At 66.2% G+C, this 56631-nt stretch carries 54 protein-coding genes and 1 tRNA gene (2 of these 55 running past the window's edge); 17 read left to right on the top strand and 38 right to left on the bottom strand.

Features of this window, described 5'->3' with window-relative positions:
• A protein-coding gene (locus tag EFY87_RS08805; protein WP_158607562.1) for an enolase C-terminal domain-like protein crosses the window boundary here: on the bottom strand, positions 1-190 show its 5' portion. 980 nt of this gene lie to the left of the window's left edge; only the first 190 of its 1170 coding nucleotides appear in the window; its start codon is at positions 188-190; its stop codon lies beyond the left edge, outside the window.
• Positions 191-237: 47 nt separating this feature from the next.
• Positions 238-1218, bottom strand: coding sequence for a TIGR03557 family F420-dependent LLM class oxidoreductase (locus tag EFY87_RS08810; protein WP_123271101.1), 981 nt, complete (start codon positions 1216-1218; stop codon positions 238-240).
• 84 nt (positions 1219-1302) lie between these two features.
• Between EFY87_RS08810 and EFY87_RS08815 the strand changes: the two genes are divergently transcribed.
• Entirely contained in the window at positions 1303-1995 is a 693-nt protein-coding gene (locus EFY87_RS08815) for an HAD family hydrolase (protein WP_123271102.1), read from the top strand.
• A gap of 61 nt (positions 1996-2056) precedes the next feature.
• The gene (locus EFY87_RS08820; protein WP_148043292.1) at positions 2057-2431 is read left to right on the top strand and encodes a hypothetical protein; all 375 of its coding nucleotides are present in this window, start codon (positions 2057-2059) and stop codon (positions 2429-2431) included.
• 2307 nt (positions 2432-4738) lie between these two features.
• Here the strand turns inward: EFY87_RS08820 and EFY87_RS08830 are convergent.
• Both EFY87_RS08830 and EFY87_RS08835 read right to left on the bottom strand, forming a co-directional pair.
• Positions 4739-6487, bottom strand: coding sequence for an HNH endonuclease signature motif containing protein (locus tag EFY87_RS08830; RefSeq protein WP_123271105.1), 1749 nt, complete (start codon positions 6485-6487; stop codon positions 4739-4741).
• 338 nt (positions 6488-6825) lie between these two features.
• Positions 6826-6899 (bottom strand) — tRNA-Val (locus EFY87_RS08835).
• Positions 6900-7114: 215 nt separating this feature from the next.
• Between EFY87_RS08835 and EFY87_RS08840 the strand changes: the two genes are divergently transcribed.
• A complete protein-coding gene (locus tag EFY87_RS08840) occupies positions 7115-7444 on the top strand; it encodes a DUF3040 domain-containing protein (protein ID WP_148043293.1) in 330 nt (109 codons plus the stop codon).
• Between the two features lie 71 nt (positions 7445-7515).
• Here the strand turns inward: EFY87_RS08840 and EFY87_RS08845 are convergent, their stop codons facing one another.
• The 5 genes from EFY87_RS08845 to EFY87_RS08865 all read right to left on the bottom strand — a co-directional run bounded on the left by EFY87_RS08845 (position 7516) and on the right by EFY87_RS08865 (position 9957).
• Positions 7516-7689 (bottom strand): CsbD family protein, encoded by a 174-nt coding sequence (locus EFY87_RS08845; RefSeq protein WP_123271107.1) that lies wholly within the window; start codon positions 7687-7689, stop codon positions 7516-7518.
• A gap of 160 nt (positions 7690-7849) precedes the next feature.
• On the bottom strand, positions 7850-8056 hold the full coding sequence (locus EFY87_RS08850) for a hypothetical protein (RefSeq protein ID WP_123271108.1): 207 nt from the start codon (positions 8054-8056) through the stop codon (positions 7850-7852).
• The gene (locus EFY87_RS08855) at positions 8053-8613 is read right to left on the bottom strand and encodes a hemerythrin domain-containing protein (protein ID WP_123271109.1); all 561 of its coding nucleotides are present in this window, start codon (positions 8611-8613) and stop codon (positions 8053-8055) included. Before EFY87_RS08855 ends, EFY87_RS08850 begins: the two co-directional genes overlap by 4 nt.
• A 68-nt stretch (positions 8614-8681) precedes the next feature.
• On the bottom strand, positions 8682-9107 hold the full coding sequence (locus tag EFY87_RS08860; protein WP_123271110.1) for a TIGR02611 family protein: 426 nt from the start codon (positions 9105-9107) through the stop codon (positions 8682-8684).
• A 19-nt stretch (positions 9108-9126) separates the two neighbouring features.
• Positions 9127-9957: an aminotransferase class IV gene (locus EFY87_RS08865; protein ID WP_220093570.1), complete on the bottom strand. Its 831-nt coding sequence runs from the start codon at positions 9955-9957 to the stop codon at positions 9127-9129.
• A 146-nt stretch (positions 9958-10103) separates the two neighbouring features.
• Here EFY87_RS08865 and EFY87_RS08870 point away from each other — a divergent pair, with 146 nt between their 5' ends.
• Complete coding sequence (locus EFY87_RS08870; RefSeq protein ID WP_123271111.1) at positions 10104-10622, top strand: MarR family winged helix-turn-helix transcriptional regulator; 519 nt, start codon at positions 10104-10106, stop codon at positions 10620-10622.
• Between the two features lie 12 nt (positions 10623-10634).
• Here EFY87_RS08870 and EFY87_RS08875 read toward each other — a convergent pair whose 3' ends face one another.
• From EFY87_RS08875 to EFY87_RS08900, 6 genes are read right to left on the bottom strand one after another with little or no spacing between them, the layout of a single operon-like run.
• Positions 10635-11411, bottom strand: coding sequence for an enoyl-CoA hydratase (locus EFY87_RS08875; RefSeq protein WP_123271112.1), 777 nt, complete (start codon positions 11409-11411; stop codon positions 10635-10637).
• A gap of 35 nt (positions 11412-11446) precedes the next feature.
• Positions 11447-12022: a biotin transporter BioY gene (locus EFY87_RS08880; RefSeq protein ID WP_123271113.1), complete on the bottom strand. Its 576-nt coding sequence runs from the start codon at positions 12020-12022 to the stop codon at positions 11447-11449.
• 28 nt (positions 12023-12050) lie between these two features.
• On the bottom strand, positions 12051-13985 hold the full coding sequence (locus EFY87_RS08885) for an ATP-binding protein (RefSeq protein WP_123271114.1): 1935 nt from the start codon (positions 13983-13985) through the stop codon (positions 12051-12053).
• Positions 13985-15538, bottom strand: coding sequence for a carboxyl transferase domain-containing protein (locus EFY87_RS08890; RefSeq protein ID WP_123271115.1), 1554 nt, complete (start codon positions 15536-15538; stop codon positions 13985-13987). Before EFY87_RS08890 ends, EFY87_RS08885 begins: the two co-directional genes overlap by 1 nt.
• Positions 15535-16389, bottom strand: a complete 855-nt coding sequence (locus EFY87_RS08895; RefSeq protein WP_123271116.1) for an HpcH/HpaI aldolase/citrate lyase family protein — start codon at positions 16387-16389, stop codon at positions 15535-15537. The genes EFY87_RS08890 and EFY87_RS08895 overlap by 4 nt, the downstream gene beginning before the upstream one ends.
• Positions 16382-16885, bottom strand: coding sequence for a MaoC family dehydratase (locus EFY87_RS08900; RefSeq protein WP_123271117.1), 504 nt, complete (start codon positions 16883-16885; stop codon positions 16382-16384). The genes EFY87_RS08895 and EFY87_RS08900 overlap by 8 nt, the downstream gene beginning before the upstream one ends.
• 107 nt (positions 16886-16992) lie before the next feature.
• Here EFY87_RS08900 and EFY87_RS08905 point away from each other — a divergent pair, with 107 nt between their 5' ends.
• Positions 16993-17619, top strand: coding sequence for a TetR/AcrR family transcriptional regulator (locus EFY87_RS08905; protein WP_123271167.1), 627 nt, complete (start codon positions 16993-16995; stop codon positions 17617-17619).
• 86 nt (positions 17620-17705) lie between these two features.
• On the opposite strand, the gene EFY87_RS08910 is transcribed toward EFY87_RS08905, so the two are convergent.
• Positions 17706-18140: a RidA family protein gene (locus tag EFY87_RS08910; protein WP_123271118.1), complete on the bottom strand. Its 435-nt coding sequence runs from the start codon at positions 18138-18140 to the stop codon at positions 17706-17708.
• A 111-nt stretch (positions 18141-18251) separates the two neighbouring features.
• On the opposite strand from EFY87_RS08910, the gene EFY87_RS08915 reads away from it, so the two are divergent.
• From EFY87_RS08915 to EFY87_RS08940, 6 genes are read left to right on the top strand one after another with little or no spacing between them, the layout of a single operon-like run.
• Positions 18252-19058, top strand: a complete 807-nt coding sequence (locus tag EFY87_RS08915; protein ID WP_123271119.1) for a fumarylacetoacetate hydrolase family protein — start codon at positions 18252-18254, stop codon at positions 19056-19058.
• 10 nt (positions 19059-19068) lie between these two features.
• Positions 19069-19557, top strand: coding sequence for a cupin domain-containing protein (locus EFY87_RS08920; protein ID WP_123271120.1), 489 nt, complete (start codon positions 19069-19071; stop codon positions 19555-19557).
• Positions 19554-20525: an acyl-CoA thioesterase gene (locus EFY87_RS08925; protein WP_123271121.1), complete on the top strand. Its 972-nt coding sequence runs from the start codon at positions 19554-19556 to the stop codon at positions 20523-20525. The genes EFY87_RS08920 and EFY87_RS08925 overlap by 4 nt, the downstream gene beginning before the upstream one ends.
• The gene (locus tag EFY87_RS08930; protein WP_123271122.1) at positions 20522-22189 is read left to right on the top strand and encodes an AMP-binding protein; all 1668 of its coding nucleotides are present in this window, start codon (positions 20522-20524) and stop codon (positions 22187-22189) included. The genes EFY87_RS08925 and EFY87_RS08930 overlap by 4 nt, the downstream gene beginning before the upstream one ends.
• Positions 22186-24555 carry a bifunctional salicylyl-CoA 5-hydroxylase/oxidoreductase gene (locus tag EFY87_RS08935; protein WP_123271123.1) on the top strand — a complete coding sequence of 790 codons (2370 nt, stop codon included), beginning with the start codon at positions 22186-22188 and terminating at the stop codon, positions 24553-24555. The genes EFY87_RS08930 and EFY87_RS08935 overlap by 4 nt, the downstream gene beginning before the upstream one ends.
• A 45-nt stretch (positions 24556-24600) precedes the next feature.
• Positions 24601-25470, top strand: coding sequence for a PaaX family transcriptional regulator (locus EFY87_RS08940; RefSeq protein ID WP_181445468.1), 870 nt, complete (start codon positions 24601-24603; stop codon positions 25468-25470).
• A 462-nt stretch (positions 25471-25932) separates the two neighbouring features.
• Here the strand turns inward: EFY87_RS08940 and EFY87_RS08945 are convergent, their stop codons facing one another.
• Positions 25933-26256 (bottom strand): MazG nucleotide pyrophosphohydrolase domain-containing protein, encoded by a 324-nt coding sequence (locus tag EFY87_RS08945; RefSeq protein ID WP_245988552.1) that lies wholly within the window; start codon positions 26254-26256, stop codon positions 25933-25935.
• Between the two features lie 136 nt (positions 26257-26392).
• Here EFY87_RS08945 and EFY87_RS08950 point away from each other — a divergent pair, with 136 nt between their 5' ends.
• A complete protein-coding gene (locus tag EFY87_RS08950; RefSeq protein ID WP_123271125.1) occupies positions 26393-28471 on the top strand; it encodes a catalase in 2079 nt (692 codons plus the stop codon).
• Positions 28472-28620: 149 nt separating this feature from the next.
• Here the strand turns inward: EFY87_RS08950 and lysX are convergent, their stop codons facing one another.
• The 3 genes from lysX to EFY87_RS08965 are packed head-to-tail and all read right to left on the bottom strand — an operon-like array spanning position 28621 to position 34488.
• The gene (gene lysX, locus EFY87_RS08955; protein ID WP_245988553.1) at positions 28621-32121 is read right to left on the bottom strand and encodes a bifunctional lysylphosphatidylglycerol synthetase/lysine--tRNA ligase LysX; all 3501 of its coding nucleotides are present in this window, start codon (positions 32119-32121) and stop codon (positions 28621-28623) included.
• Positions 32118-33266: an alpha/beta hydrolase-fold protein gene (locus EFY87_RS08960; RefSeq protein ID WP_123271126.1), complete on the bottom strand. Its 1149-nt coding sequence runs from the start codon at positions 33264-33266 to the stop codon at positions 32118-32120. Before EFY87_RS08960 ends, lysX begins: the two co-directional genes overlap by 4 nt.
• 22 nt (positions 33267-33288) lie before the next feature.
• The gene (locus EFY87_RS08965) at positions 33289-34488 is read right to left on the bottom strand and encodes an alpha/beta hydrolase (protein ID WP_123271127.1); all 1200 of its coding nucleotides are present in this window, start codon (positions 34486-34488) and stop codon (positions 33289-33291) included.
• Between the two features lie 372 nt (positions 34489-34860).
• Here EFY87_RS08965 and EFY87_RS08970 point away from each other — a divergent pair, with 372 nt between their 5' ends.
• A complete protein-coding gene (locus EFY87_RS08970; RefSeq protein ID WP_123271128.1) occupies positions 34861-35508 on the top strand; it encodes a response regulator in 648 nt (215 codons plus the stop codon).
• Positions 35509-35543: 35 nt separating this feature from the next.
• Positions 35544-36734, top strand: a complete 1191-nt coding sequence (locus tag EFY87_RS08975) for a sensor histidine kinase (protein WP_158607563.1) — start codon at positions 35544-35546, stop codon at positions 36732-36734.
• Positions 36735-36964: 230 nt separating this feature from the next.
• Here EFY87_RS08975 and EFY87_RS08980 read toward each other — a convergent pair whose 3' ends face one another.
• The 16 genes from EFY87_RS08980 to EFY87_RS09055 form a co-directional block, all read right to left on the bottom strand.
• The gene (locus EFY87_RS08980) at positions 36965-37243 is read right to left on the bottom strand and encodes a GlsB/YeaQ/YmgE family stress response membrane protein (RefSeq protein WP_123271130.1); all 279 of its coding nucleotides are present in this window, start codon (positions 37241-37243) and stop codon (positions 36965-36967) included.
• A gap of 116 nt (positions 37244-37359) precedes the next feature.
• On the bottom strand, positions 37360-37533 hold the full coding sequence (locus EFY87_RS08985; protein ID WP_123271131.1) for a CsbD family protein: 174 nt from the start codon (positions 37531-37533) through the stop codon (positions 37360-37362).
• 131 nt (positions 37534-37664) lie between these two features.
• Positions 37665-38480: a TetR/AcrR family transcriptional regulator gene (locus EFY87_RS08990; RefSeq protein ID WP_158607564.1), complete on the bottom strand. Its 816-nt coding sequence runs from the start codon at positions 38478-38480 to the stop codon at positions 37665-37667.
• Between the two features lie 106 nt (positions 38481-38586).
• Positions 38587-39165 (bottom strand): ABC transporter transmembrane domain-containing protein, encoded by a 579-nt coding sequence (locus EFY87_RS21330; protein ID WP_220093572.1) that lies wholly within the window; start codon positions 39163-39165, stop codon positions 38587-38589.
• A 453-nt stretch (positions 39166-39618) separates the two neighbouring features.
• Positions 39619-41535, bottom strand: coding sequence for a primary-amine oxidase (locus tag EFY87_RS09000; RefSeq protein ID WP_220093573.1), 1917 nt, complete (start codon positions 41533-41535; stop codon positions 39619-39621).
• Positions 41536-42105: 570 nt separating this feature from the next.
• A complete protein-coding gene (locus EFY87_RS09005) occupies positions 42106-42549 on the bottom strand; it encodes a carboxymuconolactone decarboxylase family protein (RefSeq protein ID WP_123271134.1) in 444 nt (147 codons plus the stop codon).
• Positions 42550-42566: 17 nt separating this feature from the next.
• The gene (locus EFY87_RS09010) at positions 42567-42881 is read right to left on the bottom strand and encodes an NIPSNAP family protein (protein WP_123271135.1); all 315 of its coding nucleotides are present in this window, start codon (positions 42879-42881) and stop codon (positions 42567-42569) included.
• Positions 42878-44512 (bottom strand): bifunctional 3-(3-hydroxy-phenyl)propionate/3-hydroxycinnamic acid hydroxylase, encoded by a 1635-nt coding sequence (locus EFY87_RS09015; protein ID WP_123271136.1) that lies wholly within the window; start codon positions 44510-44512, stop codon positions 42878-42880. The genes EFY87_RS09010 and EFY87_RS09015 overlap by 4 nt, the downstream gene beginning before the upstream one ends.
• Before the next feature lie 2 nt (positions 44513-44514).
• The gene (locus EFY87_RS09020) at positions 44515-45369 is read right to left on the bottom strand and encodes an alpha/beta fold hydrolase (protein ID WP_123271137.1); all 855 of its coding nucleotides are present in this window, start codon (positions 45367-45369) and stop codon (positions 44515-44517) included.
• A 5-nt stretch (positions 45370-45374) separates the two neighbouring features.
• Entirely contained in the window at positions 45375-45980 is a 606-nt protein-coding gene (locus EFY87_RS09025) for an amino acid synthesis family protein (RefSeq protein WP_123271138.1), read from the bottom strand.
• Between the two features lie 55 nt (positions 45981-46035).
• Positions 46036-46557, bottom strand: coding sequence for a VOC family protein (locus EFY87_RS09030; RefSeq protein ID WP_220093574.1), 522 nt, complete (start codon positions 46555-46557; stop codon positions 46036-46038).
• 55 nt (positions 46558-46612) lie between these two features.
• The gene (locus EFY87_RS09035; RefSeq protein ID WP_123271139.1) at positions 46613-47641 is read right to left on the bottom strand and encodes a WD40/YVTN/BNR-like repeat-containing protein; all 1029 of its coding nucleotides are present in this window, start codon (positions 47639-47641) and stop codon (positions 46613-46615) included.
• Positions 47642-47711: 70 nt separating this feature from the next.
• Positions 47712-48527 (bottom strand): SDR family NAD(P)-dependent oxidoreductase, encoded by an 816-nt coding sequence (locus EFY87_RS09040; protein ID WP_123271140.1) that lies wholly within the window; start codon positions 48525-48527, stop codon positions 47712-47714.
• Entirely contained in the window at positions 48524-50035 is a 1512-nt protein-coding gene (locus EFY87_RS09045) for an aldehyde dehydrogenase family protein (protein WP_342769111.1), read from the bottom strand. Before EFY87_RS09045 ends, EFY87_RS09040 begins: the two co-directional genes overlap by 4 nt.
• Positions 50032-51585: an acetolactate synthase large subunit gene (locus tag EFY87_RS09050; RefSeq protein ID WP_220093576.1), complete on the bottom strand. Its 1554-nt coding sequence runs from the start codon at positions 51583-51585 to the stop codon at positions 50032-50034. Before EFY87_RS09050 ends, EFY87_RS09045 begins: the two co-directional genes overlap by 4 nt.
• Positions 51586-51770: 185 nt before the next feature.
• Positions 51771-52463 (bottom strand): IclR family transcriptional regulator, encoded by a 693-nt coding sequence (locus tag EFY87_RS09055; RefSeq protein ID WP_123271142.1) that lies wholly within the window; start codon positions 52461-52463, stop codon positions 51771-51773.
• A gap of 240 nt (positions 52464-52703) precedes the next feature.
• On the opposite strand from EFY87_RS09055, the gene EFY87_RS09060 reads away from it, so the two are divergent.
• The 3 genes from EFY87_RS09060 (at position 52704) to EFY87_RS09070 (ending at position 55487) form a co-directional block, all read left to right on the top strand.
• Positions 52704-54140, top strand: a complete 1437-nt coding sequence (locus EFY87_RS09060; protein ID WP_220093577.1) for an aldehyde dehydrogenase family protein — start codon at positions 52704-52706, stop codon at positions 54138-54140.
• 67 nt (positions 54141-54207) lie between these two features.
• On the top strand, positions 54208-54834 hold the full coding sequence (gene wrbA, locus EFY87_RS09065) for an NAD(P)H:quinone oxidoreductase (protein WP_123271144.1): 627 nt from the start codon (positions 54208-54210) through the stop codon (positions 54832-54834).
• Positions 54834-55487: a thioredoxin domain-containing protein gene (locus tag EFY87_RS09070; RefSeq protein WP_123271145.1), complete on the top strand. Its 654-nt coding sequence runs from the start codon at positions 54834-54836 to the stop codon at positions 55485-55487. The genes wrbA and EFY87_RS09070 overlap by 1 nt, the downstream gene beginning before the upstream one ends.
• A 114-nt stretch (positions 55488-55601) precedes the next feature.
• Here the strand turns inward: EFY87_RS09070 and EFY87_RS21335 are convergent, their stop codons facing one another.
• Both EFY87_RS21335 and EFY87_RS09080 read right to left on the bottom strand, forming a co-directional pair.
• The gene (locus EFY87_RS21335) at positions 55602-55991 is read right to left on the bottom strand and encodes a transposase (protein WP_123271146.1); all 390 of its coding nucleotides are present in this window, start codon (positions 55989-55991) and stop codon (positions 55602-55604) included.
• A gap of 530 nt (positions 55992-56521) precedes the next feature.
• A protein-coding gene (locus EFY87_RS09080; protein ID WP_123271147.1) for an APC family permease crosses the window boundary here: on the bottom strand, positions 56522-56631 show its 3' portion. 1411 nt of this gene lie beyond the right edge of the window; only the last 110 of its 1521 coding nucleotides appear in the window; the start codon falls outside the window, past its right edge; it ends in the stop codon at positions 56522-56524.

Genomic DNA, 56631 nt, shown 5'->3' on the forward strand with positions numbered 1-56631 from the left:
GCACCGACCGCACGAGTTCCGCCGCCGCCGGCGACGTGTAGGTCCACCCGAGACCAGTGTGGTCACCCGCGTGCACTTCGACGACCACGACGCCCGTGTGATCCCACGTCAGGGTGCCGTCACTTTCCGGCTCCGGAGTGGGGAACACCAGGGCGTGCACGTCGACCTGATCCACGATTGCAGGCGTCATACGGGACCGCATACCCGATCTGGGCTTCCCTATTCCCATTCCAGCCGTCAGGCTCCGGCGTGCCGCAAGCGCTCCAACAGGGGTACGGCTGCTTCGCGGAGAAAGCGCTGCGTGCTGTCGCCGCCGATCTGCACGAGCGCGACGTCGGTGAAGCCGTTCTCCCAGAACGGACGCACCGCCTCGACGATGGCGTCCAGATCCGGCCCGCACGGTATGGCGGCCGCGACGTCCTCGGGCCGGATGAATTGTGTTGCGGCAGCGAACCCCTCGGGCGTCGGCAGATTGGAGTTGACCGGCCAGCCGCCGCCGAACCAGCGGAACTGCTCGTGCGCCCGCTGCCGGGCGACGTGCTCGTCCGGGTCCCAGCAGATGGGAAGCTGGCCGATAGCGCGAAATCTTCCACCGAGTTCGACCGACGCGTCCCGCCACTCGCGCACCAGAGTCGGGGAGGGTTCGGTTGCAATCAGATGATCGGCGAGACCCGCCAGCCGGGCGATGCCGGATCCGCCGCTGACGGCCACCGCGATCGGCACACCGTCCTCGGGAACATCCCATATGCGTGCCGAATCCACTTGAAAATACAGGCCATCGTGGTCGATGAGCCGGCCGGTGTGGAGCCGGCGGATGATGCCGATGGCCTCCGCGAGCATCTCCTGTCGGTCCCGCAGAGCCGGCCAGCCGTCGCCGACGACGTGCTCGTTGAGGCTCTCGCCGGACCCGAGTCCGAGGGTGAACCGCCCGTCGGCGAGCAATTGCAGGGTGGCGGCCTTCTGGGCGACGACGGCCGGGTGGTACCGCATCGTCGGGCAGGTCACATAGGTCATCAGGCCGACCCTGGTGGTCGCGTGGGCCACGGCGCCCAGCACGGCCCAGGCGTATGGCGCGTGTCCCTGCTCGCGCAGCCAGGGCGAGAAGTGGTCGCTGGAGACCAGGAAGTCGAATCCCGCCCGCTCCGCGGCGATGGCGTCATCGACGAGTGCCTTAGGCCCGGACTGCTCTGTCATCAAGGTGAATCCGAACTGCGTCATACATCTGCTGTACCCGGGTATGTGGTGACGGTAAACCGCGACGCCACTCGGGTGCAGCGAACGAAGTGATCGAGGAGCAAAATCATGGCCGACCGCACGGCAGCCGACGGTGCCGGTGTCATCTTCGATGTGGACGGAACCCTGCTCGACACGAACTACCTGCACGTCCTCGCATGGTCGGCAGCGTTCGGCGACAACGGTTTTCGCATCGAGACGGCCGACATCCACCGAGCGATCGGGCTCCCGAGCGATTCCCTGGTCGAGCGGCTCGTCCAGGAGCAGCGCCCCGACCTCATGGAGGCGCACTCCGATCACTTTGACCGGCTGCGCGAGCGCTACGGGGTGCATGCGGTGACCGGTGCGGGTGACCTGCTGCGCCGGTGTGCAGCGAGCGGCTGGACCGTCGTGCTCTCGACCAGTGCCGACAAGGATGACCTCGACTGGATGCTGCCGCTGATCGGAGCCGACGACGTGATCGCGGGGACGACGACGTCCGGCGACGTGCCGCACGGCAAACCGCATCCGGACGCAATGGTCACCGCGATGGACGCACACGGCCTTGCAGCAGAGCGGACGCTCGCCGTCGGCGACTCGGTGTGGGACATGCGCTCGGCGCGCCGAGCCGGGATCGACTGCGTGGGCCTGACAGCCGGGGGCATCAGCGGCCCGGAACTGCAAGACGCCGGCGCAGCCGAAGTCCACGACGACCCGGCAGCCCTGCTTGGTCGTTTCCGGTTGTCGCTGTTGGGAGTTCGCGCGCCACAGACGCAGCGCTGATTTGATCGCAGCAGCTGTGGGTAGGACAGGACTCCCACAATTGACTCGCACTGGAGGCGCCATGACAGACATGTACGACTCACAAGGACGCACCGGCCATCCGGCCGCACAGGTGCCACTCTCGGGCGACCTCGTCGCCCGGCTCGGCGAGTCCGCAGGCGACTACGCCCGCGCGCTCTGGGCTGTTGCCCAGGACGGCGACGCCGACGCCGACGGTATGGCGGGAGCCATCCGCCGGGTCAACGAGCGGTTCGGCGTCGACGGCCCCGACATGGTGGTCGACCGGATGCAGGAGATCTTCCGTAACTCGGGAGGGTTCCTGACGATCATCAGCGAGGACCGGGTGCTGGCCGGGGCGCTGTCGGACGACGACGATGCGACGGAGCCGCCCCACGCCCCGAACGCCGCGCACGAGTCGACCGACACGGCCGGCTGAGCGGCAGGCGTATTGGGGCAAATTCATTCAGCGGTCAGCGGCGTCGCGATGCCCGGCCATCTTCGCGTCCGTATGACCCCACGGCTTTCTCGATCGTGACCGCCGACCTGAGTCGCGCCACTCACTCAAATCAGGCACGTTCGGACACATCGTCGCAGGTCAGCGCCCTCGGCGTCCCGCAAATGACCTGCCTCGTCCACAATTCACTGACTCAGATCATCTCAGATCGCGCAAGCGGATGACCTGCGACGATGCTGGTGCCGATGCGTGGCAAAGCCGACACCACGGCGCCCTGCAACTTCAGAGAGGCACCCCGGTGACACGACTCAGGAGCCGACACCGGTCCAGTGAGTGTTGACCGGTCGTCGAGTCGCGTGCCGTCCACGGCTCGGCTCCTCACCCGGCCCTTCGCGCCGAGAGGGTCGTAGATGTCCTGAAAAGCCCAAACTTACGTGCAGTTCGCGACAGCTACTACCCCTCTCGATACGGCAGGAGACCATGCCTTCCGCTATTTCCCTGACGGGGACACCGACGTCACGGGGGTCCACACCTGTACGAGAATTGTGTCGCCTGTCGTTGCGTCTGCAACGACAGTTCCCGTGCAAGTCGTCGTCTGCGTGTCGCCGGGGGCTGTCGTGCCGGCACCACCAACTGTCGGCGGGCAAGGCCCGGTGTCCTGGCTGAAGACGTAGGCGGCAACACCCGTGGGTGACACAGACGGCGCCCCTGCCCCCGGCGCCGTCGCGATCGCCAGCGCGTGATAGACCCCGGAGCGCACCAGAAGGGTCGGAGAGTCCGCGACCCATGGGGCAGCTGCACCGTCCTTGGCGGTCACGTGCGCTCGGACCGCTTCCGCCGTCATCGGGAACTTTGTATCGGCTGTAGCCGGCTCAAGAGTCCCACCGCCATGATCAGGAAATGCCTGCTCCGCCTTGGACACGGCGACCACCGTCAACGAGCCGGTGCTCGACGTTGTCGAGATGTCGGTCGCAGAGGCCTTCGGCGTGGATGTCGTATTGGACCCGCACCCGGAAACCAGGGCAACGAGCACTGCGCCACCCAGGAGGATTGCCGGTCTTGCGTGTATGACCCGGACCATGATGTCTCCTCACATCGTGCATTGCCATGCCGTATTCCAACTGGCCATTTGACGTAGCGATCAGGCTGGATTTGTCCACGTTCTTATGTGGTCACATCCCGACGCATTCGTGTAGTACTTATTCGGTGACGGCAGATTGTACGAATACTTATTCAAGTAGCAGGGGATTGCGACGCCATGGCCGTCAGAAACGCGATAAATACCCAATGCCGTGAAGTTTGTCGGAGAACTCGCGCTACCCGGAACGTTGTTTGGCCCGCTATCATCCACCTCACCGAAGAAAGTTGGCTGGAAACTCCACCCTAAAGTCCAGGGGTCATAGGGCATGTAATAGCCTAACTGTTTCGAGCCCTGGAAGGCCGCCATCTGAATGCCATGCCCAGGAGTCGGCTAAGGTCCGGATGGACCGGCGTAGAAGACTCGGGCCGTGATCTTCGTGCCAAGAGTAAGGCAAGAGCCGAGGGTTCTTTGAAAACTGAAGCCGATGTTGTATTCAGCATAAAGCCGCATGCATGACTCGCGGTTATCATACATGTATCCGGCTTGTGCGTAGTGATTTACAACTCCGGCGTCTTGTATCATGACCCACGCAGTCGAAAATGTGTATGGGTACGTGAGATTTGAGCATACGTTCCCGCTTCTGACCTCAGAATACCCTGATACGCCTTCAGGCGTATCAGCCCAGGAATTCGGCGATCTGCTATAGCCGGTGTATCCCACCTGGGCATTCGTTTGACTGCCACACGTTGAGGCCAACGCTGACTGACTGTTCACAATAGATTGGACAGCACGAAGGCGAGCGCCAAGACTGATGCGAAGATGATTCTAGCGTGGCGAGAACGCCAGCCAATGATCGTATTCTCTAAGTTCACAGAGTTACCCCTGCCGATGGGTCCCTAGGGGTGACGGTTTCCTCCGCTAGGGAACTGCGGAACTGACGTTAGACCTGACCAACGAACCAGTCAAGACTTCCAGCGCGGGATTTGGGTGGCGGTTCTGCCTGAATCATTGACCCCTGCGTGCGCTCGCCTCAACGGGCAGGGTGGACATCGTCTCCTTCCGGTACTCTCCGACACCTCACTTCGGTGCGACTGGCCAGCCCCGGCACTTCGGGCTGCAGGTGAACCGGACTTGGTGGACGAGGTCGTCAACACGAAAGCGGCTGCTGATTGACGTCTTTGTTCACTTGGCTGCTCCCGGCGCCGAGCTTAGTCGCTGGGTGTGGTGATGTAGGTGCGGCCGGTGGGGCTGGTCCAGGTGCAGACGCCCAGGGGTGTCATGGTGACGGTCCAGCCGTGGGCTTGTTTGGTGCGGTGATGGTAGCGGCATAGGCAGTGAAGATTCCATGCGGCGGTGGGTCCGAACGGCCAGGCCCGGACGTGGTCCAGGTCGCAGCGGACTGCGGGGCGGGTGCAGCCGGGGAAGCGGCAATGAGAATCCCGGGCGCGCACGAACGCGGCAAGTTTCGGACTCGGCCGGTACCGGGTTTGGCAGGTTTCGACGGTCACTCCGGTGTCGGCGTCGATCAGGGCACGGGTGATCGTCATCCCGAACGATCGGGTCATGGCTTCGACCACGGAGGCGCGGATGGTGCCGACGCCGGGGATGATCGCATCCCCCACGCGAGCCGTCACGGGTGCCGAATCTGGTTGCGGTTGCTCGTTGTCCGGTGCCGCATCGTCTACCGGTGGCGCCAGCCACGGCGGCGGCCTGCCTGGTGGGTCCTGGCGGTAGGGCGGCGCATGGGAGTCATCGTCGAGCTCGCCGTCGGCGTAATCGTCCGGATCGGGCGGGTACAAGGTTTTGAGGAGTTGGTTGAACTCGGTGTCGACCTGCGCCTGCGACTTCAGCCGCGTTGACGATACGGGCCCGGTGGGTGGTGCGCCAGGTGGCACGTCCGGTATGCCGGTCAGCCCGTTGATCGGGTGCGCGAACCCGGCAGGCCACCCCGCCGTCCCTGCTGCGGCACCTGCCGCTGTGCCAGTGTGCACGGGGATCTGCACGACCAGCTGGGTGGTGACGGTGGCGTTGTCCAGGATCAGGTCGGCGAACGCGTCGGCCCGGCATTCGGCCAGTGTCTTCCCGGTGGTGGTGTCCTTGTGCAGGTCACTCGCCAGCTCGTTCACTGCCGCCATCACCCGTGCCGCGGTCGCCGCATCCAGGATCGCGTGCAGGTGGGACAGGCCGGGCTCGTCGTCCGGGTGGACGAATACCCCGACCCGGTCACGGCGCCGGGCGGCCGCCGCCTTCCCGGCTGACACCGGGCTGATCGCGGCCAGGATCCGGCCGGTGCGGCGGCGCAGCTGCCCCACCGATTGCCGGCCGATCAGGGCGACACCCGCCTGCTCGGCGACCGCGGCTTCTTCCGTGCTGGTGCCGGCCGGGTCCGCGTCACCGAGCAGCGCGGCCTCGACCTGCCGCGCCATATCCAGTGTGACGGGGGTGCCGTCCCCGGCCCGGGAACGGACCACCTGCCCCAACGCGCGGTGGATCGTGGCCAGCTTGCCCGGCTCGACCTCGCCGGCGCCGACATGGGTGAACAGTCTGGGGGTGCGGGTCATCGCGTCCACCGCTTCACTGATCCGGTCGACCGCGTGCCCGGACGTCCAGCCCAGCAACGGGCCGACCTCGCACCCGATGAACTCGTCCTGGTGGGTGCCGACAGCGTGCCGCACCGTGTGCTCACGAAAACCGGACGGTGCGCTGCGATCCGGGAACCGAACCTCCTCGATCGCCGCGACTTGCGCCAGCCGCGCCGACTGCACTGCCCACGCCGTGTTCAGCACCCGTTGTGTGGCGAGGACCTGCTCCAGCAGGTCCTCCTTGGCCAAGGTGATCGAGTCGATCCGGGTGTCCTCGAATGCCGAGGCCAGCAGCTCGAACGCGGCCTGGATTTTCGCACCTGCAGACCCGGGCGCACCCTCACCGGGTGTGCGGTCTGCTGTGGCGTCCTCCATGACCTAATACTACAGGTGTTCGAGTTATATGTCGAGTGCTTAAGCGCATCAACTCACAGTATTTTCACCGGATTTCGCGACACCAACACTGGCGAACGCGCCGCACGCGCGAGGTTGCATGTCGATACGTGGTCACCCCGATACACGCTCCTCGGCCACTCATCACCCAGGTCCGTGCTTCCCGACCCTTGCCGCGCCGGAAGGTCGCGTCGTGCACGCCGTCCCAGTCGGGAACTGACCGCCGAACGACGGCCACGTGACCCCGTGAGCACCCGCGCGCCGTGACAAAAACGGCGCCTGATCCGCGTTCCCGCAGGTCAGGCGCCATTGTGCTGCTGTGGATGTGAAGGGACTCGAACCCCTGACCTCTCGCGTGTGAAGCGAACGCTCTAACCAGCTGAGCTACACATCCGGGTGCGGCGGCGGCCCCGTCAAACGGACCGTGCTGCGAGCGCCAACATTAGCCGACGACGACGGCACACACCAATCCGCGGTCCAGTCCTCCTGGGCGGCGCTGCGCCTGTCCCCGAACACCCCCCGGGTGCTGCGGTTTTCACCCCGAACACGATTCACTCGGCAGATCACCGGGTACGGCTCTGGAAGAGATCTGGCTGAGGAGTGCGCGACATGGCTCTGACACCGCGTGAGGAACGTGAGATACAACAGATCGAGGACTCGCTGCTGAGCAGCGATCCGGGATTCGCTCAGCGGATGAATCAGGCTCTGCACCCACGCCGACGCCTCGTTGCCGCAGCCATCTGCTTCCTGTTCGTCGCAGTGGCGGTCGGGATTTCGCTGCCTTCGGCGCTGGCCGGCTACGCCGTGTGCACAGCCGCGGCCACGTTCCTGGCCGGCTGGTGTCTGGGCCGGACCGGGCCGGCTGGTGTCCGCGCCGGGCCGCTGTGCCCCTGGCGGCTGCGCGGGCAGATCCGGAGCATCGTGCACCGGCGGAGATGACAGTCGAATGCCGCCCGACAGCCCATCTCGGCCGGGCGAACGAGCGCCGCACCGGCCGAGATGATCGCGGTTCAGTCCTCGAGGTACTCGTGCGCGTCCTCGGCCTTGTCCTTGGCGGACGCTTTCGCCTGGTCGGCCTTTCCCTCGAACTTCTTCGAGTCGTCGCCGCTGATGTCGCCGGCGGCTTCCTTCGCCTTGCCGGCCGCGTCCTCCACCTTGTGCTTCGCCTTGTCGAACAGTCCCATGGGGATCTCCCTCATCTTTGCAGTGGTGCCCGAGCCGCATCACGCGCCCCGGGCCAGGTGCTCGACCTATACCCGTTCGTATGGCGCCCAACCACCTCGTCGTGAGGTGTCGCTCGTGACGGGACACCTCTCTGGTGACCACGACCTGATCGTCGGCAGGTCACGCGCGCCCGGCCGGCGTCGTTGCCGCGGTGCCTGCGCGCAATCGCCGGATCTGCTCCATGACGATCCGTTCCTCCTCGATGACTTGTTGCAGCGCCGGATTGACCGCGATAGCCGCCTCGTCCGGAGCCGCCGCAGACACCGCCCGGGCGGCGTCCTCGAGCGCGGCCAACCGGATGCTGAGGGAACGCAGGTCGTCGGTCATCGGGCAATTCCTCCGGTCCGGCCTTCCAGCCATCCCCGGGCCCGGCGGACCATCCCGGAGAAGTCCTGGTACTCCACCAGCCGGTCCTCCTGCACCGCGCGAGCCACGGCGCCGACGGCCTCCCCGATCTTCCGGCGCTCGGACTCGTCCAGATCGTCGATGAGCGGCAGCTCGGACATTTCCTCCGCCTCTGCATGCTGCGTGACCGCCTCCTCGAGCAGTGCGAGCTGCATACCGTGCTCGTAACTGCCCGGCTCGAATTCCTGGAGCCGCTCGGCCAATTGGACCGCTTGCTCTTCTTCCGCCATCCGATCGTCACCGATGCCGACCTCGCCGCCGCCGGCCCGGGCGAGCGCAGGATGGACTGTCAGTTGTTCTGCAGCCTCGTGCATCGCCAGCAGTTGCAACAGTCGTCGCGTCGTATGGCGCTGCCGCTGCCCTGCACTGCCCTTGGCTTCCTGGAATGCCATCCGGATCATGCCGTGCTGGGCGGTGATGGCAGTGCCGATCTCCGTCGCGGTCGGGATGTGACTGCTGTTCGTCTGCTCCTGAGCCATGTCGATGCCATACCCATTCGCGCGGCGATCACACCGCGTGTGACGGGCCGAACGTTGCCCGGCCGAAGTCACAGGCCGGGCACGTGACCGAGCCAGTTTTTCACCGCGCCGGGCAGGAACCCCGGCACTCCGCTGACCAGGAACACCAGCCAGAAGCAGACCGCGACGAGCACCACGATGCCGAGGGTCACCAGGCCGCGGACGAACCAGCCTTGCCGGCCCATCCACTCGGTCCACAGGCGCACCTTGTCCCGCGCGAAGTGCAAAAGCCTTCGGGCCCACGTAAATTCGGTCGCCCAGATGCCGATCCCGACGAAGATGACGACCCAGCCCGGGCCTGGCAGCGGCAGCATGACGATGCCGATGACCACCACGACCAGACCGATCGCACCGACGACGATGCGGTAGGCGAGGTGCGTCGTCGGGTTCCGCCGGACCCAGGCCCGCCAGGCGAAACGGTCGGTGTCGGCCTGCTCGATCCGGTCCTGCGGCATCGTGCCCCTCCGGCGGCCCTCAGTCGCGACCCGCGGCAGAAGCGGCAGTGAACGCGGCGACAGCAGCGGCCGTGACCGGCCCCGGCGCCGCCAGCTCCCGATCACCGACAGCGTGCACTGCCTGCACGTCACGGGTCGAGGAGGTGAGGAAAACCTCGTCGGCAGAGTCGAGTACGTCGATCGGCAGCACCTCTTCGCGAATCGGGATGCCGGCTTCGCGACCCCACTCGATCGTCAGTGCCCGGGTAATGCCAGCGAGCGGCCCGCACTCCAGCTTCGGGGTGAGCAGCTCGCCGCCGACGACCACGAAGATGTTGGAGCCGGTGCCCTCGCACAGCTCACCGCGGGTGTTGGCGAAGATCGCCTCCGTGCCACCCTGCTCGTGCGCGGCCGCCAGCGCGACGACGTTCTCGGCATACGACGTGGTCTTCAGCCCGGCAACCGCGCTGCGCTCGTTGCGGGTCCACGGGACGACGACGATCTTCGTGGTGGGCTCGGGGCGCGCCACCGGCATCGCGGCGACGATGTAGGTCAGCGGGCTGTCGATGCGGTCCGAACCGAGCGGCCCCTCGCCCGCGGTGACCGTGTAACGCAGCCGGCCGAAGTCGATCGGTTCCGCCAGCACGGCGTCGAACCCTTCCTGCAACCGGCCGCGATCGGCCGCCGGCAAGCCCAGCCCACGCAGCGAACGATCCAGCCGGTCGTTGTGCCGGCCGATCGCGAACGGCCGGCCGTCCACGATCTTGGCGGTCTCGAAAACGCCGTCACCGACGGTGATTCCGTGATCCAGCGCCCGCACACTCGGCTTCTCGTCAACCAGTTCGCCGTCGACCCACACCCGCACGTTCATCTCTCCAACCTCCGCATAGCTCGCTCACTGCCCACCCCTTGCGCATCGAGTGGTACGGCCATCCTTTCATCCGCGTGGGCCGTATGCCGAAGGCGTTCCGTGGACAGCCCGCCACCTCGCGCCCGCCTGATGAAACAATCGTCCGCATGCCGAGCCCGCTCCCCCACGACCCGATCGCCGAGGCGCGCCGCCAGTGGACCGCACACGGCTGGGGTGAGTATGCCGACGGGATGGCTGCCATCACCTCGGTCATTCGCGCCCAGCAGATCTTCCTCGCCCGCGCCGAGGACGTGCTGAAACCGCTCGGGCTGACGTTCGCCCGCTACGAACTGCTGACGCTGCTGCACTTCACCCGCAGCGGCGCACTGCCGATGGCGAAGGCGAGCGCCCGCCTGCAGGTGCACCCGACCAGCGTCACCAATGCCGTCGACCGGCTGGAGAAGGTCGGCCTGGTGCGCCGGGTGCCGCACCCGTCCGATCGCCGGACGACGCTCATCGAGATCACCGCCGACGGTCACGGCCTCGCGCTGACCGCCACCGAGCAGCTCAACACGACGCTCTTCAGCGATCCCGGGCTGGCCTCCGACGACCTCGCGCCGTTGCTGCGCATCCTGGCCCGGCTGCGCCAGGAAGCCGGGGACTTCGACCAGCCGGCGCAGTGGTGACTTGCGCCGGTGCTATGAGCCGGTGAACTCCGCCGGCCGCTTCTCGATGAACGCGGCCATCCCTTCCTTCTGATCGTCAGTCGCGAATGCCGCATGGAACGAACGCCGTTCGAGCCGAATGCCCTCCGCGAGCGTCGTCTCGAACGCCGCGTTGACGGCGTCCTTGGCGAGCATCGCGATGGGCAGCGACATGCTCGCGATCCGCTCGGCGATCTCCCGGGCGGTGCTGAGCAGGTCTTCCAGTGGCACCACCCGCGACACGAGTCCCGAGCGCTCCGCCTCGTCGGCACCGATCTGCCGTCCGGTGAGCACCAGGTCCATCGCCTTCGCCTTGCCGATCGCGCGGGTGAGCCGCTGCGAACCGCCCATGCCGGGTATGACGCCCAGCGTGATCTCCGGCTGGCCGAATTTCGCGTTGTCCGCCGCGATCAGCAGGTCGCACAACATCGCCAGCTCGCAACCGCCGCCCAGCGCATAGCCCGCCACCGCGCCGATGACGGGAGTGCGGACCCGGGCGAGTCGCTCCCAGGCGCCGAAGAGGTCGCCGCCATACGCCTGTGCGAACGTCTGCTGCGCCATCTCCTTGATGTCCGCGCCCGCCGCGAAGGCCCGGTCGGAGCCGGTGAGCACGATCGCGCCAATGCGTGGGTCGCGGTCGAGTTCCTCGGCAGCCGCGAGCACCTCGATCATCATCTCGGAGTTCAGCGCGTTCAGCGCCTGCGGGCGGTTGAGAGTAATGGTCGCGGTGCGCCCGGTGCGCGTCACCACGATGGTCTGGAAATCAGTCACGTGCTACTCCTCGAGGACGACTACTGCAGGGAAGCTCACCGGCTACGGGCGACCAGCCGCCACGCCGCCGGCAGCAGGGCGCCGGCCAGCGCCAGTTTGATCAGGTCACCGGCGAGGAACGGCCGGACGCCGAGGTCGAATGCGCGAGCCGGGCCGACGCCCAGGTCGATCGCCAGCCAGCCGGCACCGACCGCATAGATCACGGCGCTGCCCACGAACATCGCCAGCACGGAGCTGAACAGCGCTTTGTCCCAGCCTTTTTCAGCTGCAGCACCAACGATGGCCGCCGCGATCAGCATGCCGGCCAGATAGCCGCCGGTCGCCGAGAACAGGACGGACGTGCCGTGCGCGCCATCGGCGAAGATCGGCACGCCGAGCATGCCGACACCGATGTATGCCGCAATGGTTGCCGCGGATCGCACCGCGCCATACGCGCCGCCGACGAGCAGCGCGGCGAACGTCTGCCCGGTGATCGGCACGGGGGTGAACGGCAATGGGATCACCACCTGGGCGCACAGCGCGACGAAGAGCACGCCGGTCGCGACGAGCGCGGCCTCGCGCCATACAGCGGGGACCCGGACGAGAGTCGGCGCCAGGGTGTTGGTGGACATGGCAGCTCCTTGCTGGTGAGGTGGTGTGTCAGTCGGATCCGGTGGAAGCGGACTCAGCGGGTGTAACCACGAAAAGGCTTGCCCCCAGGGCGACTTGGTCACCGGAGTGCGCACCGACGCGGGTGACGGTGCCGTCGTGCGGGGCCTTCAAGGTCAGCTCCATCTTCATCGCTTCCATGGCACCGAGCACGTCGCCCGCACTGACCCGCGCCCCCTCGGAGACGCGGACATCGAGCACGGTGCCGGGCATCGGAGCGACGACCGTACCGTCACTCGCCGCCGCGATGCCACCGGAAGCGCGGTCCGGTGAGACGAGCACGAACCGCTGGCCGTGCCAGATCGCCTCCGCACCGCGTCGCGCCGGCCGGACGAAAACCGTCTGCCGGCCGGCGTTTTCGAGATCAAGATCCAGCCGGGCGATGCCGTCGGCGCCGACCGACTCGTCACCGAGCACGCGCACCGCCTCGCCGTCGACGCGGTGCAGCATAGGCTCGACGAGCACCGGCCGGTCCAGGTGGACGCGCACCGGCGCCGGCTCCCCGGCGATGCGGAACCCGTCAGCAACGAACGGTGTGCCGCCGTCCGGATCGCGGGTGGCCAGCCGCCAGGCCACGGCGGCCCTCGCGGAAGCTGCGTCCGGGGCAGCAACCTCGTGGTGGTCCAGCCATGCCGTGTCGATGGTTGCGTTGCGGAACTCGTCGGTTGCCAGCAGCGCCCGCAGGAAACCGGTGTTGGTGGTGAGCCCGCAGATCGCGGTGGCATCGAGTGCGGCGATCAGCCCCTGTCGCGCGGCCTCGCGGTCGGCCGCGTGCACGATCACCTTGCCCAGCATCGGGTCGTATGACGTGCTCACCTCCTGCCCGGACTCCAGCGCCTGGTCCACACGCGCGAGCGTGTCCGGCCAGCGGACTGCGGTGGCGGTGCCCGCCTGGGGCAGGAAGCCGCCGAACGCGTCCTCGGCGTAGACGCGGGCCTCGATCGCGTGACCCGTGCTGCTCACCTGTTCCTGCGCCAGCGGCAGCGGCTGGCCGTCGGCGACCAGCAGTTGCAGCTCGACGAGATCGAGTCCGGTGATCGCCTCGGTGACGGGGTGCTCCACCTGCAGGCGGGTGTTCATCTCCAGGAAGTAGAACTCGTTCGTCGCCGAGTCCAATAGGAACTCCACCGTGCCGGCACCGGCATACCCCGCCTGACGGGTGAGATCGACTGCGGCGGAACACAATCGCTCTCGCAGGTCGTCGTCGATCGTCGGCGCCGGAGCCTCCTCGAGCACCTTCTGGTGCCGCCGCTGGCTGGAGCAGTCCCGCTCCCACAGGTGCAGCGCGGTGCCGTGCGTGTCGGCCATCACCTGCACCTCCAGGTGGCGACCGGACTCGACATACTTCTCCAGCAACAGCACGTCGTCGCCGAACGCGTGCGCCGACTCGCGCCGTGCCGCAGCGATCGCCTCGGCGAAGTCGTCGGCCGACTGCACCACGCGCATGCCCTTGCCACCACCACCGGCTGCCGCCTTGACCAGGATCGGGTAGGCGAAGGTGTGCGGATCGTCGTCGAAGGAGTATGACGGCACGACCGGCACCCCGGCTGCGACCGCGACTTCACGGGCGACGTCCTTGCGGCCCATCAGCTCCATGACCTCGGGGCTCGGGCCGGCGAGCACGACCCCGGCGTCGCGCAGCGCGGCCGCGAAACCCGAGCGCTCGGAAAGGAATCCGTATCCGGGATGCACGACATCGGCGCCCGAGGAGAGCGCTGCTGCGACGACCGCGTCGATGTCGAGGTAGCTCGGCACCCAGACCGCGTCATCCGCCGCGCGCACGTGCGGCGCCGTCACGTCCAGATCGGTGTAGAGGGCGATCGTGCGCAACCCGAGACGGCGGGCGGTGCGGAAGACGCGCAGCGCGATCTCGCCGCGATTGGCGACCAGGACGGACCGGATGGAAAGCGTGCTGGACAAGGTCATCACATCCTGAAGATGCCGTAGTGGGGAGCAGGCACAGGCGAATTCGCCGCAGTCGCCAGCGCCATGCCCAGCACCCGCCGGGTGTCGAGCGGGTCGATGATCCCGTCGTCCCACAGGCGGGCAGTGGAGTAGTAGGCCGAGCCCTGGTTCTCGTACTGGGCGCGGATCGGCGCCTTGAACGCCTCCACCTCCTCCTCGGAGCCCAGGTCACTGCGCACCGTGGCGAGCACGGACGCAGCCTGTTCACCACCCATCACCGAGATGCGCGCGTTCGGCCACATCCACAGGAACCGCGGGTCGTAGGCCCGTCCACACATGCCGTAGTTGCCCGCGCCGAAGGACCCACCGATCACGACGGTGAACTTCGGCACGACCGAGCAGGCAACCGCAGTGACCAGCTTCGCACCGTCCTTCGCGATGCCGCGGTTCTCGTACTCCCGGCCCACCATGAAGCCGGTGATGTTCTGCAGGAAGAGCAACGGGATGCCGCGCTGGTTGCACAGCTCGATGAAATGCGCTCCCTTCAGGGCGGATTCACTGAAGAGGATGCCGTTGTTGGCGACGATGCCGATCGGGTAACCGTGGATGCGGGCGAAGCCCGTGACCAGCGTCTCGCCATACAGCTGCTTGAACTCCTGGAAGCGCGACCCGTCGACCAGCCGGCGGATCACCTCGCGCACGTCGTATGGCGTGCGCGAGTCGACCGGCACCACGTCGTAGAGGCCTGCCGGGTCCTCGGCCGGCTCCTCGACCGCGGTCGGGGTCAGCGAGCCCGCTCCCGGTCGCTCGAAGGTGTCCACGATCGAACGCAGGATCTCCAGTGCGTGATCGTCGTCCTGCGCCAGGTGGTCGGCGACTCCCGACTTGCGGGCATGCACGTCTCCCCCGCCGAGGTCCTCGGCGCTGACGACCTCACCGGTCGCGGCCTTCACCAGCGGCGGCCCACCGAGGAAGATCGTGCCTTCGTTCGCGACGATGACCGTCTCGTCGGACATGGCGGGCACGTAGGCGCCGCCTGCCGTGCACGAGCCCATCACGGCGGCGATCTGCGGGATGCCCTGCGCGGAGAGATTGGCCTGGTTGAAGAAGATTCGACCGAAATGGTCCCGGTCGGGGAAGACCTCGTCCTGCAGTGGCAGGAACGCGCCGCCGCTGTCGACCAGCGCGATGCACGGCAGGCGGTTCTGCGCGGCGATGGTCTGCGCGCGCAGGTGCTTCTTGACCGTCATCGGGTAATAGGTGCCGCCCTTGACCGTGGCGTCGTTGGCGATGACCATCACCTCGCGCCCGGCGACCAGCCCGATGCCGGTGACCAGTCCCGCGCCCGGCACGGTCCACGGGTCGTCGCGACCGGCCGCGCCATACAGGCCGTATGCCGCCAGTGGGCTGAGCTCCAGGAACGGGCTGCCCGGGTCGAGCAGCCGGTCGACCCGGTCGCGGACGAGCAGCTTTCCCCGGCCGGTGTGCTTCTGGCGGGCTGACTCACTGCCGCCCTGGCGGACCCGCGCGAGTCGCTCGCGGAGCTCGGCGGTGAGTTCTCGTAGCTCGCTCATCGGCCGGATGCCTCCTTCGTGACCACACCGGTCATCGCCGCCAGCCGGATCACCCGCTCGGCCTGCTTGTAGATGGGGCCGTCGACCATTCGCCCCTCGAAAGTGGTCACGCCACGATCATCTCCTACGTGGGTGAAAAGTCTTTGCGCCCAGTCGATTTGCGCCGCGGTGGGTGCGTAGGAAGCCCGGATCACCGCGATCTGACTCGGGTGGATCGCGACCGTCCCGTCGAATCCGCTGGCCACCGCGTCCGCACACTCCGCCCGCAGACCATCCGCGTCGGGGATGTCCATGTGCACCGCGTCGAGGGCGAACAGTCCGGCCGACTTGGTGGCGACGAGTGTCCGGACACGGGCGAACCTGGCCAGGTCTCGATAGCCACCGTCGGGAAATCGGCTGGTGGTGCCGCCCAGGCTCGCGACCAGGTCGTCGGCGCCCCACATCATGCCGACCAGGTTTTCGGCCTCGGTCAGCTCGCCGACCTTCTCCAGGCCGCGGGCCGTCTCGACCAATGCGACGACCTCGCCCGGCACCACGCGAACCTGCGCCGGGTCCTCGGTCTTGGCGAGCATGACGCGTGGGATCGACAACTCGTCCACCAGGCGGAGGTCGGCGCCGTGCTCGACACTGCCGAAACCGTTGATGCGCACCACTGTTCGCTCGCTGTCAAGCGTTCCATCGCCGACCAGGGCGCGCAGTGCGTCGCGTGCGCCGGCCTTCCGCTCCGGCGCGACGGCGTCCTCCAGGTCGAGGATCACCACGTCGGCCGCGGCGAGCGCCTTGGGATAGCGATCCGGCCGATCGGCCGGGCAGAAGAGCCAGGCAGGCCCGGGCTGCCAGGACTTAGCCACGCGCTGCCATCCGGACCAGGGTGTCCCGTGACGCCACCGCGACGACGTCGCCGTGCTGGTTGCGTGCGGTGTGCTGCATGCTCACGATCCCTTCACCCGGACGGCTGGACGAGGGCCGCTTGGCGGTGATGAGCGTCTCGGCATACATGGTGTCGCCGTGTCGCACCGGCGCGGGGAACTTCACCTCGCTGAAGCCGAGGTTGGCCACGATCGTCCCCTGGGTGAGCTGGGCGACCGAGAGCCCGACGAGCGTCGACAGCGTGAACATCGAGTTGACCAGCCGCTCGTGGAAGGGCGGCTGCTGGCCGCTCTCGTGTGCGTCCAGATGCAACGGCTGGGTGTTCATGGTGAGGGTGGTGAAGAAGACGTTGTCGGCTTCGGTCACGGTGCGGCCGGGTCGGTGCTCGTAGATCGTGCCGACCTCGAACTCCTCGAACCACAGTCCGCGCTGCACGACCCGTCGCGGCTCCTGCGCCGCTCCGCTCGACTCACTCATCAACGACTCCTTGCCACGGATAGCTGCCCGAAGACAGCGCGAGTTAATGTTCGTTAACCTCACCAGAAAGTTAGCAATCATTAACCTTGCTGTCTACAGTGGACGGCATGCGCACCTCCGCGGCGGTCACCGCGCGGCCGAAACCCCGCCGGCAGCAGATCATCGACGTCGCCGCCGACCTCTTCGCCGAGCGCGGCTACCACGGCGTCTCCATTGCCGATCTCGGCACCGCGCTGGGGCTGTCCGGTCCGGCCCTCTACAAGCACTTCGCCAGCAAGGACGCGCTGCTCGCCGAGATGCTCGTGGGCATCAGCCAGCGGTTGTATGACGAGGGCGAGCGACGTTACGCGGCGACCGTCGACCAGGGCCCGGATGCCACCCTGGCCGCCCTGATCGACTGGCACATCGAGTTCGCGCTCAGCTACCCGGCACTGATCACCGTGCAGTTCCGCGACCTGGCCAGCCTGAGCGAGGCCGACCGGCGCATGGTGCGCCGGCTGCAGCGCAGCTACGTCGAGCGCTGGGTCGGTGTCATCGTCTCGGCTGTTCCGACCGACGAGGTCCACGCCCGCGCCGCCGCCCACGGCGTCTTCGCGCTGCTCAACTCCACACCGCACAGCGCCCGGCTCGGGCGCGCGGAAATGACGGCCCTGTTGCACCGGATGGCCCGCGCGGCGATTGCCGCCGCGGCACCAGTCACCGACATGCGTCCATTCGCCGACCGGAGCACTTAACCCTCGACCGGGGTACATCCAGGACCGAGAGAGCGCAGTCGTTCTACCCCGCTCGGTGAGTAGTACCCCGCTCGGCGGATGGGTGCTCAGGATTGCGCGGGGCGCACCAGCCGCTCGTCCGGCACGACGGCCACCCCGACGATCTCGATCAGCGCTTCCGGCTGCCACAGGCCCGTGGTGCCGATGCCGGCCATGGCGGGGTAGGTCGGACCGGCCAGCTCGCGCCATACGGCGCCGATCTCGCCGCTATGCGCCTGGTAGTCGGGGATGTCGGTCAGGTAGATGGTGACGCTGACGAGGTCCTCCGGAACGCCACCCGCAGCGCGCAGTGTGGTCAGGACGTTGCCGAATGCCTGGCGGAACTGCTCGACGATGCCACCGGGGACGATCCGCAGCTGGGCATCGAGCGCGGTCTGGCCGCCCAGGTAGAGCGTGTTGCCGGACAGCGTGCCGTGCGAGTAGCCGCTGGGCGGCGGCAACTCTGCCGGATTCACCGGGATGGGTGTCACGTCGGTCGTCATCACATTTCCTTCGGCCCGGGGTTGCGTTGCGTTCAGCATATGGAGCTATTGACAGCATCGCAACGATCGTGAGAAGACTGATATACCAAACCAAGCGAAGGGCGATGCACCATGCGACTTGCGACCATGGTCGAAGCCGACCGCAGCATCCGCGCGGCGGCCGACACCGGAGACGGCTGGCGAGCACTACCCGCCACCGACCTGTCCGGGTGGTTCGCATCGGGTGCCCGCCTCGAACCCGGTGAGTTGTTGAACGACGCCGAGCCGACCCTGCCACTGCCCCGCCCGCACAAGGTCATCTGCTGCGGCCTCAACTACGGCGATCACATTCTGGAGATGGGTCGTGAGCTGCCCTCGTATCCAACTCTTTTCGCCAAGTTCGCGGACACCCTGACCGGACCCATCGACGACATCGTCCTTCCTCGCGGGCTGCAAGTCGACTGGGAGGCGGAGCTGGCCGTCGTGGTCGGCGCCGAGTTGCGTCGCGCCACCGCGGACGAGGCGCGGGCAGGGATCGCCGGTTACACGGTGGCGAACGACATCTCGGTGCGCGATTGGCAGAACCGCACGCTGCAGTGGCTCCAGGGAAAGGCGTGGGATGCCAGCACGCCGGTCGGGCCGGTCGTCGTCAGCCCGGATGCGGTGGATCCTGCCGCCGGGGTCGACGTCGTCTGCCGCATCAATGGCGTCGAGCGGCAGCGCGGCGACACCAGCCGCCTCGTCTTCGACAGCGCGGCCCTGCTCGCCTACGTCTCGGCTTTTACCGTGCTGCGGCCGGGCGATCTGGTCCTCACCGGCACACCGGGCGGAGTCGGCCAAGGGCTGCGTCCGCCCACCTTCCTCACTGATGGAGACGTGCTCGAGACCGAGATCACCGGCATCGGCCGCCTGCGCAACGTCATTCGCCTCACCGACTGAAAGGACGCCCATGGACCCGAATCCAGACAACTACGAGGACATCGACATGTCGATGTACCGCAACGAAGCCGGTCTCGTGGTGCCGTTCGTCACCCGCGCAGGACACGAGCCCGACTCCGGACTGACCGGTCAGTCCGATGGCGCGACAAGGGTTTCCGGCGTCAGCGTCCAGCACACGCCGGCGACCCGGATCTGGTTCGGCAAGGTCCACAACCTCGCCGGCTACCGGTCGGTGCCGCACCACCACGGGGAGGCCGAGACCGGCGGATACGTGCTCTCCGGGCGTGCCCGCATCTACTTCGGTGCGAAGTTCGAGGACTACATCGACATGTCCGAGGGTGACTGGGTGTTCGTCCCGCCGCACATGCCGCACGTCGAGTGCAACCTGGACCGCAACAATCCGCTGACCTGGATGACGACCCGCACACCCGAGAACATCGTGGTCAACCTGCCCCAAATCGAAGACGACGCCCTACGCGACTGGCTGAATCGCCCATGACAGACACCCCACGAAGTTCTCCCCCGCTGCCCTCCCCCGACACTTCGCGGTGGCCCCGATCCGCGGACGGGACCTCCGAGATCTTCACGCAGGCCGTCACGCTCACCGAGACCACGCCGGAGCACTTCGACCGCGCGTTCACCGCCGTCACGCAGCCGTGCCCGTGGCCGAAGGCGTATGGCGGGGACCTGGTCGCGCAGGCTGTCGTCGCGGCGATCCGCACCGTCGACGGCAAGCACCTGCATTCCACGCACTCCTACTTCATGAGGCCGGCCGAGATCGGTGCGGAAGTCCGCTATGAGGTGGAACTCCTGCGCGACGGACGCGGCTACTCCACTCGTCAGGTGCGCGGCTACCAGGGCGGCAAGCCGATCTTCGTATGCCTGACCGGCTTTGCCGCCGGTGAGCCGGGCGGGGAGCTCCAGTCGGAACTGCCTGCAGACATTAAAGATCCGGAGACGCTGCCGAGCTCTGCGACATACCTCTCCGGCCGATCCGGTGGCACGATGACCGAGCAGTCGCGTGGCTATTGGTCAGCCGGGCGCAGTTTCGATATCCGGCACGTTCCGGATCCGGTCTACCTGACCGTCGACGGTGAGCACGTCCCGCACCAGGCGGTGTGGGTGCGCCCGTTCGACGCGCTACGGGAGGTGCCCGGGCTCGACGACCGCCAGCGGGACACGGCGGCGCTCAGCTATGTGTGCGACTACACGATCCTCGAGCCGACCCTGCGCGCGCTCGGCTTGGCCTGGGCCGACGAGGGGCTGGTCACCGCGAGCCTGGACCACTCCATGTGGTTCCACCGCTCGGCGCCGGTCGAGGGCTGGCTGCTCTACGCCCAGGAGGCGATCTCGGCGAGCGACGGGCGCGGTCTCAACCTCGGCCGGTTCTTCACCCCCGACGGCACCCACCTGGCCACCGTGCTCCAGGAAGGCATGATCCGCAGCAGGACAGGAGCACCGCGATGACGGGCCTCGCGCCGACGGGTTACCAGGACACCTTCGCTCGAGACCACCTGCCGCCGCCCGAGCAATGGCCGGCGCTGGAGTTCACTACCGAGCTGCTGCAGTACCCGCAGCGGCTGAACGCGGCGACCGCGCTGCTCGACGTGCCGATCGCCAGGTTCGGCGCCGACCGCCCGGCGCTGCGGACCCCCGACGGCGAGGTCTGGAGCTACGGCGAGCTGCGGCAGCGCACCAACCAGATCGCCGGCTATCTCACCGACGAGCTCGGGCTGGTCACGGGCAACCGGGTCCTGCTGCGCTCCCCCAACAACCCGTGGACGGTGGCCGCGTGGCTCGCGGTGCTCAAGGCGGGCGGCATCGTGGTAACGACCATGGCCGCACTGCGCGCTCGCGAAGTGGCACCGATTGTCGAGAAGACCTGTCCCGCAATCGCTTTGGTCGATCATCGCTTCGCGGTCCCCATTCACGAGCTGCGCGACACCATCGCACCCGATCTCAAGGTCGTCGAGTATGGCGCGGACAGCCCCGACGATCTGACGCGTCTCATCGCCGACCGGCCGACGCAGTTCACCGCGGTGGACACCGCAGCCGACGACGTCGCCCTGTTCGGCCCGACGTCCGGCAGCACCGGGATCCCGAAGATCACCACCCACTTCCATCGCGACATCCTGTCCATCGACAACACCTTCGGGCGCACGACGCTGCAGCTCGAACCGGATGACCTGGTCGCGTGCACCGCGCCGTTCGCGTTCACCTTCGGCCTCGGGATGCTGGTCGTCTTTCCGCTCCGCGCCGGTGCGTGCGCGTTCCTCACCGAGAGCGCAACGCCGGCGCAACTGGCGGACCTGGTGCAGGCACACGGGATCACAGCACTTGCGACGGCGCCCACGGCATACAAGCAGATCTTGAGGTCCGGCAACGCCGAGCAGCTGCGCACGCTGCGCAAGGCGGTGAGCGCGGGCGAGCACATCCAGCTGGAGACCTGGCACGAGATGCGCGAACGGCTCGGTCTGCGGATCATCGACGGGATCGGCGCGACCGAGATGCTGCACATCTTCATCAGCGCGGCCGGTGACGACATCCGGGAAGGGGCGACCGGCAAGCCGGTGCCCGGCTACCGAGCCACCATCCTGGACGACGAAGGCAACGAGACTGGGCCTGGCGAGATCGGCCGGCTGGCGGTCATCGGTCCGGTCGGTTGCCGATATCTTGCCGACGACCGGCAGCGCAGCTACGTGCTGAACGGCTGGAACGTCACCGGCGACACGTTCACGCGCGACGCGGACGGCTACTTCTGGTATCAGGCACGCACCGACAACATGATCGTCTCCTCTGGGTACAACATCGGCGGTCCCGAGGTCGAAGCAGCCGTCGAAGAGCACCCGGACGTCGTCGAGTGCGCCGTGGTCGCCAAACCTGATCCGGAGCGCGGCTCCATCGTGTGTGCGTTCGTCGTGCTGCGCGCGGGAGCAGACTCGGATGCCGCCGCAGTCAAGGAGATTCAGGATTTCGTGAAGGCACACATCGCGCCGTACAAGTATCCGCGCGAAGTCCGTTTCGTCGACGCGCTGCCCCGCAACGCCAGTGGCAAGCTGCAGCACTTCCGGCTGCGCGAGGCCCTTGACACCGAAGCTAGGCGTGGGTCAGCCACGGAGGCGACCTCATGAAGATCGCCATCATCGGCGGCGGCCCAGGTGGCCTCTACCTCGCAACGCTGCTGAAGGACCTCGACCCCGGCCACGACATCACCGTATGGGAGCGCAACGCGCCGGACGATACCTTCGGTTTCGGCGTGGTCTTCTCGGCCGAGACGCTCGGCAGCATCGAGGGCGCCGACCCCGTCGTGCACGAGGCGATGGAAGCGCGTTTTGCCCGCTGGACGGACATCGACGTGACCCTCGGCAATGACGAATTCACCGTTGGCGGACAAGGATTCGCGGCCATGTCACGCAAGGAGCTGCTGCAGATCTTGCAAGATCGCGTCGCCGATCTCGGCGTTACGCTGCACCACTGCACCCCGGCTCCGGACACCGAGCAGCTGCGGCGCGAGCACGACCTGGTGGTCGCGGCCGACGGAGTGAACTCCGCGGTGCGGACGAAGTACGCGGATGTCTTCCGACCCGAGCTGGATCGTCGCCGCAACAAGTACATCTGGTTCGGCACCGACCTGGTCTTCGAAGCGTTCCAGTTCTTCGTCAAGCAGACCGAATGGGGCACCATGCAGATCCATGGTTACCCGTTCTCCGACTCCGGGTCGACCTTCATCGTCGAGATGCACGAGGACGTATGGCGCCGCGCCGGCCTGGACCGCACCGAGAGCGAGAACCTCCCGCCCGGGGTCTCGGACGACTACGCGGTGTCCCGCATCGCGGAGATCTTCGCCGACGAGCTGCAGGGGCACCGGATCCTGACCAACAACTCGAAGTGGCTGAATTTCACCACGGTCCGCAACGACTCGTGGCATCACGGCAACGTGGTTCTGCTCGGCGATGCCGCGCACACCGCTCACTTCTCGATCGGTTCCGGCACGAAGCTCGCCATGGAGGACGCGCTCGCGCTCACTGCCTGCCTGCACGAACATGCCAGTATCGACGCTGCCCTCACGGCATACGAACTGGAGCGTAAGCCGGTGGTTGAGTCGACCCAGCGCGCGGCACAGGCGTCCCTGGAGTGGTTCGAGAACATCGGCATGTATGCCGATCAGGACCCGGCGCAGTTCGTCTTCAACCTGCTCACCCGCTCACGGCGCATCACGTTCGACAACCTCAAGGATCGCGATCACGCCTTCGCCGACCGGATGGAAGCCGAATTCGCGCGCCACCAAGGCTCTTCGGATGTCGCGCCGGCAATGTTTCAGCCGGTGTCGATCGGCGAACTACGGCTGCGCAACCGCATCATCGTCTCGTCGATGGACATGTACTCCGCCACCGACGGGTTGCCGAACGACTTCCACCTCGTCCACCTGGGTTCCAAGGCGCTCGGCGGTGCCGGTCTGGTGATGACCGAGATGATCTGCACCTCCCCGGACGGCCGGATCACCCCAGGCTGCACCGGGTTGTGGACCGACGAGCAGCGCGACGGCTGGCGCCGGGTGACTGATTTCGTGCATCAGCGATCTGCGGCGAAGGTCGGCGCACAGCTCGGGCACTCGGGCCGCAAGGGTTCGACCAAGCTGATGTGGGAGGGTATGGACGAGCCGTTGGAGGAGGGCAACTGGGAGATCGTAGGACCCTCGCCGCTCCCATATGGCGCCGGCTGTCAGGTGCCGCGCGAGGTGACCAGGGCCGAACTCGACCAGATACGAGACGAATTCATCGCCGCGGCACGACGGGCGGTCGAGGCGGGATTCGACCTTGTCGAGGTGCACGCTGCGCACGGCTACCTACTGAGCTCGTTCCTGTCACCGATCTCCAACCGGCGCGCCGACGACCTGGGAGGGTCACTCGCCAATCGCTTACGCTACCCGCTGGAGATCTTCGACGCCGTACGCGCGGCGGTACCCGCTTCCATCCCGGTGACCGTCCGAATCTCCGCGACCGACTGGCTACCCGACGGAAACACCGACGACGATGCGGTCGAGATTGCCCGGGCCTTCGTCGAGCACGGAGCTGCAGCGATCGATGTGTCGTCCGGACAGATCGCCAAGGACGAGAAGCCCTCCTTCGGACGCTCCTACCAGACACCGTTCGCGGACAAGATCCGTCACCGCGTGACGGCTGGAACTGATGTGAAAGTCATTGCGGTGGGAGCGATCTCGAGTTACGACGACGTCAACTCGATCCTGCTGGCGGGCCGCGCCGACCTGTGCGCGATGGGCCGCCCGCATCTTTACGACCCGCACTGGACGCTGCACGCCGCGGCCGAGCAGGAGTATGCCGGACCCGCCGCACCCTGGCCCGACCAGTTCGCCGCTGGCAAGCGTCGCCCGCCGACGTCACGAACGGACAAGATCCCACCCCGGTTGCAGCTGCTGCGCGACGGCGAGACCGAGGACGTCCACCTGAGGTGGCGGCCGTCGCCGGTGCGAGTATGACGAGCGGGCCGTGGGGCGTGCGACGCTCTGGGCAGAATGTGCACGATGACTGAGATCGCCGAACCGGGCCGGAGCAGCCGCTCCCGCCGCACCCGGACGCTGGTCGTGACCTTCCTGGGCTCGGTCGTGCGGCGGATGGGAGGGTGGATGCCGATCGCCGGGACGATCGAGCTGATGGGACTCCTCGAGGTCGATGCGCCGAGCGTGCGTACCGCGGTCTTCCGGCTCAAGCAGCGCGGCTGGCTGGAGGCGGAAGTCAGGGACGGCCAGCGCGGCTACGCGCTCACTCCGGAGGCACAGACCGTGCTGGCACAAGGGGACGAGGTGATCTGGCATGCGCGGCGGCCGGCCGAGCTGACCGACGGCTGGTGCATCGTCAATTTCAGTGTGCCGGAATCGGATCGGAGCAAACGCTACAAGCTGCGCAGCCATCTGAGCAGCCTTGGCTTCGGCAATATCGGTACCGCCATGTGGATCGCTCCGGCCCGGATGCGCGGTGCCGCCGAGGCGGCGATCGCCGAGCTCGGCCTCGACAAGTACTCCGCGGTTTTCGTCGGTGAGTATGTAGGGTCGCGGGACCTGACGACCCTGCTCTACGACAGCTGGGACCTGGCGGCGATCGACACGAGCTACCGCGACTTCCTCACGACGTACGAGCCGATCGTGACCGGCCTTGAGTCGCGGCGCACGCTCGGATCACGAGATGCCTTCACCAGCTACCTGGGGCTGATCGACGCCTGGCGCCGGCTGCCGTTTCGTGACCCCGGTCTGCCCCGCGAGGTGCTCGCCGACGGCTGGAGCGGTCCGGCAGCCACCGCGCTGTTCGAGCGATCGGTCGGGCTCCTGGAGGGCCGTGCACTGGCATACGCGGGGCGGTGGTGGCCCACCCCACGCCCGGATGCACAGCGGTCCTGACGGCTGGGCCGAAATCCAGCGGCACGTCACCCGGTGCCGGGTGGCCGCGGCTGCCACGACGAGCACATCAGTCATCTGCGCGGGGGCCGGGTCCGACCCGCAACCACCGGCGGCACGTGCAGCCAGCTGTCCGTGCGGCGACCAGCAGGCCCCGGACGCGATCGACGGGGCCTCACAATGCACGACTCACCGGAAGTCGCCACCGGCGGCGCTTCCTTGACTACTCCCGCGACCGCGTTGCGCGGAGCCGCACCAATCGCTCAGCAAGCTGCCAACTACCGGCCTTATCGTGCGCGGTATGCCGCTTCTTCGACGTCACCGGCCCACGCCTGACGTCTGCGATCGTTGTGGTCACATCGCCGGTATGCACGTGAACGAGAAGCTGGGCTGCCGGCTGTGCGACTGTCCCCGCAGCCCCGGACAGGTGTTGCGGCGCATCGACCCGCGCTGAGTGTGTGCTCGTCAGTCCTGAATGTCAGCGCCTGCGGCGCTGCGTTGCAGATGCGTCTCCAGCGATGTCATCGTCTGCGTGAACGAGGCTTCGAGATCGACGCCGTACGCGTCCGCCAGGACCAGCACCGACCAGAGGCAGTCGGCGAGTTCGTGCGCTATCGCCTCATCGACGTGATTGTGGTGTCGCACACCAGCCTTGCTCTGCACCAGCTTCGCAAGATCGCCGACGTCCCCGACAAAGCCGAGCGCGACTTCCTCGACCGTCCATGATCGGCCAAAGCGACGCGCCTCGTCCGCGGCGTACAGCGCGCGGATCGTCTTCGCACGCTCCATCAGGTCAGCAAGGCTCGACATCCACAGCAGGCTACGCCTCGCAGCATCGACCGCTTCGTGCCGAAGGGAATGACTTCCTCCGGTCGCGGGTAGGGATAGCGCAAACCCGTTCTGACGACCCAGGAGTTGAGCACGCATGACCGAATCCACCCGCCCGATCGGCCAGCACGGCAATGCCGGTGAGTTGCAGCAGCAGGCGACCGACGGCGAGGAGGTCCTCACCACGGCGCAGGGTGTCGCCATACCCACCAACCAGAACAGCCTCACCGCGGGCGACCGTGGCCCCACCATGCTCAGCGACTTCGTACTACGGGAGAAGATCTTCCGCTTCGACCACGAGCGGATCCCGGAGCGCGTGGTGCACGCCCGTGGGTATGGCGCGCACGGCACCTTCGAGTCGTCGGCCGATCTCAGCGAGGTCACCCGGGCTCATCTCTTCGGGGCCGAAGGTAGGACGGTGCCGGTCTTCGTCAGGTTCTCGACCGTCGCGGGCAGTCGCGGGTCCTTCGACCTGGCTCGGGACGTGCGCGGCTTCGCGGTGAAATTCTATACCGCAGAAGGCAATTGGGACCTGGTCGGCAACAACATCCCAGTCTTCTTCATCCAGGACGCGATGAAGTTCCCCGACCTGGTGCACGCGGTGAAGGACGAACCGGACCGTGGTTTTCCGCAGGCCCAGTCGGCCCACGACAACTTCTGGGACTTCGCGGCACACATGCCCGAGTCGACGCACATGACGCTCTGGCAGATGAGCGACCGCGCCATACCTCGTTCGTTCCGTTTCATGGAGGGATTCGGCGTCCACACCTTCCGGCTGGTGAACGCCGACGGCGCATCGACCTTCGTGAAGTTTCACTGGAAGCCCGTGCTGGGCATGCAATCGGTGGTGTGGAACGAGGCCGTCAAGATCAACGGTGCCGACCCCGACTTCCACCGCCGCGACCTGTGGGACGCCATCACCAGCGGCGACCTTCCACAGTGGGATCTTGCGATGCAGCTCTTCGATCAGGACACCGCGGACGAGCTTCCCTTCGACGTGCTCGACCCGACCAAGCTCGTGCCCGAAGAGGCCGTGCCGGTGCAGGTAGTCGGACGGCTGACGCTCGACCGGGTCGTCGACAACGACTTCGCCGAGACCGAGCAGGTCGCGTTCTGCACCCAGAACGTCGTCCCGGGAATCGATTTCACCGACGATCCGCTGCTGCAGGGGCGCAACTTCTCCTATCTGGACACGCAACTGAGCCGGCTCGGCAGCCCCAATTTCACCCAGCTTCCGGTCAACGCACCGCGCTGCCCGGTGGCCAACTTCGCTCGGGACGGGCACATGCAGACCGACCTGCCGGCCGGGCCGGTCAACTACGAGCCGAACGGCTATCCGACCGGGCACCGTGGTCCCCGGCCCGACCAGGAAGCCAGCTTCACTTCATTCGCCGAACCGGTGACCGGCACCACCCGCCGGCTGCGGCCCGAGAGTTTCGGCGACCACTACAGCCAGGCCCGGGTCTTCTGGATCAGCCAGACCGAGATCGAGCAACAGCACATTGTCGACGCCTACGTCTTCGAGCTGAGCAAAGTGCAGCGCGAGGAGATCCGCGCCGAGATGGTCGCCAATCTGCGCAACGTCGACGAAGACCTCGCCGCCCAGGTGGCCGATGGTCTGGGCCTGTCTCTGCCGGCCGCGAGCACGCCGTTCGTGCCGGTGCGGACGGATCTCCCGGCCAGCCCGGCCCTGTCGATGCTGCGCAACCAGCCGCAGACCTTCGCCGGCCGCAAACTCGGCATCGTGCTGACCGACGGATCGGACGCGGCAGTGCTCGCAGCATTGCGCGACCAAGTCGAAGCTGCCCACGGCACAGTCGAAATCGTCGCCCCGAAGGTCGGTGGCGTGACACTCGACGACGGCTCGCGGCAGCCGGCCGACCAGTTGCTCAAGGGCGCGCCCTCCGTGCTGTATGACGCCGTGGCGCTCCTCCCATCGGCCGACGGGGCGCGCGAGCTGGCTCGCGATCCCGCGGCGAAGGATTTCGTCAATGACGCGTTCAACCACTTCAAGTTCATCGGGGTCGGCAGCAACGCCTCGCCCGTCTTCGCGGCTGCGGGGCTCGGCGACGACCTGGACCAGGGCTGCCCCACTGTCGCCACACCCGAAGACGTGTCGGCGTTCGTCGACGGGCTGGCCGCACTCCGTTTCTGGGAGCGGCCCATTGCCGGGTGAGCAGGCGGCGGGCCGGCACACAATGCTGCCGACCCGCTCGGACGCAGCGAACGCCTGCACCGTTCGGCCAACTGCGCATTGCCAGGGCAGCAGGCCTGTGGCGCACCGAAGAAGCCGACAGCGCATGAACTTCCACACGCCGACGTCATCTATCCGCCCAGCGGTCCCGTGTCCGTCGCTGTCGCATCTTGAGGGCGGACGAAAGGGAAGGCGAGCGTGGCCTTGATGCTCTGGCCGGTGAGCATCATCACGGTGCGGTCGACACCCAGCCCGAGCCCGCCGGTCGGTGGCAGCGCGAGTTCGAGCGCGGCCAGGAATGCCTCGTCGAGTTGCATCGCCTCGACGTCACCTCCGGCGGCGGCGAGTGACTGCTGGGTGAACCGCTGTCGCTGGTCGACGGGGTCGGTCAGCTCGCTGTACGCCGTGCCGATCTCGGCGCCGAACGCGACCAGATCCCATTGCTCGGTCAGTCGCGGATCGTCGCGGTGCCGCCTGGCCAGCGGCGATACCTCGACCGGGAAATCGCAGTAGAACGTCGGGAACGACGTCTGCTTCTCGACGAGCGACTCGTAGAGTTCCATCACCAGCTTGCCGGCCGACTGATCCCGCCGAACCGGTATGCCGTGCTGCTGGCACACGCTGACGATCTCGTCCCGGTCCGACGCGGTGGTCAACCGCACTCCGGCTGCCTTCGAGACGGCGTCGTGCACGGTGATCGTCGGCCACGGGATGGAGAGATCGACCTCGTCATACCCGCCAGATCCGTTCGGCCGTAACGCAATCGGTCGACCGTGTATGGCGTGCGCGACTTTCAGCAGCACCTCGCGCGTCAGTTCCCGCATCATCATGTAGTCGCCGTACGCGGCATATGCCTCCAGCGAGGTGAACTCCGGATTGTGCGTGGCGTCGGCGCCCTCGTTGCGGAAATTGCGGCCGATCTCGAAGATCCGCTGCATGCCGCCCACTGCCAAGCGCTTCAGATAGAGTTCAGGCGCGATGCGCAAGAAGAGCTCCATGTTGTAAGCATTGATGTGAGTGGTGAATGGTCGAGCCGCAGCACCGCCGTGCACCGGCTGCAGCATCGGCGTCTCGACCTCGATGAACCCGTGCGTCTGGAAGGCCTCGCGCATGGCGCGCACTGCCGCGGAGCGCTGCCGCAGCAGTCCGCGCGCGCGAGGGTCGAGGATCAGCTCGAGCGACCGGAACCGCACACGAGTGTCCTCACTCGGCAGCACGCCGGGTCTGGGCATCGGCCGCAGGCACTTGGCCGCCATCTGCCATGCGTGCATCAGGACCGACAGCTCGCCGCTGCGCGAGGTCGCGACCGGACCGGTCACGCTCACCAGGTCGCCGAGATCCACTGTCTTGCGCCACAGACACCGCTGCGCGTCCGGTGAGTCGGCGGCAGTGACCATCACCTGCAGCACGTCGCCTTCGTCCTCCAGCACCGCAAAACACACGCCGCCCAGGTCCCGCAGCGCCCGCACGCGTCCGGCGACCGATACCTGGCTATGGCTGATGTGGTCGGGGGGCAGATCGCCGTAGGCACGGAGGATCTCACGGACCCGATCGGACCGAGGCACCGCCGCCGGATAGGCGTTCATGCCCAGCTCGTCGAGCAGCTCGAGTTTGCCGCGCCGGATGCGTTGCTGCTCTGACAGGTGCGGCACTGGCGGCGCCGGCAACAACAATGCGTCTTCCTGCTCGCGCACCCGCTCCACGAACCACGCCTCGGGTCGCGGCGGTTGTCTGTCGGAAGGACGCGGCCCGGTCAGCACCCGCGGACTCATCATCGGCACGAAACCTTCGGCGATCCCCATGGCCAGTCCGGCTCGAGGCACGGTCAGGGCCGGGTCGTAGCACAGCAGCCGCGGCACCCAGGTGGGCTTGTACTTGTCGTTGGAGCGATAGAGCGTCTCGAGCTGGAAGAAGCGTGAGGCGAAGGACAGGGCGGCGTCGTTGAGCCGGGTGATCGGCCCCGCGCCGACCTGGTCGGCACTGCTGAACACCTCTCGGAAGACCGCGAAGTTCAGCGACACCCGTGTGATGCCGTGATCAGGTGCCGCATCGATGAGCTGCGACACCAGGTACTCGTTGAGACCGTTCTCCGCGTCCCGGTCCCGGCGCATCAGATCCAGCGAAACCCCGCGAACGCCCCATGGCACGAAGGAGAGGAAGCCGCGGATCCGACCGGCTTCGTCGTGTGCGGTGATGATTACGCAGCGCCCGTCCGCCGGGTCACCGAGCCGGTTGAGCGCCATCGAGAAGCCTCGCTCGGTCTCGTCGCCGCGCCACTCCTCGGCCAACTGCGCAACGTGTTCCAGCTCCTGCGCCGAAAGCTCCGCGTGCCGACGGACTCGGGTCGTGTACCCGGCTCGGGTGAGCCGCGTGACCGCCTGGCGCACCGGCCGCATCGCCCGGCCACGTAGCGAAAACGCTTCGACATCGATGATCGCTTCGTCGCCGAGGGCGAAGGCCTTCAGGCCAGCCTCGACATACTCGTGCGTCCCCCGCTCCGAACTGGACAGCACAGCCGGATAGAGCCCGTGCCCGCGACATTGCTCCAGCCATGCCTGGATCGCCGCTTGCCACGAGCTCGGCCGGCCGATCGGGTCAGCGCTAGCAACGCTGACGCTTCCCTCGTTGCGATACGTCACCGCGGCCTGCCCGTCCGGGGAGAAGATAACGCTCTTGTCACGCCGGGTGGCAAAGTAGCCCAGCGAGTCGTTCTCCCCGTGCAGCAAGAGCAACCGGCGTATGGCGAGTTCCTCGTCCGTGGACTGGAACTGCCGGCCTCTGCCCGAGCGAACGAATACCAGACTGGCCAGGAGCAGAGCGACCGTGGACATGATGCCGGCGAGTCCGTAGACCCATGGGTGACCGAGGTGTCCGTGCAGACCAGGAGTGGTCACATCGGACCGCACACCGAACACCGACCGGAGTGAGAAGCGCGCGATTTCCTTCGTGCCGTGCAACCTGTGTGGTGCGGCCTCCGACACCACGAAGGTCACCGCGAACGATGCGATCAAGCCGGCAATCAGGACCACGACCGCGGTCGTTCCACTACCTGGCGCCAACCGAGCCGGAAACGCCGACCTGCTTGCGGCCACCAGCCCGAAGACCACGACACCGATCACCAGCGCCACCACGGCGAACGGAACGCTGGTCGTGAACGAGTGGTAGTCCCTGCCGAATCCAGTCAGCCGCGAGTTCTGGAACCAGTTCTGCTTGAGAAGCGCGCCCGTCATCAGCAGCACGCTGCCAGCCACGCTGAGCAGCATCAGCACCATGACCACGGTGTGCGCGAACCTGAGCCTGCGCCGGACCGCTCCGGCCAGCACGAACAGCAGACAGACGGTGAAGAGGCTGGGCTCGGCGGGAACGTTCAGCAGGCCGAGTGCGTCGTCGACGATGTCCACGACGATGCGGTTGTGCAACGGGACGCTGAGCAGCGACCAGATGGCGGCGAGCATGAAGAACCGGCCCACCCAGCGAGCGACTTGCTCCCGCCAGGGCGCGGTCGGCCGGTGCCGTTGCGCCGGGCCGCCATACGGGGTGAACGAACCCCGCAGGATTCCACGAGGGCGGCTGCCACGACCAGCGTTCGTCGATGGCTTGCACCGCGACGGCATCCACGTCAGCACCCTCATCCTCGACTCTTCGGGCGCCCGAGCACTGGAGTGGGCGTGGGGAGGTGGTTGGTGAGCCAGGACAAGGCGGTCCGTTGACCGGCGAGGGAACTCGATGGACGCCGAGCGGGTACCGTGAGCCGCAGCGGGGAACGGGCAAGGGCTTGCAGGGCCGAGACCTGCCGCACCACAGAGGGCGCGGCATCTCGTGTTGTGAGCGTCAAGATGCGTGCTGGTGGGACTGGCATGTTGTGCAGCCGCCACAGCAGGTTGTCCAGATCAGCTACAACCGGGTCGTGCTGAGTCGAGGCGGTTCGTCTGAGACCCGACGCCGACGCAGTATGTGGCGGAGTGAGATACCCGTCGATCGCCGCGCCGGCGTAGAAGACGTTCGGATCAAGTAGCGAGAGCCTGGCCGCACAGTAGCCTCCGGAGGCCACCCCGAGGACGCCCCAGCCCAGAGGCCGGACGCGGTATGTCTTGGTGAGGGTGAGCGGCAGGTCCGTGTCGAGGAAGGCTTGGGGCTGCGGGCCACCGGGTGCGGTCGTGCACGGCTGACGGCGATGGCGACCGAGTGATGAGTTCATCATGACGAGAACGGCTGGGCGGGCATGCCGCGTGCGTAGCAGATCTAGGTATAAGTGGGCAGTACGGACGGGATCGCGATAGCGCGGCTGCCGGGTATTGCCACCAAGCACTTCGACCACCGGGAATCGCCGCCGGGCGAAGGCCGGCTGGAAATACTGCGGCGGAAGATACAGATCCAGTGGCACACGCAGGCCGGACGCTACACCGTCAAGCGTGAGGGAGACGAGTTGTCCCCGGTGTGTTCGTTGCCCCGGGCTGGCGAAGGCATCGTTCGTCATTCCGCGCAGGCGGGATGTCGGCCCGGGCTGCGCGAGGCGATGGACCGAGTGGCGGGTAACTCCGGTATTGCTGAGCCCGAGAAGATCGCTCCAGGAGGAGTAGAAACCTCCGGCGTCGTTGGCCAGCACGAACACGAGGGCGACTGCCGTGAGCTGGTTTACGCCCAGCAGCGTGAACCGGACGACGTTCTTGACCCAGTGCGGCCAGGAGGCCCGGTGCCAATCAGCCAACACGACCACCAGGGAGATGACCGAAAGCAGGATCAGCAAGACCAGCAGGGCGCGTCCTGTGAGGCTCACTGGACCACCTTCCTCACGGCTCTCATCGTGCGCGCGCAATCTGTGCGGACAACCAGGTCAAGGCGGAGGGGAGCTGACCTGACCAGGTACGAGCGTTGTGCCCCCCGGTGGGCGAGACGAGCAGTGTGCCGTTGGTCGGCGGGCGAATGACACGGGCGAACGAGAGTGCCTCGGTGTAGCCGTCCGCCCCCTTCTCGGTCCGGGCAGTCGCGATCAACAACGACACGGGCGGCGCGGGCAGATGCAGCATCCGCCAGCGCAAGTCGTTCAGGTGGCGTACTGCTGGCGATCCGCCCCACAGGTCACCGGTAGTCCCGTCGCGCAACGCGAAGTAGTACCCGGACAGCGACGCGGATGCGGTGAAGATCAACGGGTGGGTCATCGCGAGTTTCGTGACGCAATAGCCGCCGGTTGAGTCGCCTATCGCGCCCCAGCCGACCGGCTTGACCCGGTAGCTGCGCGCAATCTGGGCAGGTACGTCGGCCGCGAAAAAGGTCAGCGCCTGCGGACCACCAGGGACATCGGTGCATTCGGTGTCGCGCGGGAATGTGACGGACGGGCGCATCATCACCAGGATCATCGGCCGCGCACGGCCGAGGCGCTGTAGTCGCTCCAGCACGTCCGGGTACCGTAGTCCGCGCACGAGGCCGATGTCATTACCGGGATATCCGGTCATCACCTCAACGCCCGGAAACCGTGCGGTCGCGTAACGACGCTGAAAATACTGCGGTGGGAAGTACACGAACGCGTGCTCATGCAATCCCGAGATCGCGCCAAGAATCGTCACTGACTCCAGCCGCCCTCGCCGCGACCACTGGGCTGGTGTTCCTGTCACGCTGTGTACTTGGATGCGTCCGGCCGATGCCGGATCCATGTCAGTCGGCACCGACGGAGCAAGCACGCCCGGCGACGGGCGAACCTTCGGCGTTGACGTTCCTGTCGCCTGCTGCGATGGCTGGCCGCTCTGCCCGACCCCGCTGAATTGCTGCGTCAGGGCCTGATGCAGTTGGCCCCACGAGGTATAGAAGTAGTTGTTGTCGTTGACGAGGGCGGCCACCAGCGCCAATGCCGCGAGCTGGCACATCAGGACGATGATGACTCTTTGCACCCCAACCACCACGCGGCCGCCGCGGCAACGCCGCCAAATGGCTACGCCGAGCACCGGCAGGAGGACCGTCACGATCATCAGGGCAGCGATCAGTCCGCGCCCGGTCAACGTCATGTCGCCGCACTGCCCCTTCAGTCCTCTCGCCGGCGGTACCCCCGACCGGCGTTATCGTCGGCGGCTAGCCTGTCATTCGCGCATCGACCACGTGCACCCTTCGCCTGGGTGGTACCTGTCGCCAATGGTCGGGTTGTTGTCCTTGGCCGACCGCAAGACGACGTCCGACCAGCTGTCTGGGACCGCCCTGTCACCAGCTCCGTGGTGGCCGTTTCGTGTACCGGGGGTGCGCGAGCACCCAGGCATGAGCCTGGTGATACCCACCTTCGGTGGGCGGAAAGCAGACGCCTGGCGGTGGTGTCCCGTCAGGCGTGCCGTCAGACTATGCCTTTCGTGGGTCATAGTTCTACCAATGCGAAGGAGGCCCGGCGGATGATCAGGGTGCTGATCGTCGATGACGAGTCGCTGGTGCGCTCAGGGGTATCAATGATCCTCGAAGCCGCTGAGGATATTGAAGTCGTGGGGTCGTGCGACGGTCCTCGGGCGATGGAGACGTTCTTGCTGCATCGCCCAGATGTCGTGCTGCTGGATATCCGGATGCCGGAAGTCGACGGGTTGACGGTGCTGCAGCAGTTGCGCTCCCGGCGGGACCCGCCCAGGGTCGCGATGCTGACCACCTTCAGCGCCGATGAGCATGTCGTCTTCGCGCTGCGGGCCGGAGCGGCCGGCTTCTTGCTCAAAGACAGCGACCCGGAGGTGCTGGTGCAGGCTGTGCGGGCGCTCGCAGCGGGCGGATCGGTGCTGTCACCGCAGGTCACCGGTACGGTGATCAACGGGTTCCTCGGGGCACAGATCAGCCCGGAGCTGCACCGGGCAGTCGCCGGCTTGAGCCCGCGGGAGCGGGAGATCATGGGGCTGCTCGGTGAGGGCATGTCCAACGCCGAAATCGCCGAGCACCTCTTCTTGTCGGTGGCGACGGTGAAGGAGTATGTCAGCGCTGTGCTGCTCAAGCTAGGCGTGGGCAATCGGGTTCAGGTGGCGGTGCTGGCCTATCAGGTGGGACTGGTTCACGGCTCATGACGTTCCGATCACCCGCCGGCCCCGATAAGGAGCGAGTGAAGGCGATAGGGAGCCGATCGGACTGGCTCTCGCGCGCCTGGTCGCACGCCGACTCGCGAGCGCGAGCCACCTGGGGGCGGTGGCGGCACCAACGATGGTTCGCCGCTGCGGTCGAGGCGTGTGTAGTGGGAGTTGCCGCGGTGGACGCGATCCCCTACCGGACCTCAGGGGCCTCGGACTGGACCTGGTCGTTGCTGGCGGTGGCGGGCCTTCTCGTCCGCAAACGGTGGAGCACGCTGTCCTGGGCGGCGTGTTTGCCGGGATTGCTCTCCACGGACGTGGTGGTCGCTCCACTCGTTGCAGTGTTCTCGGTCGCTGACCGAGCACGTCGGAGCTGGGTCGTGGTCGTCGTGGTGCTCGGAACCTTCGCGGCGCAACTGGTCGGCTTTCTCAACAACGGGTTTGCGTCCGGAGAGATCGCGCGGCTGCAGGACATCGTCTACTCGGCAGTGTTCGCTGCTGGCCCCGCAGCGGCCGGGCTACTGGCACAGGCACGGAGGCGAATCTCGGTGCAACTGCAGGAGCTCATGGCGAGTCATCAGCGTGAGCAAGAGTTGGCGACCACGTCGGTGCTGGCGGAGGAACGGACCCGCTTAGCACGCGAGATGCATGACGTTGTCTCGCACCAGGTGAGCCTGGTCGCGTTGCAGGCTGGGGCCTGGCAGGTGACCACCACGAGCGAACGGGACAGACAGCAGGCAAGCACGATCAGGGTGCTGGCAGTGCGCACTTTGGACGAATTGCGGGCAATGGTAGGGGTGCTGCGCGGCTCCTCTGAACTGGAACTGGAGCCACAGCCCCGACTGGCCGACCTGCAACGCCTGGTCGTCGACAGCGGCACCGGCGCCCAACTGCACTGGGACACCGACCGATCCCGGCCATGGCCGGAGGCCGTGGAGCGCGCCGCGTACCGAAGCGTGCAAGAGGGCCTGACCAACGTACGCAAACATGCACCCGGGGCACCAGTGACCGTCAGCGTCCATGGCGACCTGGACAGCCTCACCGTCCAAATCCGCAACGGACCACCTCCCGATGGCACGCGCCACCGCCGAAACATCCCCGGGGGCGGACACGGTCTGGTTGGCCTGCGCGAACGAGCCGAGCTGCTCCATGGCAGCCTGCACGCTGGTCCCACGAGCGATGGCGGCTACACGCTCACCGTCACGCTGCGACACCCGCCCGCGTAGCCGGGGAATGACGGGAGCGGCTTCGGCGTCCTCGCCGGTCACGCCACCGCAACGACCCAGCGTCACAGGCACGGCCCGGCAACCTTCCGGGCCGTGCCCCCAGCGATGACGTGGATGATCCTCTCCCGATGTGTCGGCGACTACCCGCGTGGGTCGTCGGCGGACGCAACGCGACCCGTCGTCCTGCAGGGCCTCGGCGTGACGGAGACGTCACGCCAGGCCGTGCTGGATCAGCCGCGGACCCGGGAGCGGGCTCCGATGCGTTGCCACACCAATAGCACGATGACGGCGCCAATTACCGAACCGATGATCCCCGACGGCTGGAAGAATCCGTCGCTGCCATCCTTGTGGAAGATCAGGTAACCCAGAAAACCTCCAACGAACGACCCGATCATCCCGATCAAAACGGTCATCGGAATCGACATTTCCTGGCGGCCTGGGACCAGCAGGCGTGCTAAGGCACCGGCGATCAAACCGATCACCACGAGACTGACGATCAAACCGAACATATTGTGTAGTGCTCCTCGAACTTCGGACCGTCGCTCTGGACGGTACTCGGGTTGGCGGCGGCGGCGGGGTTGCGCGCCCCCGATCAGGCGCGCAACCCCAGCGAGCGTCAAGCAGGTCAGTTCTTGAAGGCGTCCTTGACCTTCTCGCCAGCGTCCTTCGCGTCACCGGCCACCTGATCCTTCTTGCCTTCGGCCTGCAGGTCAGCGTTGTCGGTGTGTTTGCCCACGGTCTCCTTGACCTCGCCGGCAGCCTTCTGAGCGGCGTTCTTGGCCTTGTCCATCATTCCCATAGTGGGCTCCTCATCCTTCGTCGTGAGCGTGCAGCATGAGCGCCGTACGCAACAGCAATGAGCTTACAGTGTAAACCACAGACGGCTTACACTGTTAACCAAAGCTGCGACAAGGGGTGGAAGCGTACGAGTCAGTCCAGTTGTGCGGCAACCCGGTCCAGCAGGTCGATCAGGGCGGAGTCGAATTCATCCCCGTAGTGATCCTCAGCGAGTTCGCGCGCCAACGAGTGAATCACCGGGTATCGGTTCTCGTCGATGTCGTCTTGAGGATCCAAGAGCTCCGCAGGAGTCGCGGCCGCATCGGTCGACTCGGCCTCGGCATCGGTGCGGCCGGGGTCGAGTCCGCCCGGAACCGGATCGCTGGTGCCCTGCGCAGAGAACGAGCCGTCCCCAGATTGCGGATCTCGTAACGTGAGCGCACCGGTCTCCATCAGGAGGTACCCGAGCAGGAAGCTGTTGAAGGAGCGGTAGGCGAACAACAACTGATCCGGGTCAAATCCTTCATCAGCCAGTGTTCGCAGCATGTTCTCGATCCATGACAGCGACCGCAACGGAGGGTTGACCCACGGGGCCTCAGCTGGCCGAGTGGCCACCAACGGAAAGGCGTGAGGATGAGCGAGCGCGTAACGGCGAACACCGTGGGCCAGTCGGGACAGGTAGTCTCGCCAACCGTCGTCTGCCCCGGATCGCACCAGCCGGTCGTTGTCCAGCTCGGTCACGACCAGTTCCACCACCGCATCGAGCAGCTCATCGCGTGTCGAGAAATGCTTGTACAGTGACATCGCTTCGACACCCAGCCGATTCCCCACCGCACGCATCGACGCAGCACCGAGTCCGCGAGCATCAATCACCTCCAGTGCCGCTCGGGCGATCCGATCACGCGACAAACCCGGTCCACGACGCCCACCTCGAGGCGACCGGCTATCTTCCGCATCTCGCTGGGCCATCCATCGATAGTGCCATCTGAGACTGAAGGCGTACCCGTCCTTCTTCGCGCAGTCTTCATCGACCCAGCGAGGATCATTGCGCGCCGACTTCCCATGACGGGTGTCACTAAGTGGGAGCCGGTGTCCGCCGTCGTCCAGCGGGATCGGATTCCCGCCGCGCCTGCGTGGCCGACCCATCACATCGCCTGGGGTGCGCCGACGTTGGCTGAACAGTCGATCCGCTCTTGGGGATCGGATCGCTGCACGCCGGGTTCGGGAAGTCACCCGGGGAAACGGGTCCGCCATTCGGCAGACGCCGTGCCCTGGGACCTTGACTTCGGTTATTGGACACGGAGGTTGATTGCAGCGCGCGTGACAGCGTAGCGGTGCAGTCAGCTTCGTAGTCGTTCGGCGTCTTGTAAGCGCACCGTGAGTGACGCCGCTTGGTGTTGTACCAGGTCAGCCATCGGACGATGCCAAAGCTCAAGTACTGGCGAGCCGTGCTGAGATCGTTCATGATTCGTGATCGGAGCTGCCCGGACTGCCACTGGTTGTGGAACGACATCGGCAGCACCTGCAAGCGCGCGTAGAGGTCCTCGCGGATGTCCCGCTCCACGCCCATAGTCGCCCGCGACACCAGCCAGCGCCGAATGAACCACAAGATGGCCTCCGACATGCCGACCGCGAGCGCAGCGGTGCCGAGCAACCAAGGGCAGGAGGCGCAGCAGGTCCGTCATCCGCCTCGGCTGGTCGCGCGGCGGACGGAGGGCAGGAGCGGAGACAAACCGGGCAGGCAACGGTGGGATGACTCGGTGGCATCGATTGCCGGCAGAGACTGCTGGGGCATCGTGAGTTGGAGCCTCCTGATCGTGGACGAAGCGAGTCCGGCAAGTTTCGAATCCCAAGTGCACGTGAAGTCAGGTCGGCGTAGCAAATCGTCCGGCCGCCCGGCATGACAAGACGACGCAGGAAACCTGCCGGTTGACTGCATCATCGCAGGCGACCCCGACAAGGAGTTGTCCGCATTTCGCCAGAGGCGTAACGGAGTTGCGGCCTCGACAGACGCGAGTCGCCGGTGCGCGGGGATGTCCCCGGTCGGATCGTCCTGGTCGAGCAGCGCGCCCAGCAGCCGGTCGACGAACTGTCCACCCCAGTCTCCTCAGGTGTGACAGTGGCCAGGCGATGGAGGAACATCCAGCGATGGGTTTCGGTCGAAGAATCCGAACGGCTTGAGGCTGAACCCGACATACTCGCACGGCATGATCGGCCAATCCTCCGGCCGCGGCACATGCGACGTGCCAAACGTGTGCCAGAGGACCACGTCGGTGTTCTCCAGGTCGCGCTCGGCCTCGACCCAACGACCGATACCGTCACCCGGATGCTGGTTCGGGTAGTCACCCGCGGCATGCAGCTCCCGCGCGTCGTATCGGGTGACCCACAGGTGATGGCGGGCGAACTCGGCACGACGAGCCAGGTCGCTGTTCTCGTCGGCTAGCAGCGTTGGCCCGACGAACGGGATCAGCTTGTATCCCACCGGCTCGCCGAGCCGATTGCGAACCGCGGGGTTCACGACCTTCCAGGTCCGTGCGGTCGCCGCGTCGCAGGAGCGACGAGCTGCCCGCTCGTTGACGATCGCGGTCTTGCGCGCCACGATTGCGTTGCCGTGCTCGTTGTTCGGGCCGAGCGGCTGCCCAATGACATCGACCTCGTACACCGTGTTGTCCGGGCCGTCGATCTCAAGATCCAGCCGCATGTTGAACAGATGCTGGTGGTTGGGCGCGTCGAGTTGCGGGGCGACCAGAGTTCCGAATTCCGGGACCGCCCCCGGCGCGATGGCCCGAGTCTGCACGATCCCGGTGAGCTTGGCTTCGAACTGGATCGTTCCGTCAAGGTAGAAGTACCAGAAGAAGCCGTACTCGTAGTTGCCGATGGTGTGGATCGAGGAGACCACGAACCGCCGGGAACGACGGACCTCGGCACTGTCCTGATAGCGGAAGTTCCAGTGCTTCCAGAGGATGCCGTAGTCCTCCTCGTGCATGCAGATCGCGTTCTCGACCGTATGCGGCGAGCCCGACTCGTCAGCGAGAATCGCATCCAGATAACGGATCTCACCCAGACAATCGCAGCCGAGAGTGAGCGGTCCGACTGTCTTGCCGAGGTTGTACTCGCCGGCGTCGAACACGTTCCGGAAGTAGAAGTCGTTGCTGGTGTCCCCGTAGGGCACGACCATCTCGCTGATGCTGGCCCGTTGCAGGATCGAACGTCGCTGGCCGTCGTCGAGATAGGAAACGTCGCTGACTACCAGGCCCTCCACCGGGTCCACATGCACATGCAGCCGCCAACGCTGCCACTCGATGACGTTGCCGACAACCGAGAACGAAGGCCCGTCCGGTTGCACGATCTCAAGCGGCCGAAGATCATCGCGCAGCCTTCCGACACTACCGACGTCATAGTTGCCGGAGGTCGGTGGGAGCGGGATCGGGTCTTCCTCCTGGATCGCGACCACTGCCGATTCATTGCAGTCGATAACGAACACCAGGTTGCCGACCGGCCGGGCGTAACCATTGTCCTCGACGAACTCACGCACGTAGGCGCTGGCGCGGATGATGCGGCGGCGAAGGTCTACGCCATCAATCGGCAGGGTGCCCGTCGACCACGGGTCGACCTGCAGCAACGACAGGTCACTGACCCCGTGGCGGTTGAGCGCCTCGACCGAAGCCGGATCATTCTTGACGATATCGTCCAGGCGCATGATCTCCTCGATCATGATGGCCGGTTGCACGTCCGGGATGTGTTGCCAGTCTACGACCGAGTCGGTCCGCAGATCCACTCGCGCCTCGTAGGTCTGTGCGCTCGCCCGGTCGTACACGACGAGAAAGGCTGATCGAAGGATCTCGGCTCCGGCGGCCACAGTGGCGTCGTAGTCGCGGACGACCTGCTTGTCTGGCAGGTCGGTGCGTACCACCGGGAACCGGATGTCCACCAACTCCGGGTGCGCATTGCGCACCGCGGTCACCGCCCGGGTCATCTCTTCGCCCGAGAGCGGGTCGTAGGGATGCACACTGATCTGAGTCACTGTCATTTCCATCCGTTCGTACTAGCTTGGTTTTGAGGTTCGTCCGGGTATGCCTTAACCCGCCACTCCGGTGCCGGCACTGGGAGCCTCCACCTGTCGGTTGATTCCACGATCAGCTGGCCCCGTGCACCAGTCAAACCAGCAGCGACCACGGCACAGTGTCGAGCGGACTCCTAGCCCTGCAGATCACGCCGAACACCGCTCAGCAGGTGACGAGGATTCGCCCTCACCCAACCTGAACCGAAGACACCGACGCTGCGTTCGCCAGCGGAAAGGCCAACGATCGGCGGCAACAACGAGTCTGCTGGGAACACCGGACCGACAGAGCCAAGACGCAGATCGGCAAGACTTTTGCACGGCCAACTGAGCCCTATGGAGCACCATCATACCACCGTAGTACGATTATTGAACGTAAAGTCCGTTTAATGAACACAGCATGTGGGTAAATCACCAACGTGTCAAGGACCTGCACACGACTTGTTCCGCAGCCTCACACCAGCGACCAGGTGCGGGCCGCCGACGAGTTCACCGGTACGACCCGACGAACATCTAGCATCGGACGCTGCTTACTCAGCTAAACTTCGGTGTCACCGTTGCCCTGGGATCTCCGTCCGAGCCCGGTGTCTCGGTCGGCTCGAGGCTGGGCGCGTCGACCGCCTCGCGCCAGGCGTCGAAGCCGTGCTGGAAGACCACGACACCGGCCTCGGGCAGTGCAATCTCGATCGCCTCGAGAATCGCCTGTGGGCTTATTCCCAGTTCGAGCGCAACACGGATATGGCTCTGGATATGGGCCTTCTCCGAGCGCATGACGGTCAGGCTGAGGATGAACAGCAGCTCCTTCGTACCGCGGTCCAGCTCCCGCCCGGACAGGTAGGCGGCATCGACGAGGTTGTCTGCCGCCCGAAGCACCGGAAAGTCGTTCGCGGCCATCACCTTGTGATAATCCAGCACATATCCACGTCGGCTGACCATGTCGTCGAGGTACATCTGGGCAGCGGTGTCGTGCTCGGCCATTCGTTGCTCCTTGGTTGTCAGATCGAGGTCGCCAGATCGACCTGGATGAGGATTCGATTCGCCTGGCTGACCAGCAGGCCACGGACCTCGGCGCGGAAGGCGGCGAAATCCTCGTCCGCGACGAGCGCAGCTCTACGTCGGCCGCGATCGGCAAGGTCGTCGTAGCGCCAGAGGTAAACGAGCGTGTTGAGCTCGCCGGTCTCGGTGAGGTAGACGCCCAAGGGCTCACCTAGGTGGCGCACCTGGGCTGGCCGCCCGGACCGGTACCACGCCGACAGGTAACGTTGGGCACCACCGGGCACCGCCCGGTAGTCGCGCTGCTCGACGATCACAGAGGGGCTCCTTCGGTCAGGTGCCGCGCGAACATGGTGGCCTCGGCGCCGAATGTCTCCACCCGGGCCAGCACCGCCACGTAGCGGTCGGGACGCAGCAGCACCACCTGCTGTTTGCGCGCACCGAACCAGGTCCTGAGCGCGTTGTCGGCATCCTCGACGACGACAGTGTCCGGGTCGACGCACGGTTGGCGACGCCGGCGCTCACCGGCCCGCGACTCGACCACCCTGACCACAACCGCGCCGAGAGCGGCCAACGCCGCGGATTGATCTGCGTTCAACCCGGCCAACGGATCGCAGTTGAAGCCGATGATCGCGAACCAGGGCCCAAGAACATCATCCAGGGCCAGGCGTAAGCCGTCCTCGGTCTCCACCGTCGGCTGCGGGAACATTCTGCCGAGGGTCGGTATGGGGCAGCCGAGTGGTTCGCCTGTCACCAGCGTGGATTGGTAGTGCGGCTGCGCCTTGAAGCGCATCTCGAGAATCCACTGTTTGACCGGCGGTGCCGCTGAAGCCGCCCGCAACAGCCAGTTGCGGACGTGAGCCAGCGTCTGGTTGGTGGGACTCAGGATCCGTCCGAGAGTGGTGGAAAGGTCGATCATGGCCTGGGCATGGGCCCGGCGTTCCTGCTCGTAGGTATGCAGCAACGCAGGTGTGGCGTCGCCCCGCACGATGGCGGCCAGCTTCCAGCAGAGATTGGTCACGTCACGGATGCCGGTGTTCATGCCCTGCCCCGCCCATGGTGGCATCAGGTGCGCCGCGTCGCCGACGAGCACTACCCGGCCCTGGACAAATCGTCGAGCAATGCGTGAATGGTGGGTATATACGCGCGCTCGGATCACCTCGATCGCCGCCGGATCCGGCACATGCTGACCGAGCAGATCGCGTACCCGTTCGGGTGCCAGCATCTCCTCGGCGTCCTCGCCTGGGTAAAGCATGAACTCCCAGCGGCGATGGTCGTACGGTAGGCGAGCGCAGACATATGGTCGCCGCGGGTCGCAGTGCAACGCGGTATAGGGCGCATCGACGGGGTCGTTGCCGCAGTCGATGACGACCCATTTGCGCGGATGAGTGGCACCGTCGAGCGGGATGCCGAGCTGGGTTCGTATCGTGCTGCGCCCGCCGTCGGCGGCGACAACCCAATCGGCCACGACGGTGACGGCCCGGCCGTCCGCGCCGGCGAGGGTCAGTGTCACCGAATCGTCCGCAGGCTCGACGACGCGCAGTTCAAGCCCCCATTCCGCTCGCACGTGCGTAAACCGCTCGACCCCGGTTCGAAGGGTCTTCTCGGCAAGCGGTTGCATGAAGATGTTGCGCTTGAACCACCCGCTGTCGCGCCCGGTCGGGTGCATGTCGGCAAGACAGTGCCCCTTGGCGTCGATCATCTTGAGCGGAACGTTCTGGATCGCGTCCGCGAGCACGTCATCTGCCAGACCGACGCTCTGGAAAGTGCGCAGGCTCTCGTCGTCGATCCCAATGGCGCGCGGATAGTCGATGATCTCGTTCGCCCGATCGACGAGCAGCGTGGCGATGCCGTAGGTCCCCAGGAGGTTGGCAGCGGTCACTCCGACCGGACCCGCGCCGACGATCGCGACCGGGACCCGGATCTGCGCGTTCGCTGGCGCCGACATCGTCAGGCCCTTACCTCGGCGAGGAACTGCGTGAGCCGAGCCTGAAAGGCTCCCGGATTGTCGTCGTGCGCATAGTGAGCGGCCGCTGGTATCTCATCCCAGCGGATCAACGGCTGGCGTTCGGCCATCTGCCGGCAGACGTCACTGCTCAGGAAGTCCGAGCGCTCGCCGCGCAACACCAGCGTCGGACAGCGCAGCGCGTCCACTGCCGGCCACAGGTCGACCACGACCGCGGGGTCGGGGTTCAGACGTGCCTCGGCGATCCCTTCCATGTCCAGTTTCCAGGCGTACCGGCCGTCGCCGACGAGCTGCACCGTGTTGTCGACCCGAGAGGCCAGTGCGTCCTCCGAGATACCAGGACGCAGCTTGCGCCAGTAATCCCGGACCGAATCGAGCGAGTCGAAGCCGCTGGGGGTGGCCCGCATCTCACGGCGGATGCGCTCTGCACCCCTTCCCCCGGCGGAGGACCCGGGGCCGATGTCCTCGATCACGAGAGCCCGGACAAGCTCGGGACACTGCGCGGCGAGCAGGTAGCCCACGGTGCCGCCCAGGGAATGGCCCACGACGGTCAACGGGGGTCGCACGACCTGGTGGATCAGCTGCTTCATGTCGCGGACGTAGTACTCGGCGTAGTACCGACGCTGCGGATCCCAGGAACTGTCGCCTCTGCCGCGAAAGTCCGGGGCGATCAGGCGGTGGTCACCGGCCAGCGCCTGCGCGGTCTGCTGCCACGTCGCGGCATAACTGCGCAGACCGTGCAGCAACAGCACGGGGGGTGCACCCGGATCGCCCCACTCCAGATAGTGACAGGACAGACCGTTGACCTTGATCACGCGGCTGACAGCTTCCTGGTTCATGGGCATCAGCGCAAGCCGTCCTCGCCACCGATCTGGTCGGCGGCTATGCCACCCAGCCTGGCATGCAGCCGGCCTCGGGTCGCGAATGCGAACGCAATCACTACTTCATCCGGGCGGGGGGCATCGCCGAAGGCCACGGTCACCGTGTCGTAGTGCGAGCGAACGTAGAGCGCGTCCTTGTGCGCGAGCGGGATGTCGATTGCTGCTCCGGCGGCGGCGACCTTGCCGGTCGAGGGTACCCACGCCTTACCACCCCCGATCCCGGCGCGAACAGGGTCGGCGAACACCTGGGTCAGGAAGGCGTTACCGTGCTCATAATCGCCGGCAACCCCGACCAGGCAGGCCTTGCCATAGCTGCTGAGGGCGGTGCCGGCGGCAGATTCGACTGCGCGCCTGGCGAACTCTTCGCCGAGCTGTGCCGATTCTTCCACCACCGCGGACAGGTCGCCGACAAATCCGCGGCCAGCGTATGGGTTCGTGATTGCTGCGGCGATCACGATCCGGTGTGCCGGCTGTCCATCAGCGGGCTCGCCGGATTCTGTGGTCAGTATCTGCTCGACCTGGGTGAACCATTTGCGGACGTGGTATGGGCCAAGATTGGACGCAGCCATAGGAACCTCTCTACGAATCTGTGCTTAAACCTCACGAAGCGGAGCTGGAGACGGGTCAGGTGTACAGCGGGTCGATGACGATCGGTTCGCTGGGCGCGTGGTGCTCACCCAGGACGCGCTTGCCTTCTTCGTCGTCGGTGATGCTCTCGGAGAAGAACTCGAACCGGTTGCCGTCCGGGTCCTCGAAGTAGAGGCCATATCCCACCTTGTGGTCGGTGGTCTTGACCACCTTGACCTGCTTGGCCAGCAGCATCGCGTAGAGTCGGCGCAGCTCATCGAGGTCGCCTTGGATCTCCAGGCCATAGTGTTGCAGGCCAAGGCCGCCTTGCGCGGCACCCTCAGCAGCCTGGATCAGCGCTAGGTCGTGGTGCTTTCGCCCGAAGGATAGGAACACCCACTGCGGGCCGCGAGCGGTGATCTTCATGTTCAGGATGTCCGCAAACCACTGCGCAGATGCCTCCGGATCACGCACGAACAAGGAGATGTGGGTCCGTACGACGACGGGCTTGAAACCCAGCGCCTGGGCAGTCTCTGCCGGCGTCATAATTTCGTTCTGGTGCATGCCGATGTCGGTCATGTCAGCTCCTCCGGTAATCAGTTGTCGGTTTGGTGGGTCGATCGGTGAGCACAACTCAGTGCGTGACCACCGGTGCATCAGCGGCGATAGCAGGCGTCCAAGCCACTGCGGTGATCTCCGGGAATGACCGCCACTCCTTGACAAAGCTTCGCCCACCGTCGACGGACCTGTAGAGATCTCCGTATTTGGTGCCGGCGAAGACCAGGTCCGGGTCGGCATGGTGCAGTCCCAATGCCCAGACGGTCGAGCTCGGCGGGACATCGAAATTGGCTTCCTGCCAGCTTTGGGTGAGGTCGTCGGACCGGAAGATCCGCGTGGTGGTTCCGGGAGTGGCATCCCCGATGCCGAGCAGTAATGAACTCGATCCGGGGATGGCGGCGACGAGCCGGGTGTAGTAGATACCCCAGGTCGACTTGGTTCCGGTGCGAACCCAGGTCTGCCCATCATCCTGGCTGACGAACAGCGCGTTGACCACGACCACGACGATCGTCTTCGGCGGACCCTCGACCACCACGATGCAGTGGACGTCGGACACGGTCACTCCGTCGGGCAGCGTGTCCGGCGCGCCGTCCAGGCGATCCCAGTTCTCGCCGCGGTCACGACTGTGCCACAGTCCGCCCTCCTCCACGCCGAACCAGGCCGACTTTCCGTCGATCTGGTCCCAGGTCGCGGTCAGGATCCGGGGTTTGCTCACCCCAGCACAGTGCTCGGGCAGCTCCGGGCCGATCCGAGTCCAGCTCGTGCCCGCGTCTGTGGTGAGCCAGAGCACTGCCCGGTTCGGCGCCCCGGTCCCTACGATGATGCTGGCCGGGTCGTTCGGGTCGACGGCGATGGACCAGACCTGCTGATCCTCGAATGGCGAGCTGACCCGGCTCCACCGGGTGCCCCCGTCGTCGCTGCGCGCGAGTCCGGCGTCGGCGCCGGCGTACACGACTTCGGGGTGCTCGGGATGGACGGCGAGGGCGCGGACCACCGCGTCGAACTCCAGTCCTTGACCGAGCGGGATTCGCGCCCAGGTGGTGCCATCGTCGCTGCTGCGTAGCACGCCCTGGCCGGCGGTTGCCACCAGAATGGTTCCCTGCATGTGCTTCTCTCTCCTTCTTCGTGGCCCGGCCTGCTGGGAGCGGTCGGACCGACTTCAGGTCAGTGCCGGGTCAGAGGAAAATCCCGCGCGTCAGACCACCGTCGATACCGAGGGACTCGCCGGTAATCCCGCCGCTGGCCGGCGAGGCGAGCCAGCACACGGTGTCGGCGACCTCATCGGCGCTGAGTATCCGACGGATGGGGGTGCGGTTGATGAAGTTCTGCTCAACCTGCTCCGGTGTGATCCCCTCGGCCGCGGCATTCTTCGCATACAGCTCGTGAATGTGCTCGGTCTCGATGACGCCCGGGTGCACCGTGTTGACGGTGATGCCGTCCGGGCCGAGCTGATCGGAGAGCACCTTGGTCATGCGCACCACCGCGACATTGCGCATGCCGGAAAGTGCGTGGCTGGCGCGCCCGGTCAGACCGCCGATATTGACGATCCGGCCATAGTGATGCTGGCGCATCACCGGAGCGACTGCCTTAATGCAGCGGAAATATCCGACGACCTTGGTGTTCAGGTCAGCAAGTAGCGCCTCGGGGTCGGCGGAGGCGACATCGTTGCGGACGAGACCGGCGGGCGCCGCAGCTGCGTTGACGAGGATGGCGAGTGGACCGAGTCCGGCAGCTCGGGCAGCGAGCTCGTCTACCGATACGGTGTCGGTCGTGTCGGCCGGGACCGCGACGACGGTGCCGCCCATCTCGGACATGATCTGATCGGCCGCGTCTTCGAGGATCGCACTTCGCCGTGCAGCGATGACCACCGTCGCGCCGTGGCCGACCAGCGCGCGCGCAATGGCCTTGCCGATACCAAATCCCCCACCGGTGACGATGGCGACCTGCCCGTCGAACTGACTGCCGTTGACAGCTGTACTGGAGTTGCTCATGTGATGTTCACCCACACACTCTTGGTTTCGGTGTACTGCTCGAGGACGGCACGGCCCATCTCCCGTCCCCACCCGGATTGCTTGAATCCCCCGAAGGGAGAGGCCGGGTCGGTCAGGTTGTAACAGTTGATCCACACGGTTCCGGCCTGGATCGCACCGGCGATTCGGTGTGCCGCGCGCAGGTCACCGGTCCAGATCCCGGCGGCCAGCCCGTACGGTGAGTCGTTCGCCATCTCTACGAGTTCATCCAGGTCGTTCCAGCGCATGGCCACGAGCACCGGTCCGAAGATCTCCTCACGGACGACTCTCATCCGGTGTGTGGTCTCGACCAGTACGGTGGGTTCGAGGAAGTAGCCGTCGACGTTGCCGGCCGGTAGATCCACCGGCCGGCCGCCGCCGGCGACGACCACCGCACCGTCCTCGACTCCCGAGTCGATGTACGAGCTGACCGTGGCCAGCTGCCGGGAGGAGACCAGTGGCCCCATCTGGGTCTGCGGGTCGGTGCCCGGCCCGACCCTGATGTTGCGAGCCCGGTCGATCAGTGCGTTCATGACGTCGTCGTAGATGTCGTTGTGTACGTACAACCGTGAACCTGCCGTGCAGGTCTGTCCCTGGTTGAAGAAGATTCCTTCGGCTGCTGCCGCAGCGACCTCTACCGGGTCGGCGTCCGGGAGCGCGATGTGCGGTGACTTCCCGCCCAGCTCCAGCGACACTCTCTTCATATTCCCCAGCGCCGCTCGGGTGATCATCCGGCCGACCTCGGTTGAGCCGGTGAAAGCCACCTTGTCGACGTCCGGATGCTCGGCGATCGCGGCGCCCACCACCGAGCCGGTGCCGGTGACCACATTCACCACTCCCGGCGGGAAACCTGCCTCCCCGATCAGTTCGGCCAGCCGAAGCGTGGACAGCGAGGTGTCCTCTGCGGGTTTTAGGACGACGGTGTTGCCCATTGCAAGCGCCGGCGCCAGCTTCCATGTCGCCATCGACACAGGGAAGTTCCACGGCACGATCGCCCCGACGACACCGACGGGTTCGTGCACCGTGTAATTGAGGATCTCGAGGTTGTTGCGTGGCGAGAGCGGGATGGTGCTGCCCTCGAACTTGCTCGGCCAGCCCGCGAAGTAGCGGAACAGTTTGCTGGTTGTGCCGACATCGACCGCCCGTGCGACGGACATCGGCTTTCCATTGTCCAACGACTCGATCAGCGCGAGTTCGTCGGCGTACTGGTCAACCAGCTCGGCCAGCCGGTGCAACAACTCCCCGCGCGCGAGCGGTGTCAGCTCGCGCCAGGCCGGGAGCGTCAGCGCCCGGCGGGCGGCACGGACCGCGTCGTCCACATCGGCGACGGTCCCCCGCGCGATGCTCGCCAGGTGCCGGCCGGTCGCCGGATTCAACGATTCCAGCATGGCTGCGTCGCTGCTCCGCTGCCAATGCCCATCGATGTAGTGCCCATGGTCCCGGGAGAGGAACTCACGCACCCGATCAGGGACTGGGGCGGGCCCGGTCACAGCGACATCTCGATCAGGTGCGGTCCGCCGTCGGCGAGCGCCTTGGACAGAGCGGTGTCCAACTCTCCTGCCGTGCCCGCTCGGTAGGCGGGCACCCCGAATCCGGCGGCGAGCGCGGTCCAGTCCATCAGCGGGTCGTCGAGACTGGTCAGGCGCTCGGCCTGCGGTCCGAACTCGGCGTTTCCGGACCGGCTTAGTTCGGTTCGCAGCACGTTGTAGGAGTGATTCGCGGCGATTAGCACGACAACGTCGGCATCTTCACGGGCCATCGTCCACAGCGCCTGCGTCGTGTAGAGGGCACTGCCATCGGATTGCAGCGCAATCACCGGTCTGGTCGGTGCGGCGATGGCCGCACCGAGCGCGCACGGCAAGCCCTGGCCGATCGCCCCGCCGGTATTGGTGAGCACAGTGTGTGGAACCGACCCCGCCGCGGCGGTGTAGAAGGGATATCCGCAGGTGCCACCCTCGACCGACACGATCGCATTCTCCGGGAGCCGGGCGGCCACTACTTTGCCCACGAAGTCACCGGTCAGCTTTGCCCCGGAGTCGATAGTCTCCTTCGAAGGGATGGCCGTCATGCTTGCCCCGTCCGCTGCCAGCGCCAGCGCGAGGTCGACGAGAGCTTGTTCAGCGTCCTCATGGGGCCGGGCGAGGTGAGTGAGGCTGCCTGCCGGGCAGAGAAGGCTCGGAACGTTCTCGTAGCCGAAGTACGCAACAGGCTCCTCCGCGCCGGCGACTGCGACGACGTCACTGTGCGCGAGCGCGGAAATTGCCCGTTCCGGGAAGTATGGCAACCGGTCCAGGTCAGGCAGACCACCGCCGCGTTCTGCGGTCGCCGGGAAAGTTTCGCTGTACGCGACTGCTCCGGTGTGGGCGGCGATCTGGCCGGCTGCGCGTTGGCCCCGGCGACTCAGGCCGTTGCCGCCTACCACGATAGTGGCCCGGCGACCGGCCTCACGAAGCTGGCGCGCAACGGCCTCGATCCGATCGGCTGACACCACTGGACGGGCGGTGGCTTCATACGGCACCGGCTCGGCGTCGGTGGCTCGGGCGTACTGGTAATCGGCGGGAACGATGAGAGTGCTGACCCCGAGATGGATGCGCGCGTCGGCGATCACCGCGATAGTCTCAGCCCCGATATCGGCGCGGGACCGGACCGTCCGGGTCGTTCCGACGGTGGCAGCCAGGGCGGCGATGTCCGAAGACAACGGCGCATCGTAGGGCAGGTGCCACGACGCGTGCTCTCCCACAATGTTGACCACAGGCGTGTTGGCCCGACGGGCGTTGTGCAGGTTTGCCAGGCCGTTGGCCAGGCCGGGACCCAGATGCAACAGCGTCATCGCCGGCCGACCCGCGATCCGCGCGTACCCGTCGGCCGCCCCGGTACAGACGTTCTCGTGTAGTCCGAGCACCGCTCGGACGCCCGGGACTTCATCCAGAGCCGCCACAAAGGCCATCTCCGTGGTGCCGGGATTGGCGAAACACACCTCAATGCCCGATCGCATGGCACTACGCACTATCGTCTCGGAGCCGGTGCTCAGGTAGGTCACTATGAAGTCCTTGATCAATTATCGTACTTCATGAACGTTAATCGATACTGTAGCGCACTTGTCCGGCGAGGGGAAGCGATGATTCGGACCAAGAAGCCGGACGACGAGCAGAAACCTCCCGTCCGGCATTGCCGGACGGGAGGCTTCTGCAGTGCAGCGACTCGGCGCGAGGTTTCCTGGGTGGCTCAGTCCCGCCCTGGCACCCCGGCAAGCCGGGAAGCAGCGTCTGCGGCGGCGGCCATCACCGCGGTGGGAACCGTCACGTCGGTCAGCTTCGAGCCAAGCTGGACGACTCCGACGCTGGCCGTCGCCCAGTCCGAAGTGACAATTGGCGCTGCCACCCCGACCGCACCGGACTGCAGCTCCCCCGCGGTGACCGCATAACCACGCGCGCGCGCCCGGGCGATGTCTTTCGGCTCCTGATCCGCGGCGGGCCGTCCGGCCAGGATCGCCACTCCGTCGGCACCCAGGCCGAGCGGACGGCGTACACCCTCACGCATCGCGATGTGGAATGTGCTGCCCGCGGGCTCCTCAGTGAGCAGGACCAGGGCTTCGTCGCCATCGGCCACTGTGAGGATCGCGGTGCTATTTGTCTGGCTACTCAGCCGCCGAAGAACTGGCAACACGGCGGCCTGCAGTCTCGGCCGCAGCCGGCTGGCGAGCTCGGCGACGCCGATGCCAAGTACATAGCGCGTGTCGGCACGTCCGATCAGACGATGCACTTCCAGAGTGCGCAACAGCCGGTAGACCACGGCGCGGGCAGTCGCCAACTCCTCGGCAATCTCAGCCGCGCTCAGACCGTCCGGATGGGCGGCCAGAAGTGAGAGCACCGTCAGGCCGCGATCCAGAGTCTGCGAGGTTTCCCCAGTCGACAGCATCCTGTCCCCTCCAACCTAAATGACACGATCCTGGACACTGACCATTGCTCGGTTCCGCCGGGCACGGTCTGACTGGTATAGCACACATCAGCTCGTTCGCATCGTAGTCCGTGATCTCGAAACAGTTGACGAGAGAAGGGGCAATCGGTTTACAATAGTACGACTATCGCCCCAGAAGGACTTTTATCGTACATGCGCACACGTCAACAAGCTGAAGAGCTGGCTCGCAGCATTCCGATCATGCCGTTCGTCGACGGCCAGTGGCTGGACCAGCAAAACCCTCAGAGTTTCCCGGTGATCGACCCAACCACCGAGAAGACCCTGACAGGCGTCGCCGAGACTGGTGACGCCGGAGTCGATTGCGCCGTGTCTGCGGCGCGTCGTGCACTTGATACCGGTTCCTGGGGTCGACTCGACGGCGCCGCACGTGGCCAGCTGCTCAACATGCTGGCCGATCTGATCGAGCAACGCGCAGAAGATTTCGCCGACCTGGAGTGCCTGGACGTCGGTAAACCTGCTATCGAGCCACGAGTTATCGACCTGCCTCAGACGATCGCGACATTGCGCCATTTCGCGGGCTGGGCCGACAAGATCGAAGGGCGCACGATTCCGACGCCCGGGCACATGGGTCAGCCAACCTTGAGCTACACCGTCCGCCAACCGATCGGCGTGGTCGCCGCGATCACACCCTGGAACTCGCCGACCATGATCGGCTCATGGAAGCTCGCCCCTGCGCTGGCAGCCGGATGTCCGGTCATCCTCAAGCCCCCGGAGGATGCACCACTCACCTCCCTGTTGTTGGCCGAGCTGGTCGTTCAGGCGGGCTTCCCTGCAGGTGCGTTAGCCGTTCTCCCCGGTCGCGGGGCAACGACGGGAACCGCCCTCGTCCAGCACCCGGGGGTCGACAAGATCTCCTTCACCGGCAGCCCGGAAACCGGTCAGATCGTGGCGGCCGCCGCCGCGCGGGGCTTTCGTCCGACGACTCTTGAGCTGGGCGGCAAGAGCCCCCAGATCGTGTTCGCCGACGCCGATCTCGAGGCTGCTGCCGACGGTGTGGCGCTCGGCGTCTTCGCCAACCAGGGTGAGGTCTGCGCGGCCGGTAGCCGAATCCTGGTCGACCGCTCGGTGCATGACGAGTTCGTGGAACTGCTTGCGAACCGGGCCGGCAAGGTCGTCGTCGGCGACCCGTTCGAGCCCGGTACGACAATGGGCGCACTGATCAACGCCAAGCAGCGCGCTCGGGTACAGGGCTACATCGACCGCGGACGCGAAGAAGGTGCACACCCCGTCATCGGAGGCGGCCGGTCCGAGCACGATGTTGGCTACTTCGTCGAGCCAACTCTATTCACCGCGGCGACCAACGAGATGACAATCGCCCGGGAAGAGATCTTCGGACCGGTTGGAGCGATCATCGCATTCGACGACGTCGACCGTGCTGTGGCGATCGCCAACGACAGCCGTTACGCACTGGCCGCCACCGTCTGGACACGCGAACTGAGCCGGGCGCACGACATCGCGCGCCGGATCCAGGCCGGCGCCGTTGCGATCAACGGCTGGTCGCCGCTGGATCCCCGGCTGCCGTGGGGAGGGTCCAAACACAGCGGCCTCGGCCGCGAATTGGGCCGTGCCGGCATCGACGAGAACACCGAGGAGAAGACAATCACAATAGTTCTCTAACCAGCACCGCATCCATCTATCCAGAACTGTCGACACTCATCGTCAACCACCACGGAGGTACTCAGTCATGTCAGCCCGAATCCTCGTCGTCTACTACAGTTCCACCGGCTCGGTGCACCGGCTGGCCGAAGCTGTCCGCGGCGGAGCCACCGAAGCTGGCGCGCAAGTCCGCCTGCGACGGGTGTCCGAACTGGCACCAGATGAAGCTATCGCAAGCAACGAGGATTGGATCGCGCACAAGCAGGCCACCGACGACGTCGTTCCAGTGGCCACTCTCGACGACCTGGAGTGGGCCAACGGATACGCGTTCGGCACCCCTACCCGGTATGGCGCACCGGCCGCGCAACTGAAGCAGTTCATCGACTCAGCCAGCAGCCTCTGGCACGAGGGCAAGCTCGCCGACAAGCCGGTAACAACCTTTGTCTCCTCTGCCGAACTGCACGGCGGCCAAGAGGCGACCATCCTGTCTCTGAACAACGTCTTCTACCACTGGGGCTCGATCATCGTCCCGCTCGGCTACACCGACGACATCGTCTACGCGGCTGGCGGTAACCCCTACGGCACGTCGTGGCCGGCCGGATTCCCGTCCAGCATGCCGGACGAGACAGTGTTGCAGTGTGCCCACTACCAGGGCGGACGCTTGGCCCACTTCGCCGAACTACTGTCCGCGGCACCGACGCCAGCAGCCGATTGATGCACATTGCGGTGTGGTCCGAACTGCACTGCCCGTGGGCACTACTGACCGTGGACCGGCTGCGTCAGGCTCGCGAACGACACGGACTCAACGTTGTGTTCGTGCCGCGAGCCTGGCCGCTGGAGTGGGTCAACCACCACGGAACACCACGGCACATTGTTGCCGCAGAAACCGCGGCACTCGGTACCCACGAGCCGGAACTGTTCTTGCGATTCACCGGCAGTTCGTGGCCGTCGACATTTCTACCGGCCTTCGAGTTGGTCGCCGCGACCCGTCGCACACACGGGCTGCGAAGTGCCGAAGACGTCGACTACGCGCTACGCCTCGCCTTCTTCCGGCACGGTGTCGACGTCAGCATCCAGGACGGCCTGGAACGAGCACTGGAGTTGGCGAAAGACTACGGCGCACAGTTGAACACCGAGACCGTTCTGACCGAATGGTTGCGTGGCAACCCACGCTCAGACGTCGTCGACGACTATGTTGAAAGTGGCCTACTCCCGATCCAAGGCAGTCCACAGGTCTTCTGGCCGGACGGCACCACCACGCACAATCCCGGTATGACCGATCACAAGTGGATCGGTGACCACGTGGAGCTGCGCAGCACCGACCCCGGGGCCGTCGAAAGGCTCCTGCTCGAGCGCTGCGGCGACTGAACCAGAGTAAATCAATCGATCTGCCGGGAAATTCTCGTTACGAACGGGGACTGTCGCGTTGATGAGGCCTATTCAGGGCGACTGAAATGGCAGGATCGCGGAGCCCGTGGCATCTCAGCCCCGGGCTCCCCGGGACCAGAGCGTGACAGCCTCCTGCAACTCCGCTCTTGTCGCCTTGGTCATCGACGGGTACGCGACCCACCGCCCAGTGGGCGAAGAAGCGTGGGTACTGCGCGGCGACACACTCCCCTGTTCCCGCGCCTTGCGCTGGGGCGCTAATCGTTTGTACTTCGGCGTCGGCGATCCGGCAGATGGTGTCCTTGGACACCGACGCTGCGTAGATCTCTGTGGGCACAGGGGGGCACCTCCCGCTTGCGGGAGAATCTCCCCGGTGGTCGGGCCCTTGGCGATCAGCGACAACACCACCTGCTCCACCGACCCGAGCTTGCGGGCGTGCCTGGGCACGATGACCGGTTCGAACGTGCCCGCCCGGTCCCGCGGCACCCGGACGTCGACCTTCCCGACACTTCAGTCAGCACCGTCTTCGTGCCAGTCCCGTTGCGAACATTACGAATCAGATCTTCGGCCAGCTCCTCCGGCTCGGCATTGCCAGCGTCAGCCGTCACCGGCTGCTCGCGCTTACCATGCCCGAGGTGCTCGGTCATCTCCTCCTCCAGCGAGACTTCCAGCACCATCTTGGTCAGATCCTTCGGGCAACCCCGACGGCCTGGTCAACGAGTCGCCATTGGCACGCGCTTCACGCACCAACTCGGTCATCGCCGCCAACCGGCTAGCCTGCCCTGACCCTTCTCCGGCCACCGGTCCGGCGGCTCACGCCGCCGAGCCGGCCGCTGCTGCCGTCCTGCCAGACCCTGCTTCTCCTGCGCGGTCTTGTTCACGTGCAGTGTCATCGCTACTGACTCCGATCCCGCCCCAATCAAGGGGGCGCGACACGGACCAGAAGCACTAAATTTGCGATAATCCGAGAAGCTGCTGCCCAGATGCCTTGACGTGCACTTCTTGCCTACGTTGTGTTAATTGTGGTCAGTAGCTGCATCTGGCAGAGTCGGACTGATATCAGCGGGGTTATAGTTGTTGCTGGCGCTGCCGTCGCTACCAGGTGCGTGGAGTAATGCGGCGGTAG

The organism is Flexivirga caeni (assembly GCF_003724155.1).
Taxonomy (GTDB): domain Bacteria; phylum Actinomycetota; class Actinomycetes; order Actinomycetales; family Dermatophilaceae; genus Flexivirga; species Flexivirga caeni.

What these genes read in the sequence shown, in the direction of transcription:
- EFY87_RS08810 (WP_123271101.1), bottom strand. Translation starts at nt 1,218, where the DNA reads ATGACGCAGTTCGGATTCACCTTGATGACAGAGCAGTCCGGGCCTAAG.
- EFY87_RS08815 (WP_123271102.1), top strand. Translation starts at nt 1,303, where the DNA reads ATGGCCGACCGCACGGCAGCCGACGGTGCCGGTGTCATCTTCGATGTG.
- EFY87_RS08820 (WP_148043292.1), top strand. Translation starts at nt 2,057, where the DNA reads ATGACAGACATGTACGACTCACAAGGACGCACCGGCCATCCGGCCGCA.
- EFY87_RS08830 (WP_123271105.1), bottom strand. Translation starts at nt 6,487, where the DNA reads ATGGAGGACGCCACAGCAGACCGCACACCCGGTGAGGGTGCGCCCGGG.
- EFY87_RS08840 (WP_148043293.1), top strand. Translation starts at nt 7,115, where the DNA reads ATGGCTCTGACACCGCGTGAGGAACGTGAGATACAACAGATCGAGGAC.
- EFY87_RS08845 (WP_123271107.1), bottom strand. Translation starts at nt 7,689, where the DNA reads ATGGGACTGTTCGACAAGGCGAAGCACAAGGTGGAGGACGCGGCCGGC.
- EFY87_RS08850 (WP_123271108.1), bottom strand. Translation starts at nt 8,056, where the DNA reads ATGACCGACGACCTGCGTTCCCTCAGCATCCGGTTGGCCGCGCTCGAG.
- EFY87_RS08855 (WP_123271109.1), bottom strand. Translation starts at nt 8,613, where the DNA reads ATGGCTCAGGAGCAGACGAACAGCAGTCACATCCCGACCGCGACGGAG.
- EFY87_RS08860 (WP_123271110.1), bottom strand. Translation starts at nt 9,107, where the DNA reads ATGCCGCAGGACCGGATCGAGCAGGCCGACACCGACCGTTTCGCCTGG.
- EFY87_RS08865 (WP_220093570.1), bottom strand. Translation starts at nt 9,957, where the DNA reads ATGAACGTGCGGGTGTGGGTCGACGGCGAACTGGTTGACGAGAAGCCG.
- EFY87_RS08870 (WP_123271111.1), top strand. Translation starts at nt 10,104, where the DNA reads ATGCCGAGCCCGCTCCCCCACGACCCGATCGCCGAGGCGCGCCGCCAG.
- EFY87_RS08880 (WP_123271113.1), bottom strand. Translation starts at nt 12,022, where the DNA reads ATGTCCACCAACACCCTGGCGCCGACTCTCGTCCGGGTCCCCGCTGTA.
- EFY87_RS08885 (WP_123271114.1), bottom strand. Translation starts at nt 13,985, where the DNA reads ATGACCTTGTCCAGCACGCTTTCCATCCGGTCCGTCCTGGTCGCCAAT.
- EFY87_RS08890 (WP_123271115.1), bottom strand. Translation starts at nt 15,538, where the DNA reads ATGAGCGAGCTACGAGAACTCACCGCCGAGCTCCGCGAGCGACTCGCG.
- EFY87_RS08900 (WP_123271117.1), bottom strand. Translation starts at nt 16,885, where the DNA reads ATGAGTGAGTCGAGCGGAGCGGCGCAGGAGCCGCGACGGGTCGTGCAG.
- EFY87_RS08905 (WP_123271167.1), top strand. Translation starts at nt 16,993, where the DNA reads ATGCGCACCTCCGCGGCGGTCACCGCGCGGCCGAAACCCCGCCGGCAG.
- EFY87_RS08910 (WP_123271118.1), bottom strand. Translation starts at nt 18,140, where the DNA reads ATGACGACCGACGTGACACCCATCCCGGTGAATCCGGCAGAGTTGCCG.
- EFY87_RS08915 (WP_123271119.1), top strand. Translation starts at nt 18,252, where the DNA reads ATGCGACTTGCGACCATGGTCGAAGCCGACCGCAGCATCCGCGCGGCG.
- EFY87_RS08920 (WP_123271120.1), top strand. Translation starts at nt 19,069, where the DNA reads ATGGACCCGAATCCAGACAACTACGAGGACATCGACATGTCGATGTAC.
- EFY87_RS08925 (WP_123271121.1), top strand. Translation starts at nt 19,554, where the DNA reads ATGACAGACACCCCACGAAGTTCTCCCCCGCTGCCCTCCCCCGACACT.
- EFY87_RS08930 (WP_123271122.1), top strand. Translation starts at nt 20,522, where the DNA reads ATGACGGGCCTCGCGCCGACGGGTTACCAGGACACCTTCGCTCGAGAC.
- EFY87_RS08935 (WP_123271123.1), top strand. Translation starts at nt 22,186, where the DNA reads ATGAAGATCGCCATCATCGGCGGCGGCCCAGGTGGCCTCTACCTCGCA.
- EFY87_RS08940 (WP_181445468.1), top strand. Translation starts at nt 24,601, where the DNA reads ATGACTGAGATCGCCGAACCGGGCCGGAGCAGCCGCTCCCGCCGCACC.
- EFY87_RS08945 (WP_245988552.1), bottom strand. Translation starts at nt 26,256, where the DNA reads ATGGAGCGTGCGAAGACGATCCGCGCGCTGTACGCCGCGGACGAGGCG.
- EFY87_RS08950 (WP_123271125.1), top strand. Translation starts at nt 26,393, where the DNA reads ATGACCGAATCCACCCGCCCGATCGGCCAGCACGGCAATGCCGGTGAG.
- lysX (WP_245988553.1), bottom strand. Translation starts at nt 32,121, where the DNA reads ATGAGGGTGCTGACGTGGATGCCGTCGCGGTGCAAGCCATCGACGAAC.
- EFY87_RS08965 (WP_123271127.1), bottom strand. Translation starts at nt 34,488, where the DNA reads ATGACGTTGACCGGGCGCGGACTGATCGCTGCCCTGATGATCGTGACG.
- EFY87_RS08970 (WP_123271128.1), top strand. Translation starts at nt 34,861, where the DNA reads ATGATCAGGGTGCTGATCGTCGATGACGAGTCGCTGGTGCGCTCAGGG.
- EFY87_RS08980 (WP_123271130.1), bottom strand. Translation starts at nt 37,243, where the DNA reads ATGTTCGGTTTGATCGTCAGTCTCGTGGTGATCGGTTTGATCGCCGGT.
- EFY87_RS08985 (WP_123271131.1), bottom strand. Translation starts at nt 37,533, where the DNA reads ATGGGAATGATGGACAAGGCCAAGAACGCCGCTCAGAAGGCTGCCGGC.
- EFY87_RS08990 (WP_158607564.1), bottom strand. Translation starts at nt 38,480, where the DNA reads ATGGCCCAGCGAGATGCGGAAGATAGCCGGTCGCCTCGAGGTGGGCGT.
- EFY87_RS09005 (WP_123271134.1), bottom strand. Translation starts at nt 42,549, where the DNA reads ATGGCCGAGCACGACACCGCTGCCCAGATGTACCTCGACGACATGGTC.
- EFY87_RS09015 (WP_123271136.1), bottom strand. Translation starts at nt 44,512, where the DNA reads ATGTCGGCGCCAGCGAACGCGCAGATCCGGGTCCCGGTCGCGATCGTC.
- EFY87_RS09020 (WP_123271137.1), bottom strand. Translation starts at nt 45,369, where the DNA reads ATGAACCAGGAAGCTGTCAGCCGCGTGATCAAGGTCAACGGTCTGTCC.
- EFY87_RS09025 (WP_123271138.1), bottom strand. Translation starts at nt 45,980, where the DNA reads ATGGCTGCGTCCAATCTTGGCCCATACCACGTCCGCAAATGGTTCACC.
- EFY87_RS09030 (WP_220093574.1), bottom strand. Translation starts at nt 46,557, where the DNA reads ATGACCGACATCGGCATGCACCAGAACGAAATTATGACGCCGGCAGAG.
- EFY87_RS09035 (WP_123271139.1), bottom strand. Translation starts at nt 47,641, where the DNA reads ATGCAGGGAACCATTCTGGTGGCAACCGCCGGCCAGGGCGTGCTACGC.
- EFY87_RS09040 (WP_123271140.1), bottom strand. Translation starts at nt 48,527, where the DNA reads ATGAGCAACTCCAGTACAGCTGTCAACGGCAGTCAGTTCGACGGGCAG.
- EFY87_RS09055 (WP_123271142.1), bottom strand. Translation starts at nt 52,463, where the DNA reads ATGCTGTCGACTGGGGAAACCTCGCAGACTCTGGATCGCGGCCTGACG.
- EFY87_RS09060 (WP_220093577.1), top strand. Translation starts at nt 52,704, where the DNA reads ATGCCGTTCGTCGACGGCCAGTGGCTGGACCAGCAAAACCCTCAGAGT.
- wrbA (WP_123271144.1), top strand. Translation starts at nt 54,208, where the DNA reads ATGTCAGCCCGAATCCTCGTCGTCTACTACAGTTCCACCGGCTCGGTG.
- EFY87_RS09070 (WP_123271145.1), top strand. Translation starts at nt 54,834, where the DNA reads ATGCACATTGCGGTGTGGTCCGAACTGCACTGCCCGTGGGCACTACTG.